Annotated in this window: 47 protein-coding genes, 6 rRNA genes and 1 riboswitch (1 of these 54 running past the window's edge); of the genes, 49 read left to right on the forward strand and 4 right to left on the reverse strand. The window is 45.7% G+C overall.

Annotation, left to right across the window (positions count from 1 at the left end):
- From dnaA to gyrB, 6 genes are all read left to right on the forward strand, one after another.
- Positions 1–1,347, forward strand: a complete 1,347-nt coding sequence (dnaA, locus tag NYE58_RS00005) for a chromosomal replication initiator protein DnaA (protein ID WP_036677741.1) — start codon at positions 1–3, stop codon at positions 1,345–1,347.
- 197 nt (positions 1,348–1,544) lie between these two features.
- Positions 1,545–2,687, forward strand: a complete 1,143-nt coding sequence (gene dnaN, locus NYE58_RS00010) for a DNA polymerase III subunit beta (RefSeq protein ID WP_036677739.1) — start codon at positions 1,545–1,547, stop codon at positions 2,685–2,687.
- Between the two features lie 48 nt (positions 2,688–2,735).
- Positions 2,736–2,963, forward strand: a complete 228-nt coding sequence (yaaA, locus tag NYE58_RS00015) for a S4 domain-containing protein YaaA (protein ID WP_036677736.1) — start codon at positions 2,736–2,738, stop codon at positions 2,961–2,963.
- Between the two features lie 23 nt (positions 2,964–2,986).
- Positions 2,987–4,105, forward strand: a complete 1,119-nt coding sequence (recF, locus tag NYE58_RS00020) for a DNA replication/repair protein RecF (protein WP_036677733.1) — start codon at positions 2,987–2,989, stop codon at positions 4,103–4,105.
- A gap of 17 nt (positions 4,106–4,122) precedes the next feature.
- On the forward strand, positions 4,123–4,371 hold the full coding sequence (gene remB / locus NYE58_RS00025) for an extracellular matrix regulator RemB (RefSeq protein WP_036677731.1): 249 nt from the start codon (positions 4,123–4,125) through the stop codon (positions 4,369–4,371).
- Between the two features lie 47 nt (positions 4,372–4,418).
- Complete coding sequence (gyrB, locus tag NYE58_RS00030) at positions 4,419–6,329, forward strand: DNA topoisomerase (ATP-hydrolyzing) subunit B (protein WP_036677726.1); 1,911 nt, start codon at positions 4,419–4,421, stop codon at positions 6,327–6,329.
- 79 nt (positions 6,330–6,408) lie between these two features.
- Here the strand turns inward: gyrB and NYE58_RS00035 are convergent, their stop codons facing one another.
- Positions 6,409–7,284: a YheC/YheD family protein gene (locus NYE58_RS00035; protein WP_076276332.1), complete on the reverse strand. Its 876-nt coding sequence runs from the start codon at positions 7,282–7,284 to the stop codon at positions 6,409–6,411.
- A 356-nt stretch (positions 7,285–7,640) separates the two neighbouring features.
- Here NYE58_RS00035 and gyrA point away from each other — a divergent pair, with 356 nt between their 5' ends.
- The 16 genes from gyrA (at position 7,641) to NYE58_RS00115 (ending at position 30,358) form a co-directional block, all read left to right on the forward strand.
- On the forward strand, positions 7,641–10,187 hold the full coding sequence (gene gyrA, locus NYE58_RS00040) for a DNA gyrase subunit A (RefSeq protein WP_341000881.1): 2,547 nt from the start codon (positions 7,641–7,643) through the stop codon (positions 10,185–10,187).
- A gap of 256 nt (positions 10,188–10,443) precedes the next feature.
- Entirely contained in the window at positions 10,444–11,541 is a 1,098-nt protein-coding gene (locus tag NYE58_RS00045; RefSeq protein WP_341000882.1) for an HD-GYP domain-containing protein, read from the forward strand.
- A gap of 380 nt (positions 11,542–11,921) precedes the next feature.
- A 16S ribosomal RNA gene (locus NYE58_RS00050) occupies positions 11,922–13,479 on the forward strand.
- Positions 13,480–13,741: 262 nt separating this feature from the next.
- Positions 13,742–16,667 (forward strand): 23S ribosomal RNA (locus NYE58_RS00055).
- A gap of 128 nt (positions 16,668–16,795) precedes the next feature.
- Positions 16,796–16,912, forward strand: a 5S ribosomal RNA gene (gene rrf, locus NYE58_RS00060).
- Together the 16S, 23S and 5S rRNA genes form the textbook arrangement of a ribosomal RNA operon.
- Positions 16,913–17,066: 154 nt before the next feature.
- Positions 17,067–18,683 (forward strand): ABC transporter substrate-binding protein, encoded by a 1,617-nt coding sequence (locus NYE58_RS00065; protein WP_076278188.1) that lies wholly within the window; start codon positions 17,067–17,069, stop codon positions 18,681–18,683.
- Entirely contained in the window at positions 18,683–19,669 is a 987-nt protein-coding gene (locus NYE58_RS00070) for an ABC transporter permease (RefSeq protein WP_341000883.1), read from the forward strand. The genes NYE58_RS00065 and NYE58_RS00070 overlap by 1 nt, the downstream gene beginning before the upstream one ends.
- A complete protein-coding gene (locus tag NYE58_RS00075) occupies positions 19,666–20,532 on the forward strand; it encodes an ABC transporter permease (RefSeq protein WP_143762006.1) in 867 nt (288 codons plus the stop codon). The genes NYE58_RS00070 and NYE58_RS00075 overlap by 4 nt, the downstream gene beginning before the upstream one ends.
- The gene (locus NYE58_RS00080; protein WP_076278190.1) at positions 20,532–21,296 is read left to right on the forward strand and encodes an ABC transporter ATP-binding protein; all 765 of its coding nucleotides are present in this window, start codon (positions 20,532–20,534) and stop codon (positions 21,294–21,296) included. The genes NYE58_RS00075 and NYE58_RS00080 overlap by 1 nt, the downstream gene beginning before the upstream one ends.
- Complete coding sequence (locus NYE58_RS00085) at positions 21,287–22,036, forward strand: ABC transporter ATP-binding protein (protein WP_076220663.1); 750 nt, start codon at positions 21,287–21,289, stop codon at positions 22,034–22,036. Before NYE58_RS00080 ends, NYE58_RS00085 begins: the two co-directional genes overlap by 10 nt.
- Positions 22,037–22,057: 21 nt before the next feature.
- Positions 22,058–23,116: an aminotransferase class V-fold PLP-dependent enzyme gene (locus NYE58_RS00090; RefSeq protein ID WP_341000885.1), complete on the forward strand. Its 1,059-nt coding sequence runs from the start codon at positions 22,058–22,060 to the stop codon at positions 23,114–23,116.
- Positions 23,117–23,118: 2 nt separating this feature from the next.
- Positions 23,119–24,270 carry an amidohydrolase family protein gene (locus NYE58_RS00095; RefSeq protein ID WP_076278192.1) on the forward strand — a complete coding sequence of 384 codons (1,152 nt, stop codon included), beginning with the start codon at positions 23,119–23,121 and terminating at the stop codon, positions 24,268–24,270.
- Between the two features lie 425 nt (positions 24,271–24,695).
- Positions 24,696–26,253, forward strand: a 16S ribosomal RNA gene (locus NYE58_RS00100).
- A 262-nt stretch (positions 26,254–26,515) separates the two neighbouring features.
- Positions 26,516–29,441, forward strand: a 23S ribosomal RNA gene (locus tag NYE58_RS00105).
- Positions 29,442–29,569: 128 nt separating this feature from the next.
- A 5S ribosomal RNA gene (gene rrf, locus NYE58_RS00110) occupies positions 29,570–29,686 on the forward strand.
- Between the two features lie 258 nt (positions 29,687–29,944).
- Complete coding sequence (locus NYE58_RS00115) at positions 29,945–30,358, forward strand: hypothetical protein (protein WP_036678856.1); 414 nt, start codon at positions 29,945–29,947, stop codon at positions 30,356–30,358.
- Positions 30,359–30,421: 63 nt separating this feature from the next.
- On the opposite strand, the gene NYE58_RS00120 is transcribed toward NYE58_RS00115, so the two are convergent.
- Entirely contained in the window at positions 30,422–30,946 is a 525-nt protein-coding gene (locus tag NYE58_RS00120; protein WP_076194944.1) for a hypothetical protein, read from the reverse strand.
- Positions 30,947–31,155: 209 nt separating this feature from the next.
- Here NYE58_RS00120 and NYE58_RS00125 point away from each other — a divergent pair, with 209 nt between their 5' ends.
- The 10 genes from NYE58_RS00125 (at position 31,156) to rsmI (ending at position 38,800) form a co-directional block, all read left to right on the forward strand.
- Positions 31,156–31,341: a sigma factor G inhibitor Gin gene (locus NYE58_RS00125; protein WP_036678851.1), complete on the forward strand. Its 186-nt coding sequence runs from the start codon at positions 31,156–31,158 to the stop codon at positions 31,339–31,341.
- Positions 31,342–31,549: 208 nt separating this feature from the next.
- Positions 31,550–33,088, forward strand: a complete 1,539-nt coding sequence (locus tag NYE58_RS00130; RefSeq protein WP_341000886.1) for an aminotransferase class I/II-fold pyridoxal phosphate-dependent enzyme — start codon at positions 31,550–31,552, stop codon at positions 33,086–33,088.
- Positions 33,089–33,730: a dTMP kinase gene (gene tmk / locus NYE58_RS00135; RefSeq protein ID WP_076099910.1), complete on the forward strand. Its 642-nt coding sequence runs from the start codon at positions 33,089–33,091 to the stop codon at positions 33,728–33,730.
- A gap of 126 nt (positions 33,731–33,856) precedes the next feature.
- Entirely contained in the window at positions 33,857–34,186 is a 330-nt protein-coding gene (locus NYE58_RS00140) for a cyclic-di-AMP receptor (protein ID WP_036678844.1), read from the forward strand.
- Positions 34,187–34,237: 51 nt separating this feature from the next.
- Positions 34,238–34,681, forward strand: a complete 444-nt coding sequence (locus NYE58_RS00145) for a YaaR family protein (protein ID WP_036678842.1) — start codon at positions 34,238–34,240, stop codon at positions 34,679–34,681.
- A gap of 17 nt (positions 34,682–34,698) precedes the next feature.
- Positions 34,699–35,673, forward strand: a complete 975-nt coding sequence (holB, locus tag NYE58_RS00150) for a DNA polymerase III subunit delta' (protein WP_076099912.1) — start codon at positions 34,699–34,701, stop codon at positions 35,671–35,673.
- A 139-nt stretch (positions 35,674–35,812) separates the two neighbouring features.
- A complete protein-coding gene (locus NYE58_RS00155) occupies positions 35,813–36,613 on the forward strand; it encodes a PSP1 domain-containing protein (RefSeq protein WP_036678838.1) in 801 nt (266 codons plus the stop codon).
- Positions 36,614–36,643: 30 nt separating this feature from the next.
- Positions 36,644–37,009 carry a DNA replication initiation control protein YabA gene (yabA, locus tag NYE58_RS00160; RefSeq protein ID WP_036678835.1) on the forward strand — a complete coding sequence of 122 codons (366 nt, stop codon included), beginning with the start codon at positions 36,644–36,646 and terminating at the stop codon, positions 37,007–37,009.
- 109 nt (positions 37,010–37,118) lie between these two features.
- Positions 37,119–37,892: a tRNA1(Val) (adenine(37)-N6)-methyltransferase gene (locus tag NYE58_RS00165; RefSeq protein ID WP_036678833.1), complete on the forward strand. Its 774-nt coding sequence runs from the start codon at positions 37,119–37,121 to the stop codon at positions 37,890–37,892.
- The gene (rsmI, locus tag NYE58_RS00170; RefSeq protein WP_076218452.1) at positions 37,889–38,800 is read left to right on the forward strand and encodes a 16S rRNA (cytidine(1402)-2'-O)-methyltransferase; all 912 of its coding nucleotides are present in this window, start codon (positions 37,889–37,891) and stop codon (positions 38,798–38,800) included. Before NYE58_RS00165 ends, rsmI begins: the two co-directional genes overlap by 4 nt.
- A gap of 418 nt (positions 38,801–39,218) precedes the next feature.
- Here rsmI and NYE58_RS00175 read toward each other — a convergent pair whose 3' ends face one another.
- Positions 39,219–39,473: an AbrB/MazE/SpoVT family DNA-binding domain-containing protein gene (locus NYE58_RS00175; RefSeq protein WP_036678829.1), complete on the reverse strand. Its 255-nt coding sequence runs from the start codon at positions 39,471–39,473 to the stop codon at positions 39,219–39,221.
- Positions 39,474–39,768: 295 nt separating this feature from the next.
- Here NYE58_RS00175 and NYE58_RS00180 point away from each other — a divergent pair, with 295 nt between their 5' ends.
- From NYE58_RS00180 to NYE58_RS00240, 13 genes are all read left to right on the forward strand, one after another.
- Positions 39,769–41,052, forward strand: a complete 1,284-nt coding sequence (locus tag NYE58_RS00180; RefSeq protein ID WP_076277930.1) for an HD domain-containing protein — start codon at positions 39,769–39,771, stop codon at positions 41,050–41,052.
- A 51-nt stretch (positions 41,053–41,103) separates the two neighbouring features.
- Positions 41,104–41,874, forward strand: coding sequence for a TatD family hydrolase (locus NYE58_RS00185; protein ID WP_036678823.1), 771 nt, complete (start codon positions 41,104–41,106; stop codon positions 41,872–41,874).
- Positions 41,875–42,072: 198 nt separating this feature from the next.
- Positions 42,073–42,302, forward strand: a riboswitch (cyclic di-AMP (ydaO/yuaA leader).
- A gap of 284 nt (positions 42,303–42,586) precedes the next feature.
- On the forward strand, positions 42,587–43,753 hold the full coding sequence (locus NYE58_RS00190) for a 3D domain-containing protein (RefSeq protein ID WP_076105834.1): 1,167 nt from the start codon (positions 42,587–42,589) through the stop codon (positions 43,751–43,753).
- A 176-nt stretch (positions 43,754–43,929) separates the two neighbouring features.
- Positions 43,930–44,481: a ribonuclease M5 gene (gene rnmV / locus NYE58_RS00195; protein WP_036678817.1), complete on the forward strand. Its 552-nt coding sequence runs from the start codon at positions 43,930–43,932 to the stop codon at positions 44,479–44,481.
- Complete coding sequence (gene rsmA / locus NYE58_RS00200; RefSeq protein WP_036678815.1) at positions 44,478–45,362, forward strand: 16S rRNA (adenine(1518)-N(6)/adenine(1519)-N(6))-dimethyltransferase RsmA; 885 nt, start codon at positions 44,478–44,480, stop codon at positions 45,360–45,362. The genes rnmV and rsmA overlap by 4 nt, the downstream gene beginning before the upstream one ends.
- Before the next feature lie 164 nt (positions 45,363–45,526).
- Positions 45,527–46,429 carry a sporulation peptidase YabG gene (gene yabG, locus NYE58_RS00205; RefSeq protein WP_036678813.1) on the forward strand — a complete coding sequence of 301 codons (903 nt, stop codon included), beginning with the start codon at positions 45,527–45,529 and terminating at the stop codon, positions 46,427–46,429.
- 276 nt (positions 46,430–46,705) lie between these two features.
- Entirely contained in the window at positions 46,706–46,981 is a 276-nt protein-coding gene (gene veg / locus NYE58_RS00210; protein ID WP_019914493.1) for a biofilm formation stimulator Veg, read from the forward strand.
- A gap of 143 nt (positions 46,982–47,124) precedes the next feature.
- The gene (locus NYE58_RS00215; protein WP_036678812.1) at positions 47,125–47,301 is read left to right on the forward strand and encodes a small, acid-soluble spore protein, alpha/beta type; all 177 of its coding nucleotides are present in this window, start codon (positions 47,125–47,127) and stop codon (positions 47,299–47,301) included.
- Between the two features lie 140 nt (positions 47,302–47,441).
- Positions 47,442–48,296 (forward strand): 4-(cytidine 5'-diphospho)-2-C-methyl-D-erythritol kinase, encoded by an 855-nt coding sequence (ispE, locus tag NYE58_RS00220; protein ID WP_076138497.1) that lies wholly within the window; start codon positions 47,442–47,444, stop codon positions 48,294–48,296.
- Between the two features lie 75 nt (positions 48,297–48,371).
- Positions 48,372–49,199 (forward strand): pur operon repressor, encoded by an 828-nt coding sequence (gene purR, locus NYE58_RS00225; protein WP_036678807.1) that lies wholly within the window; start codon positions 48,372–48,374, stop codon positions 49,197–49,199.
- A 209-nt stretch (positions 49,200–49,408) separates the two neighbouring features.
- Positions 49,409–49,696, forward strand: coding sequence for a septation regulator SpoVG (spoVG, locus tag NYE58_RS00230; RefSeq protein ID WP_020425826.1), 288 nt, complete (start codon positions 49,409–49,411; stop codon positions 49,694–49,696).
- A 272-nt stretch (positions 49,697–49,968) separates the two neighbouring features.
- Positions 49,969–51,369, forward strand: a complete 1,401-nt coding sequence (glmU, locus tag NYE58_RS00235) for a bifunctional UDP-N-acetylglucosamine diphosphorylase/glucosamine-1-phosphate N-acetyltransferase GlmU (RefSeq protein WP_076138495.1) — start codon at positions 49,969–49,971, stop codon at positions 51,367–51,369.
- An 87-nt stretch (positions 51,370–51,456) separates the two neighbouring features.
- Positions 51,457–52,410: a ribose-phosphate diphosphokinase gene (locus tag NYE58_RS00240; RefSeq protein WP_036678796.1), complete on the forward strand. Its 954-nt coding sequence runs from the start codon at positions 51,457–51,459 to the stop codon at positions 52,408–52,410.
- 88 nt (positions 52,411–52,498) lie between these two features.
- Here the strand turns inward: NYE58_RS00240 and NYE58_RS00245 are convergent, their stop codons facing one another.
- Positions 52,499–52,699, reverse strand: coding sequence for a hypothetical protein (locus NYE58_RS00245; RefSeq protein WP_036678792.1), 201 nt, complete (start codon positions 52,697–52,699; stop codon positions 52,499–52,501).
- 125 nt (positions 52,700–52,824) lie between these two features.
- On the opposite strand from NYE58_RS00245, the gene pth reads away from it, so the two are divergent.
- The 4 genes from pth to NYE58_RS00265 all read left to right on the forward strand — a co-directional run.
- Positions 52,825–53,385 (forward strand): aminoacyl-tRNA hydrolase, encoded by a 561-nt coding sequence (pth, locus tag NYE58_RS00250; RefSeq protein WP_076218449.1) that lies wholly within the window; start codon positions 52,825–52,827, stop codon positions 53,383–53,385.
- An 84-nt stretch (positions 53,386–53,469) separates the two neighbouring features.
- Entirely contained in the window at positions 53,470–53,700 is a 231-nt protein-coding gene (locus tag NYE58_RS00255; protein WP_036678789.1) for an anti-sigma-F factor Fin family protein, read from the forward strand.
- 131 nt (positions 53,701–53,831) lie between these two features.
- Positions 53,832–57,356 (forward strand): transcription-repair coupling factor, encoded by a 3,525-nt coding sequence (gene mfd, locus NYE58_RS00260; RefSeq protein WP_038568019.1) that lies wholly within the window; start codon positions 53,832–53,834, stop codon positions 57,354–57,356.
- Positions 57,343–57,671, forward strand: partial view of a peptidylprolyl isomerase gene (locus tag NYE58_RS00265; protein WP_076307260.1) — the beginning only. 724 nt of this gene lie beyond the right edge of the window; only the first 329 of its 1,053 coding nucleotides appear in the window; its start codon is at positions 57,343–57,345; its stop codon lies beyond the right edge, outside the window. The genes mfd and NYE58_RS00265 overlap by 14 nt, the downstream gene beginning before the upstream one ends.

Genomic DNA, 57,671 nt, shown 5'->3' on the forward strand with positions numbered 1-57,671 from the left:
GTGGACAGCCATACTTCCGAATTATGGCAGCAAATTTTATCGATTATTCAAACCAAATTAAGCAAGCCGAGCTTTGATACCTGGTTTAAGGCTACTAAAGCGATAACCTTCAACTCCCAGGTTCTCATTATCTCGGCACCTACAACGTTTGCAGTAGAATGGCTGGAAAGTCGTTACACCAAACTGGTAGGAGCAACCGTCTACGAAGTCACAGGGAAACAAGTGGATGTAAAATTCGTGATTGAAGAAAGCAAGCCGCCTGAGCTTGTGGTTCAACAATCCGCTCCGACTCCCGTAGTATCAAGAGAAGAAGCACAAACGCATCTGCTCAATCCAAAGTACACTTTTGACACCTTTGTAATCGGCTCTGGGAACCGCTTTGCGCATGCAGCCTCACTGGCAGTAGCCGAAGCACCAGCCAAAGCATACAATCCCTTGTTTTTATACGGTGGTGTAGGTCTGGGCAAAACCCATTTGATGCACGCAATTGGGCACTATGTCCTGGAACATAACCCAAATAACAAGGTAATTTACATCTCGTCTGAGAAATTCACGAATGAATTTATCAATTCGATCCGTGATAACCGCGGTGAAAGCTTCCGTAACAAGTATCGTAATGTTGACATTTTGCTTATCGACGACATTCAATTCCTCGCTGGAAAAGAGTCTACACAGGAGGAGTTTTTCCATACTTTCAATGCGCTCCACGAAGAACGCAAGCAAATTATCATCTCCAGCGACCGACCACCAAAGGAAATTCCCACACTGGAAGAACGGCTGCGTTCCCGGTTCGAATGGGGCTTGATTACGGATATTCAACCACCAGATCTGGAGACCCGGATTGCGATTTTACGCAAAAAGGCTAAGGCAGAGAACCTTGATATCCCTAATGAGGCCATGATGTATATTGCCAACCAGATTGACACCAATATTCGTGAGCTTGAGGGTGCATTAATCCGGGTAGTTGCTTATTCTTCGCTTACCAACCAGGATGTAACCACTCATTTGGCAGCTGAAGCGCTCAAGGATATTATTCCTTCCAGTCGTCCCAAGATGATCACCATCGCTGATATTCAGCAAAAAGTCGGAGAATACTACAATTTGCGCCTTGAAGACTTCAAAGCACGCAAAAGAACCAAAGCCGTAGCGTTTCCACGTCAAATCGCAATGTATCTATCCCGTGAACTAACGGATTATTCGCTGCCTAAGATTGGTGAGGCTTTCGGAGGACGTGACCATACGACCGTAATTCATGCGCACGATAAAATTACACAGGCATTAAAGGTCGATCAGGAGTTGTACAAAGTGGTAAATAATCTTGCGGAGAAAATTAAAAATCCTTCCTAAGAGGAACAAAGAGCCTATACACAATCTATACACATGTGGGTAGGCTTAATTTTATGCTGTTTGGTGGGGTTATCCACATATTCGTCGCCCCTACTACTAATACTATTAAATAACTATAATAATTCATCATGTAAAGACGCGTAATTAACAGACTCAAATCCATCGAAATTCCCAATTTTTCAGCTAGGAGTGAAATCATGAAAATAAGCATTCTTAAAAATGAGCTCAACGAATCCATTCAACACGTATCCAAAGCTATATCCAGCAGAACAACAATCCCTATTTTGACCGGTATTAAACTGGAAGTTAGCCATCAAGGCGTCACATTAACTGCAAGTGATACCGATATTTCTATTCAATCGTTTATTCCAGCAGAGAATGACAGCCACACCATCGTGAAGATAGATCAGCCAGGAAGTGTTGTCCTTCCCGCTAAATTTTTCGTCGAGATTATTAAGAAGCTGCCCTCCAAAGAAATCCACATGGAAGTAAAAGAAGGATTCCAAACGTACATTTCTTCCGGATCCACTGAGATTCAGATGGTAGGTTTAGACCCTGAAGAATTCCCAGTGTTACCGAGCATTGAAGAGAATGACACGATCTCTCTACCAGGTGATTTGCTGAAAAATATGATTAAACAAACAGCCTTTTCTATTTCTACCCAAGAGACAACTCCGATATTAACGGGTATACTATGGAATCTGAGCGACAATGAGTTTAAGTTTACAGCGACTGACCGTCACCGCTTGGCAACAAGAGCTGCTAAACTTGAAGGCACGGAAAATGTCAATTTCGGAAATATTGTTATTGCCGGTAAAACCCTTAATGAGCTCAGCAAAATTATCCCTGACCAAAATATGCTGGTTGATATTGTCGTTGCGGATAATCAAGTTCTCTTCAAAATCGACAAAGTACTGTTTTATTCACGGATCCTAGATGGGATTTATCCTGATACTTCTAGAATTATTCCAACAACCTACAAAACAGAACTAACTTTAGATACAAAAAAATTAAGTGAATCGATTGATCGTGCTTATTTGCTGTCCCGGGAAGAAAAAACAAATATTGTTCGTATGCAGACGCTTGATCAAGGCGGTATTGAAATTTCTTCAAGCTCATCAGAGCTGGGTAAGGTTCGCGAGGAACTTGAAGTCATCGATTTCAAAGGTGAACCTCTCAAAATATCTTTCAACTCGAAATATATGCTTGATGTATTAAAGGTCATAGAGAGTGAACAGCTCGTTATTGCATTTACAGGGATGATGAGTCCGATCATTTTGAAACCACTTGACCAAACCAATAGCTTGTATATCATTTTGCCTTACCGTACAACAAATTAATGCCAACATTCATGAACATGTGGATAAGTGGCTGAAAGGATAAAAACCATGAAAAAAATACTTATCCACAGTGGATACATTAAGCTGGACCAATTTCTGAAACTCGCAGATTGTGTATCCACAGGTGGAATGGCCAAAGCTTTATTGCAGGAAGGTCACGTATTGGTCAACGGAGAGGTAGAGGAACGGCGCGGCAGAAAACTTTATCCGGGTGACAAAATCGAAGTGCAGGATAACGGTACCTTTGAGGTTGAAGGCGGAGGAGTAAAAGAGTAGTACGCTAGGGGAGGAACCATTTCGTGTTTGTTAAAAATATCGGTCTGCAGCATTATCGGAATTACGGGCTGCTGCGTCTGGAGAGCCTGGGCGATGTGAATCTGATTCTGGGTCAGAACGCCCAAGGCAAAACAAACCTCATGGAGGCATTGTTCGTCCTGGCGATGACCAAAAGCCACCGCACCTCTAAGGACCGCGAACTTATCTCCTTCGACGCCCCCGGAGATGCAGCTCAGATCGTTGCCGAGGTGGAACGCAAGTATGGCGATCTCAAGCTGGAGCTCACCCTATCTGCCAAAGGTAAAAAAGCCAAGATCAATGGTTTGGAGCAGCGGCGCCTTAGTGAGTTTGTTGGATCTCTGAATGTGGTCATGTTTGCACCGGAAGATTTAGAGATTGTAAAAGGGACCCCTGGTATCAGACGGCGTTTTCTTGATATGGAGATCGGCCAAGTCCAGCCTAGTTATCTATTTCACCTACAGCAGTATCAAAAAATTCTCTTGCAAAGAGGTAATCTCTTAAAGCAATTATGGGGAAAAGAGGCTGCAGGGAAAGAGCTTCTGGAAATCTGGGATGCTCAACTTGTAGAGCATGGTGTTAAAATCGTCAAAAAAAGGAAACAATTCATAAAGAAGCTGCAAATATGGGCTGAAAGCATTCACCGGGGGATTACGAACGGCGGAGAAGAACTGAAATTGCTCTATGTCCCCTCTTTCGGCGATCGGGATGAGGAAGATGAAGCTGTCTTATTAGACAATTTTATGTTAAAGTTATCACAAACGAGAGAACAAGAAATCAGGCGCGGCATGACGCTGACGGGTCCCCATCGGGATGACCTGTCCTTTTTTATCAACGGAAGGGAAGCTCAGGTCTACGGTTCTCAAGGACAGCAGCGTACCACGGCTTTATCGCTTAAGCTGGCGGAAATCGAGCTGATCCATGAGGAAATCGGAGAATATCCTGTGCTGCTTCTTGATGATGTTTTATCCGAGCTTGATCCTTACCGCCAGACCCAGCTTATTGAAACCTTTCAAAGCAAGGTACAGACATTCATTACCGCTACCGGAATTGAGGGTCTGAATGCCGATAAATTAAAGGGCGCCAGCCTATTTCATGTTCATGATGGAAAAGTTGAGTTATAAAAGAGCGGAGGACGATCATGTATATTCATTTGGGCGGGGAGAAGATCATTAGGTCTTCGGAGTTAATTGCTATATTTGATATTTCGATTGAAAAATCTTCCAAGGTATCTAAGCAATTCGTTATTCACTCTGAGCAGGATAAGAAGCTTGAGCGGATTGGCGAAGAGGAAGCAAAATCTATTGTCGTAACTAAAAATATCGTGTATTACTCCCCCATTTCCTCCTCCACTCTTAAAAAAAGAGCCAAAATTTTGCTCGAAATATAACTTGCATTGGGTAACAAAGAGATAATCAGAAAGAAGTAGGTGAAGGCATGTCAATGAATCAACCGACATATGATGAGAGCCAGATTCAGGTACTGGAAGGGCTGGAAGCGGTTCGGAAACGTCCGGGCATGTATATTGGTTCGACTAGTTCTAAAGGTCTCCATCACTTGGTATGGGAGGTCGTCGATAATAGTATCGATGAGGCACTCGCAGGTTATTGTGACCGGATTCAAGTGATTATACATGAGGATAACGCGATCACTGTTATCGATAATGGACGTGGCATACCTGTAGGTGAGAATGTAAAGCTTAAGAAGTCGACGCTTGAAGTCGTAATGACCGTGCTGCATGCAGGCGGTAAATTCGGCGGTGGCGGATATAAAGTTTCCGGTGGTTTGCATGGCGTGGGTATCTCTGTAGTGAATGCCTTGTCTGAAAAGGTCCTTGTTAAGGTCAAACGTGACGGTCATATCTACCAACAGGAATATAGACGTGGTGCACCGCAGTATGATATCAAAATCGTTGGCGATTCAGATGAGACAGGAACGACTACAACCTTTCATCCGGATCCTGAAATATTTACGGAAACCACAGTTTTTGAATATTCGACACTGCTTACTCGTATTCGGGAGCTGGCTTTTCTTAACAAAGGAATCGAGCTTTCACTTCATGATGAGCGGACGGATGTCACCAACGTGTTCAAATACGAGGGTGGTATCGTTGAATATGTGAAATATTTGAATGAGAAAAAAGAAGCACTACATGAGGATCCGATCTACGTGGAAGGCTCACGCGATATGATCCAAGTTGAAGTGGCTCTCCAATATAACGATTCGTATACTGAGAACATCTACTCTTTTGCGAATAATATTAATACGCATGAGGGTGGAACGCATGAATCCGGCTTTAAAAGTGCGCTGACCCGTATCATCAACGATTATGCTCGTAAAGCGGGAGTACTGAAGGATAGCAATTCGAATCTGACTGGTGATGACGTGCGTGAAGGATTGACAGCCATTATTTCTGTCAAAATTCCAGATCCACAATTTGAAGGTCAAACGAAAACTAAGCTCGGAAATAGTGAAGTGCGGGGTATCGTAGAATCACTGTTCGGAGAGAAATTACAAGAGTTCCTGGAAGAAAACCCAGCAGTATCACGTCGCGTTCTTGAAAAGTCACTTTCCGCTTCACGCGCGCGAGAAGCTGCTCGTAAGGCACGTGAGTTAACCCGTCGGAAGAGTGCGCTTGAAGTCAGTGCTCTGCCTGGTAAACTCGCCGACTGTTCATCCAAGGATGCCTCGATCAGCGAACTATACATCGTCGAAGGTGACTCAGCGGGTGGATCGGCTAAGCAAGGACGGGATCGCCATTTCCAAGCGATTCTACCGTTGCGTGGTAAGATCCTAAACGTTGAAAAAGCTCGCCTTGACCGTATTTTATCTAACGCGGAGATCCGCGCCATCATTACGGCTTTGGGCACAGGGATCAGCGATGACTTTGACTTATCGAAGGCTCGCTACCATAAAGTCGTTATTATGACCGATGCCGACGTCGATGGAGCCCATATTAGAACGCTATTATTAACGTTCTTCTATCGTTACATGCGGAAGCTAGTAGACGCGGGTTATATCTATATTGCACAGCCTCCTCTCTTTAAGATTGAGCGCAATAAGGTTATCCGCTACGCAGGCAGCGAGAAGGAACGCGATGATATTATCGCTTCTTTTGGAGAAAATGCTAAGGTTAACGTCCAACGTTACAAAGGTTTGGGAGAGATGAATGCAACCCAACTTTGGGACACAACGATGGACCCTGAGACCCGTATGATGCTCCAGGTTACGATTGAAGATGCGATGCTGGCAGATAGTATTTTTGATACACTTATGGGTGACAATGTTGAACCAAGACGTGACTTTATCCATGAGCATGCCAAGAACGTTAGATACCTTGATGTGTAAGAACAATATTTAATACAACCTCCGGCTTCTATTCCTAACGGAATGAGAACGCTGGAGGTTCTTTGATTTCAAGCTTTTTTTAGGCTCTTGTGGATTGTTTATTGCGGGTCGAATAAGGGGATTTTCTTGCTTTTACACGTCCATAGGCTACGGCATAGCGATGTATTTTACGATAGATTGATTTATCAGGAAATAATTTGAATACAGCAATGGACGGAAGAGTGTTGACTTCCAGCAGCCACATATCCAGATGTTGATCCATGGCAATATCCAGACCAATCTCTTTGATTCCCGGATAGGCAGATTGAAGCTGTGCCGCGATTTGTATACCCAATGCTTTTAAGTGATTGATCGTAACTAGGACTTCAGAGGGCGGCATATAATTTTTTAGTAGAGTACTTACGGAAAGGATACTGCCTCCACTGTGATAATTGGTGACGATTTTTTGAGGGGCAGCTACTCTTCCAAGCATTCCTGTTGTTTCCCATACTCCTGATGGTGTCTTTTGGGTAAGAACCCGAAGATCAAAAGGGCGGTCTTGATGACGCAGAAGGTCAATCCCTTTTTGAATCAAATAGGTTCGATTCTGAATTCGTTTCTGTAAGTTCTCATACAGCTCTTCTGGTGAGAAAAACACTTCTGCAGTCTTCCCATATCTTAAAATATACAAGATCTGTTCTTCGGGCTCTTCTTTATTAACGTTATCGAGGTCGGTACCGTGTTCAGCTTTCTGTTTGCTAGTGCTAAGAGTTACAGTACGCTGCTCAGCTCTCATTACACCGATACCATAACTTCCTCGATCTGGCTTAATATAGACCATTGTATATAACGCAAGCATCTCCTTAAGAGCATTGACATCGAATTTACGGGTATCAGGCACATATTGCAATAGAGAGTGATTTTGAAGGATGACTTTCGTTTTAGCCCATTTGCTTGGGACGCGTTGAATCTTCATTATCTTCCTCCTTATGAGTTTTGTGCAGGAATAGGTCCTTTGGGTTCCTTGTTGTAAAAAATGCAGTGGCAGCATAATCTTTGACAGCTGAAAATCAGGACAAGCTACCTAAACAATGGTATAATATAAGGATATGGGGTTATGCCTTATCGAACGATATTAGGATAATAAAACCGTGTTTCTTGTCTTTACAGTCTATGTAGTAAAGATATTTGCGGAAAGGGCAAATACCCTGATAAGCGCAAAAAGAAATCAATATTAGAAGATAAAAGGCTATCATGTTTAATTGTGCTACTTTTGTGAAAGTAATATAATTAAGGGTAGCGGTTTTTTAACTGAAGGAGGTCCAGCAACTCATGGCTGAACAAAATAACCCACAAGTCAAAGATCGGGACATTGGCGTGGAAATGCGTGAATCCTTTATGGATTACGCAATGAGCATCATTGTTAGCCGGGCTTTGCCAGATGTGCGGGACGGACTCAAGCCGGTTCACCGACGCATTTTGTTTGCGATGTCGGAGCTTGGAATGTCTGCGGATAAGCCTCATAAGAAATCTGCAAGAATCGTCGGTGAGGTTATCGGTAAGTACCACCCTCACGGTGACTCAGCTGTCTATGAAACAATGGTACGGATGGCTCAGGATTTCTCGATGCGCTATATGCTTGTAGACGGTCACGGGAACTTTGGTTCGATCGATGGTGATATGGCCGCGGCGATGCGGTACACAGAAGCCCGTCTCTCCAAGATTGCAGGCGAAATGCTTCGTGATTTGAACAAAGAGACAGTTGACTTCGCACCCAACTATGATGGTGAAGAGAATGAGCCGGTTGTATTGCCAGCCCGTTATCCGAATCTGCTCGTAAATGGGGTATCTGGTATTGCTGTAGGTATGGCTACTAATATTCCACCGCATAACCTTGGTGAAGTTATCGATGGTGTGCAGGCGATGATTAAGAATCCTGATATCACGCCAATGGAATTGATGGAGTTTATCCAAGGTCCGGATTTCCCTACGGCTGGATATATTTTGGGTCGTGAGGGCATTCGTCAGGCTTATCGTACGGGGCGTGGTTCAGTAACCATGCGTGCGAAGGCAACGATCGAAGAGAACAACGGCAAGGCTCGCATCATTGTGCATGAGCTTCCATACCAGGTTAACAAAGCAAGATTGGTTGAAAAAATCGCAGAATTAGTACGTGAGAAACGGATCGAAGGTATAACGGATCTTCGAGATGAGTCTGACCGTAACGGTATGCGTGTAGTTGTTGAGATGAGACGCGATGTTAATCCAAATGTAGTATTAAACAATCTATATAAACATACTTCTATGCAATCCACATTTGGGATCAACATGCTTGCCATCGTAAATAACGAGCCGAAAATTCTTAATCTGCGTGATGTACTTTATCATTATTTGCAGCACCAGATTGAAGTTATTCGTCGTCGTACTATATTTGATCTTAAAAAAGCTGAAGCACGCGCTCATATCTTAGAAGGTCTGCGCATTGCGCTTGATCATCTGGATGAAGTGATTGCGTTAATCCGTGCTTCACGGACAACTGATATAGCCCGCGAAGGATTAATGAGCACCTTTAGCCTCAGTTTAGAGCAGGCTCAGGCTATCCTCGATATGCGGATGCAACGTCTGACCGGTCTGGAACGGGAAAAGATCGAGAATGAATATAACGAATTGATCGTTAAAATTGCAGAGTACCGTGAAATTCTGGCTAACGAGCATCTTGTACTGGAAATCATCAGCAACGAGCTGCAGGATATCCGCGATAGATATTCTGATGAACGCCGGACAGAGATTACGGTTGGTGAAGAAAGTATCCTGGATGAAGACCTTATTCCACGTGAAGAGGTTGTTATCACTATTACACATACAGGATATATCAAACGTCTACCTGTCAGCACCTACCGCAGTCAGAAGCGCGGAGGTCGCGGAGTCATGGGGATGGACACCAAGGACCAGGATTTCGTGGAGCATCTCTTCGTGAGTAACTCTCATAACTATCTGATGTTCTTTACCGATAAGGGTAAAGTTTACCGGATTAAAGCTTATGAGATCCCAGAATTGGGCCGTACAGCCCGGGGGACGCCAATCATCAACCTGATTCAAATCGAACAAGGTGAGAAGATTAGTGCGGTAATCCAAGTGGAAGATGGCGATAGCGACAAATATTTATTCTTTGCTACCCGCGAGGGTATCGTGAAGAAGACGCCTCTTGGGGATTATAACAACATCCGTAAAGGCGGTCTTATTGCTATTAATCTTCGTGAAGAAGATTCCCTAATCGAGGTTAAGCTGACTGATGGACAGCAAAATCTCATTATCGGTACAGCTCGCGGAATGTCGATTACGTTCTCAGAGAATGATGTGCGTTCTATGGGACGTAGCGCGACTGGCGTTAAGGGCATTACGCTTGACGGTAATGACCATGTCATTGGTATGGACTGTGTCGATAAGGAGCTTGAGGTTCTGATTGTTACTACCAAGGGCTATGGTAAACGGACACCAGCCGGTGATTATCGTTCCCAGACTCGTGGCGGTAAAGGGATCAAGACCATTAATCTCACCGATAAGAATGGTCCTGTAGTGGGTCTTAAGGTCGTTAAGAAGGATGAAGACTTAATGATCATTACGACTAGCGGTACCCTGATTCGTACCAGCATGGATGGAATTTCTACTATGGGCCGTTATGCTCAAGGGGTTAAGCTGATTAACATCCGTGAGGATGACGCAGTAGCTACTCTATGTAGAGCTGACAAGAACGAAGAGGATGAATCTGAGGAAGTGGAAGGTCTGGAAGGCTTGGAAGGGCAAGATACAGTCGAGGAATCTGGCGATATTGATCAGCCTGAGATCCTGACTGAGGACGAAGACACTGACTTAGAATAGGTTGATTTTAAAAAAGAGCAAGGGCTTCTATTACAGAAGTTCTTGCTCTTTTTGTTGCTTTTTGAATGACCGATGCTTCAAAAAATAAAATAAATATTTTGAAAGAATAGTTTTCACTGCACTAGTGTCTTCCATTTATCCGTACTATAATTAGCCAATAGAATCCTATAAAGTACTAATTTCTCAGAAATTATCTGTCTTATCAATGTGAGGTAATGCTGGGTGTACGGCTTATAGAAATTAAGGGGCTGAGTATATGCCAAATATATTGGTTGGAGAAGTTAAAGCAGGCTCAAAGATAATAAAGGATGTAATTACACCTTTAGGGGGGACTTTATTCACTAAGGGAAAAATATTGCTCCCTCGTGATCTAGATATTTTACAGGCTTTTTTGATTGGGCAAGTGGAAATCGAAGGTGACCAAGGTGAGGCGAGTTCGGATGGAGCCAAAACAACAGCTAAGCAAGCTTCCCCTAAAGCTGGAGCCATTATCAACGAATCGATGTTGGCCAAGACTAATTCTCCTCTACATGATGAATACGATAAAATGCTCACTCTTATTAAGAACAGCTATCGATCGGTAACGGCAGCTTCACTTCCTATTTTTGAGCTTCGCAGTCAGTTAGAGACATTAATAGGTTATTTGAAGGATTATCATGTCTTGAAGTTTACACCGCGCACTTTAAAATATGAGGATTACAACTATCACAATGCTGTGTTGTCCGCGTTGACCTCCTATAAAATCGCTCAGTGGTGTGGGTACCCACAAAAGGATTGGATGCAGATTGCTTTTGCAGGATTATTACATGATATCGGTAATGCTAAAGTAGACAGCTCACTTTTACAGAAACCGGAGACACTTAACAATAGTGAAATAGAAGAGGTTCGCCGACACACTACATATGGTTATCAATTATTACGCAATGTTACAGCGATTAATGAAGGGGTAAGACTTGCCGCCTTGCAGCATCATGAGAAGATTGATGGCTCTGGTTATCCATTGAAGCTGGACGGCAGTCAGATTCATTTCTACGCTAAAGTAGTCGCAGTAGCAGATATATTCCATGCTATGACCTTAGAAAGAGCCTACAGAAGAGCACAGTCTCCTTATTTGGTACTAGAGCAGATTCTGACAGAAAGCTTCGGTAAGCTTGATCCAGTGATTGTGCAGACGTTTATACAGAAGAGTACTGATCTCTTTAATGGCACTAGAATCAAATTAAGTGATGGCCGTCATGGGGAGATTATCTTCACTGATCGCGCAAACCCTACACGTCCGATGGTTAAGATAGAGGAAACAATAGTTAACTTGATGTTGGAACGTGAATTGTATATTCAAGAAATCATTGCTTAGGGCGTAGGTACAAAGGAATAAGGCTGTGCTAGCCATTATATATTGCAGTATTGAGGCTTTTGGCAGCACAGTCTCTCATTTATCTAGTATATTTCAAAAAAACTCTTGCAATGCATCTCCATACATGATATATTCTAAGTCCGGCCAAGAAGTACACATGCCGAGCTTGAAAAAGAAGTTAAAAAAAGAGCTTGACATTAAATAGCCGAACATGATATAGTATAAGAGTTGCTGCTGAGACATTAAACGGCGCCAACGAGAACTTGATCTTTGAAAACTGAACAACGAGTGAGTAGGAAATCACGTAAGTGAAATCCAAAATTAGAGAATTAATTTTCTCGTCAGATGTTTCAAAATGAGCATATCGCTCTTTTCAATACTAATTGGAGAGTTTGATCCTGGCTCAGGACGAACGCTGGCGGCGTGCCTAATACATGCAAGTCGAGCGGAGTCATTTTGAAAGCTTGCTTTCAAAATGACTTAGCGGCGGACGGGTGAGTAACACGTAGGCAACCTGCCCTTCAGACTGGGATAACTACCGGAAACGGTAGCTAATACCGGATAATTTCTTTTTTCTCCTGAGAGAAGAATGAAAGACGGAGCAATCTGTCACTGAGGGATGGGCCTGCGGCGCATTAGCTAGTTGGTGGGGTAACGGCCCACCAAGGCGACGATGCGTAGCCGACCTGAGAGGGTGAACGGCCACACTGGGACTGAGACACGGCCCAGACTCCTACGGGAGGCAGCAGTAGGGAATCTTCCGCAATGGGCGAAAGCCTGACGGAGCAACGCCGCGTGAGTGATGAAGGTTTTCGGATCGTAAAGCTCTGTTGCCAGGGAAGAACGTCCGGTAGAGTAACTGCTACCGGAGTGACGGTACCTGAGAAGAAAGCCCCGGCTAACTACGTGCCAGCAGCCGCGGTAATACGTAGGGGGCAAGCGTTGTCCGGAATTATTGGGCGTAAAGCGCGCGCAGGCGGCTATTTAAGTCTGGTGTTTAAACCTTGGGCTCAACCTGAGGTCGCACTGGAAACTGGGTGGCTTGAGTACAGAAGAGGAAAGTGGAATTCCACGTGTAGCGGTGAAATGCGTAGATATGTGGAGGAACACCAGTGGCGAAGGCGACTTTCTGGGCTGTAACTGACGCTGAGGCGCGAAAGCGTGGGGAGCAAACAGGATTAGATACCCTGGTAGTCCACGCCGTAAACGATGAGTGCTAGGTGTTAGGGGTTTCGATACCCTTGGTGCCGAAGTTAACACAGTAAGCACTCCGCCTGGGGAGTACGGTCGCAAGACTGAAACTCAAAGGAATTGACGGGGACCCGCACAAGCAGTGGAGTATGTGGTTTAATTCGAAGCAACGCGAAGAACCTTACCAGGTCTTGACATCCCTCTGAATCTGCTAGAGATAGCGGCGGCCTTCGGGACAGAGGAGACAGGTGGTGCATGGTTGTCGTCAGCTCGTGTCGTGAGATGTTGGGTTAAGTCCCGCAACGAGCGCAACCCTTAACTTTAGTTGCCAGCAGGTTAAGCTGGGCACTCTAGAGTGACTGCCGGTGACAAACCGGAGGAAGGTGGGGATGACGTCAAATCATCATGCCCCTTATGACCTGGGCTACACACGTACTACAATGGCCGGTACAACGGGAAGCGAAGCCGCGAGGTGGAGCCAATCCCATCAAAGCCGGTCTCAGTTCGGATTGCAGGCTGCAACTCGCCTGCATGAAGTCGGAATTGCTAGTAATCGCGGATCAGCATGCCGCGGTGAATACGTTCCCGGGTCTTGTACACACCGCCCGTCACACCACGAGAGTTTACAACACCCGAAGTCGGTGGGGTAACCCGCAAGGGAGCCAGCCGCCGAAGGTGGGGTAGATGATTGGGGTGAAGTCGTAACAAGGTAGCCGTATCGGAAGGTGCGGCTGGATCACCTCCTTTCTATGGAGAATCGTTCTCTGCAATGAGAACATTCAAATCGGAAGCTAAGCTTCCAAAACTCAGGTTTAGGCCTGTTACTCACTCGTTGCTCAGTTTTGAGAGTTTAAGCTCTCAAGTAAGACTTGATCCTTGAAAACTGGATACCGAAACGAATTTGCGTTTTAGAACATCTTTTAGCAACTTGTGCAAACAAGTAAATGTTATTAGTGAGATGATTCCAAAGAGAATGTCATCGTATGATATTTTCCTGCGGAAAAATCAAGGTTAAGCTAATAAGAGCACACGGAGGATGCCTAGGCGCCAGGAGCCGACGAAGGACGTGGCGAACAACGAAACTGCCTCGGGGAGCTGTAAGCAAGCTTTGATCCGGGGGTGTCCGAATGGGGAAACCCAGCTGTGGTAATTCGCAGTTACTCATTTCTGAATACATAGGAAATGTAGAGGCAGACCAGGGGAACTGAAACATCTAAGTACCCTGAGGAAGAGAAAACAATAGTGATTCCGTCAGTAGCGGCGAGCGAACGCGGAACAGCCTAAACCTAAGAGCTTGCTCTTAGGGGTTGTGGGACGTCTCACATGGAGTTACAAAGGAATATGGTAGGTGAAGAGGTCTGGAAAGGCCCGCGATAGAGGTAAAAGCCCTGTAACCTAAACTGTATTCTCTCCGAGACGGATCCCGAGTAGTGCGGGGCACGTGAAACCCCGTATGAATCCAGCAGGACCATCTGCTAAGGCTAAATACTACCTGGCGACCGATAGTGAAACAGTACCGTGAGGGAAAGGTGAAAAGCACCCCGGAAGGGGAGTGAAATAGAACCTGAAACCGTGTGCTTACAAAAAGTCAGAGCCCTATTAATGGGTGATGGCGTGCCTTTTGTAGAATGAACCGGCGAGTTACGTTTAACATGCAAGGTTAAGCCGAGAAGGTGGAGCCGCAGCGAAAGCGAGTCTGAATAGGGCGAATTAGTATGTGGACGTAGACCCGAAACCGTGTGATCTACCCCTGTCCAGGGTGAAGGTGCGGTAACACGCACTGGAGGCCCGAACCCACGTACGTTGAAAAGTGCGGGGATGAGGTGGGGGTAGCGGAGAAATTCCAATCGAACTCGGAGATAGCTGGTTCTCCCCGAAATAGCTTTAGGGCTAGCCTCGGTATAAGAGTAGTGGAGGTAGAGCACTGATTGGGTGCGGGGTCCGCAAGGATTACCAAGCTCAGTCAAACTCCGAATGCCATATACTTATTGCCGGGAGTCAGACAGTGAGTGCTAAGATCCATTGTCAAAAGGGAAACAGCCCAGACCATCAGCTAAGGTCCCCAAGTGTGTGTTAAGTGGGAAAGGATGTGGAGTTGCACAGACAACCAGGATGTTGGCTTAGAAGCAGCCACCATTGAAAGAGTGCGTAATAGCTCACTGGTCGAGTGACTCTGCGCCGAAAATGTAACGGGGCTAAACACACCACCGAAGCTATGGCTAGATGCTTTGCATCTGGGGTAGGGGAGCGTTGTGTAGGGGTTGAAGGTGTACTGAAAAGAGCGCTGGACACTACACAAGTGAGAATGCCGGTATGAGTAACGAAAAGATCAGTGAGAATCTGATCCGCCGAAAGCCCAAGGTTTCCTGAGGAAGGCTCGTCCGCTCAGGGTAAGTCGGGACCTAAGGCGAGGCCGAAAGGCGTAGTCGAAGGACAACAGTTTGAAATTACTGTACCACCGTAATCCGCTATGAGCGATGGGGTGACGCAGGAGGGTAGTGACGCGGACTGATGGATGTCCGTCTAAGCAGTGAGGCTGATGTGTAGGCAAATCCGCACATCATTAAGGCTGGGCTGTGATGGGGAGCGAAAATTGTAGTAGCGAAGGTCATGATCTCACACTGCCAAGAAAAGCCTCTAGCCAGGAGAAGGTGCCCGTACCGCAAACCGACACAGGTAGGCGAGAAGAGAATTCTAAGGCGCGCGGAAGAACTCTCGTTAAGGAACTCGGCAAAATGACCCCGTAACTTCGGGAGAAGGGGTGCCCCGGTAGTGTGAATAGCACGAGGGGGCCGCAGTGAAAAGGCCCAAGCGACTGTTTAGCAAAAACACAGGTCTGTGCGAAGCCGCAAGGCGAAGTATACGGGCTGACGCCTGCCCGGTGCTGGAAGGTTAAGGGGAGTGGTTAGGGGTAACCCGAAGCTATGAACCGAAGCCCCAGTAAACGGCGGCCGTAACTATAACGGTCCTAAGGTAGCGAAATTCCTTGTCAGGTAAATTCTGACCCGCACGAATGGCGTAACGACTTGGGCGCTGTCTCAACGAGAGATCCGGTGAAATTTTAATACCTGTGAAGATGCAGGTTACCCGCGACAAGACGGAAAGACCCCATGGAGCTTTACTGCAGCTTGATATTGAATTTGGGTACGATCTGTACAGGATAGGTGGGAGCCGTAGAAATCGGAGCGCAAGCTTCGGTGGAGGCGCCGTTGGGATACCACCCTGATCGTATCTAGGTTCTAACCTAGTGCCCTTACCGGGTACGGGGACCGTGTCAGGCGGGCAGTTTGACTGGGGCGGTCGCCTCCTAAAGAGTAACGGAGGCGTTCCAAGGTTCCCTCAGAATGGTTGGAAATCATTCGCAGAGTGCAAAGGCATAAGGGAGCTTGACTGCGAGACCTACAAGTCGAGCAGGGACGAAAGTCGGACTTAGTGATCCGGTGGTACCGCATGGAAGGGCCATCGCTCAACGGATAAAAGCTACCCTGGGGATAACAGGCTTATCTCCCCCAAGAGTCCACATCGACGGGGAGGTTTGGCACCTCGATGTCGGCTCATCGCATCCTGGGGCTGAAGTAGGTCCCAAGGGTTGGGCTGTTCGCCCATTAAAGCGGTACGCGAGCTGGGTTCAGAACGTCGTGAGACAGTTCGGTCCCTATCTGTCGTGGGCGCAGGAAATTTGAGAGGAGCTGTCCTTAGTACGAGAGGACCGGGATGGACGTACCGCTGGTGCACCAGTTGTTCCGCCAGGAGCATGGCTGGGTAGCTACGTACGGACGGGATAAGCGCTGAAAGCATCTAAGCGTGAAGCCCCCCTCAAGATGAGATTTCCCAATTAGTAAGACCCCTTGAAGACGACGAGGTAGATAGGTTGGAGGTGGAAGTGCAGCAATGCATGGAGCTGACCAATACTAATCGGTCGAGGGCTTATCCTATATGTAGAATGCAGATTCGTTTCGGATTCAGTTTTCAGGCATCAAGCCTGAAATACGCTTAGAAATTCATTATCACTTCTGGTGAAGAACCGAATTTCACGCGGCAGCGTCTGTTTCACAGACGCATGTTTGGTGGCGATAGCGGAGGGGTTCCACGCGTACCCATCCCGAACACGACCGTTAAGCCCTCCAGCGCCGATGGTACTTGGACCGAAGGGTCCTGGGAGAGTAGGACGTTGCCAAGCACACAAGACCACTGTTGAGTAATCGACAGTGGTCTTTTTGTTATGTATATTTACTTAAGGATTGTTGCAAATTAAATTATGTTTGACAGACTAGAGTGTTTAACCCATAATACAATTCATACTAAACATATAAGAATTATAGGGGGAGCGAATTATGTCGTACTTTAGTGTATCTATTAAGAAACCGATTCTGTTGGGGGCAATAGCAGTTTTGCTATTGATGTTAATTGCAGGGTGCTCGGGGTCTAATAATAAGGCTGATTCAAATAAAGAGGCACAGGAAAGTGCGAGTCCGGCAACTCAAAGTCCTCAAACTGCAGAACCTGCAACGGGAGGGACTTTCGTCTATGGACGACCTGCTTCTGTAACTTCGCTGGATTTGCATAATCAGATTACGTCCAACAATGCTTTTGCAATCGACAAAGTTTTTGAATCATTAGTCGCTTTTGACAGCAAAGGTGAAATTGTAGATTGGCTTGCTAAGTCACATAATATCAGTGAAGATGGTCTGACGTATACATTCGAGCTTCGTGATGGGTTGAAGTTTTCCAATGGTACGGATGTGACCGCAGAAGATGCTGTATTCTCTCTTGAGCGGCACTTGAAGGTAGGCGGCCCGCTGGCAATATCCGCAAAAGTCGACACAATCAAAGCGCAAGATAACAAAACGCTTGTTATTACACTTAAAGAGCCTTATACACCATTTATCTCGGAGCTATCTAATTTCTCAAATGGTATCCTTCCTAACAATTTCGGTGGATTATCCGAAGAAGAATTCTTCAAGAAACCAATCGGTACGGGACCTTTTGTTGTTGAAACATGGGACACTGCAGGTGATCTGACCTTCACTAAGAATACATTCTACTGGCAAGAAGGTAAACCCTATATTGATAAGCTCGTTTATAAACTGATTGAAGATGACAGTCAAGCGATTAACCAGCTGAAGGCTGGAGAAGTTAATGCTATTGAATCTTTGGCCCTGCAAAATGCCAATGAGATTAAAGATGGGGCTGACACTAAAGTAGTTACTAACGGTAGTTGGGTGACAGAGCAATTGTTCTTTAATACGTTGGATGAACATTTTTCTGATGTGCATGTCCGTCGCGCTCTGGCGCTGGCGCTTGATCGTGAGGGCTTGACCAAGGCGCTAACCTTTGGTTATGCACAAACAGCAAACTCATTGCTGCCAACAACGATTCCTTATAACGCAAATGATACAATCAAAGCACTGAACTTTAATATCGAAGCAGCCAAGGAGGAGCTTGCAAAATCTGCCTTCCCTAATGGCTTCACTACCAAATTACTTGTAGCATCCGGTAATAGCACAAGAGCTCAAGAGGCACAAATTATTCAGGCAGCGGGTCAAACGATCGGGATTAAGATTGAGATTGAATCGATTGAACTTGCCACTTTCCGTGAACGTTTCTTCGCATATGATTTTGCGGCAATGCTGAACAGCGGCCAAGCGGATTCCCCTGAAGCGAACTCTATTATTGCTTTCCAGACCGATCCGGAAGGCTTCAGCAAATCATATTGGACGCATTATACAAATGATGAAGTAACGAAGCTTCTATATGAGGGACAAAAAACTGCGGATGGCGATGAACGTGCACAAATCTATACTAAGCTGCTGCAGACCCTTGCTGATGAAGTTCCTTATATTCCGCTTTACTATCCAGATGTTTTAAAAGGTATTCGTTCTTCAGTTGACGGTCTCGTTGTTCTACCAAACGGCAGTGCCCGTTTCGAAGATGTCCGCATCAGCCAATGATGAATCTTAAGCAGGTGTTAAATCAACCGAAAGGAAGCAAGGGTTCTTACAACTGGCTTGTGATATCTCTTATAAAAGCATTGGCAGTGATCTTCTGCGTAATGATAGCAGTCTTTTTCATCATACGAATCGTGCCGGGAGATCCAGCAAAAATGATTTTGGGAGAATACAGCACCCCTGAGGCGCTCAAGAGTATGCATCATACTCTTGGGCTGGACCTCCCTTTATGGGAGCAATTCATCCGATTTGTGAAGACGCTGTTTACTCAAGGAGATACTGGAGACTCCATTATTATGGGGACATCAACAAGAGAGTTGATTACACAACGGGCCCCTGTTACTTTGCTGCTCATCGTGATGGCTTGTGTGTTGGCGATTTTCGTATCCCTTCTGCTCGCTACGGTAGCCGCTACGCATAAGGATAAACTGCTGGACCATTTGATACGTATTTTTCCTACAATTACTCTAGGTATGCCAATCTTCTGGGTTGGCTTACTTTTAATTTTGCTCTTTAGTGTCCGGCTTGGCTGGTTCCCTGTTGGGGGAGTAAGTGAAGGGTGGGTCGGAACCTTGCATAGTCTTGCACTTCCAGCAATCACTGTTGCTTTTTCACAGGTTCCTACGCTTGTTCGTTCATTAAGAGCGCAGATGCTTGAAGTGTTAGAATCGGATTTTGTAGTCACCCTTAAGGCTGCGGGCATACCAAACAGGGTTATTTTATTTAAACATGTGCTGCGCAACTCTGCTCTTCCTACGTTAATGCTGCTGGGTGTGAATATTTCTTATTTAATCGGAGGCACCTTGGTCGTTGAGCAGGTATTTGGAATTAAGGGAATTGGCAGCTTATTGTTCACGTCAATTTCGAAACGGGACTTTCCGGTTATTCAAGGAATAGCACTTTACTGTGCGCTATCTGTTGTGATCATCAGTCTCTTGATTGAAATCATTTCCTGGTGGCTTGATCCCAGAACGAAAGGAAAACAATGAAAACTATAAGACTAGACTCGCGATTGTATGAAGACGGTAAGATAACAAGCGGCTTACAGCGAATATGGAATACCCCATCACTTCTAGTGGGAATTATTATGTTTGCAGCTCTTATTCTCTTGACTGTGTTTATACCTTATATAAGTCCTTATGACCCCTCTGAGCAAAATTTGAGTGCCTTTTTACAGCCTCCGTCAGCCGAGCATTGGTTGGGAACTGATCAATTAGGGCGTGATTTGTTTACTAGACTGATCTATGCAGCGAGGACTGATTTGAAAATCATGGTCTTGGCAGAAATCATTCCCTTTTGCACAGGTGTATTTCTAGGAATGCTGGCAGGATATTACGGCAAATGGATCGATACAGTTATTACGCTGTTGTCAGATACATTCATCGCCTTTCCTTTTTATCTGATCGTTATTATCGTGGCTTTTGCCAGTGGAGCAGGAGAACGAGGCATTTATATTACTTTTATCTTTGTAGGATGGATTGTCTTTGCCCGTGTCGTCAGAGGTCTTAGTGCTTCTTTTCGTAATCAGGAATGGGTGGCGTCCGCTCAAACCTTAGGGCTACCAGGAGTGAAAATTATTTTGCGTCATCTCCTGCCGAATGTACTTCCGCAAGCCGTGGTCGTCCTTATGACAGATATGATTGGATTGCTTGTTGCCATTGTTACACTCGGGTATCTTGGTATCGGCATTACACCGCCAACTCCTGACTGGGGGACAATGATTTCAGATGGACAGCCCTTCATCACTACAGCTTGGTGGCTCTCGGCCGTTCCGGGATTTGCAGTGGTGTATACGGGGATAGCTTTGTCGCTCCTAGGTGATGGTTTGGCAGACATATGGAGGAAAAAATAATGTCTATACAACCCATTTTAGAAATAGAGGCGCTATCGCTGGCAGCTAAGTCAAATGAGAGATTGGTCAATAATGTTAGTTTTTCGCTGGGTAAAGGGGAGAGTCTGGGATTAGTAGGTGAATCGGGATCAGGAAAATCGCTTACGCTGCGTGCAATTTTAGGCTTGCTTCCAAATGGTGTTGAACAGACTGGTGGCACCATTAAAAGTGAGGTAAGCAGTGCAATGGTATTTCAAGATCCAAGAGGTGCGCTTGATCCGCTCTGTACGGTTGTCAAACAACTGGCTGAAGTTGTGTATTACAGACAGAGAGTAAGCCGTAAGACCTCGCGGGTAATTGCACTGGAACTGCTCGAAAGGCTTGGTCTCCCCGATTCTTTGAAGAAAAAGGACCGGTATCCGAGTCAGCTTTCAGGCGGTCAGTGTCAACGGGTAGTCATCGCTCTGGCACTGGCGTGCAAGCCAGGCATACTTCTCTGTGATGAGCCGACAACGGCACTGGACGTCACGGTTCAACGGCAAATTATTGAGACGATCACGAGCCTCCAGCATGAGCTCAGTTTTGCCATGGTATTTGTTACGCATAACCTAGCGATTGCAGCAAACTTGTGTTCACGGCTATGTGTAATGAAACAGGGACAGATTGTTGAGCGGGGCAATACCCTTGATATTTTGCGAAATCCGAAAGACCCTTACACACAGATGCTGATTGATTCGGTGCTTCCTTTGCCAGAGCTTGAAGGGAGTAGAGACTCATGGAATTAGTCTTACAAATAAAAGATTTAACTGTTCATTATGGCGGCTTTACTGCACTGGATCATATCAATCTGAATCTTGAGCAGCACACCACCCTTGGGCTTGTTGGAGAATCCGGATCAGGGAAATCTACGCTGGCGCGGGTAATTGCTGGACTGATTGCCCCAAATGAGGGACAGATTCTGTTGGGAACCCAAGAATTAAAAAAGAAAAGAAGCCGTGAGCAGCACAAAACAATCCAGATGATTTTCCAAAATCCAGATGCTTCGCTAAATCCTAAACATTCGATTAGGCAAATTCTTTCCGAGCCCTTATTGTTTCATAAAATAGTGGGGCGTACAGATGTTGAACAAAGATGCAAAGAGCTTTTGAATCAAGTTCATTTAGAACAAAAGGCGTTAGACAAATTCCCGCATGAATTTTCCGGCGGCCAGCGTCAACGGATAGCGATCGCTCGTGCATTAAGTGTTGAGCCAAACATCCTGATCGCGGATGAACCTACAAGTGCGTTGGATGTATCTGTGCAGCTTAGTGTGCTCGAACTGTTCAATACGCTGAAGGCTGAGCTTAATCTCACCATGCTTTTTATTTCTCATGATCTAGGAGTAATCAATGCAATTAGCGATACGGTAGCAGTTATGCGGCAAGGAAAGCTCGTGGAGCAGAGTCCGCGGGACCAATTCTTCATCCGTCCTAAACATGAATACAGTTATGAGCTGTTGTCGGCGGTTCCGAAAATGCCAAAATAAAGTACATCAGGAGGTTTTTTTATGAACCGAGAACATAAAGGATACGTGCCACTTTCACTGGCTGAGTACAATAAGCTAACACATTTAATTTCCAAAGTCTTGTTTACTGAGCACCCTCCAGTTATTATTCCGGCTGAGGCAATCCTTGGAATCGAGGCGGTAGCCGCCGGAATAGCTGCACCCGGTCGAACCATTGTAAATATAGTAACAGGTCCTTATGGAAGTTTATTTGGAAAATGGCTTGAGCGGGGTGGAGCAACGGTTGTTGAAGTAAAGGTTCCTTTTGATGAAGTGGTCACTAGCGACCAAGTTGCTTCCGCGATTAAGGAGTTTAAACCTTGTGCCCTTTCTTTTGTTCAAGCTGAAGTGGTTACTGGAGGCTCTAATCCTGCTAAAGAAATATTTGAAATTGCAAAAGAATTCAATCTTATTACTGTGTCTGACTCCGTATCTGCGGTTGGGGGAGAGGCCCTGCTGGTGGATGAATGGTTCGTTGATTTTGCAGTTATAGGTGCGCAAAAAGCCTTAGCTGGACCCAACGGTGTTAGTGCCGTAAGTATTTCTCCACGTGGCTGGGAATTTCTTGAGTCGAATGAAAATGCTCCACGCAATTCTATTTTATCCTTGCTGGATCTGAAACCATCACTGGGAGACGCCGCGCCATTGCGGGTTGCCCCAAACATTCCTACGCTGGAGGCTAGAGCCTTGACTCAAGCTTTGACACGAATTGAAGAAGAAGGATTGGATCAAGTAATCAAACGCCATGAGCGAGCCGCAGCAGCTGCTGTAGCTGGTATTAAATCCTTGGGGCTTGAGCCTTGGCAAAAGGACAGCAGACATTATTCTACGCTGACTACAACGGTGCGGATTTCTGGAAAGCAAGAGTTGCGGATTGAGCAGCCTATAGGCATTGTGGCTCCCGGAGACGGAGAATTATTTGGCCATCTTTTACGGATCAACCATTTTGGAACGAATGCTGAGCGGCAAAGTGTGGAGAAGGCTATATCCATGCTTGCCGAACTGTTGAAACAAGACCCAGTTCAGGCATTAGCAGCTGTTCGGCTGGCATGGGGGGAATGAGGATGATTCATAAGCATCCAGAGCTGCAGACGTTCAATGATATTTTTATAGCAGGTATCGAAGGCAGACGTTTTGATGTCGTGATAAAGGATGGTCGTTTTTCATCCATTACTGAAGCGGAGCCGCATCAAGTAGAGTCAAATCTTGCAGGAACAGATCTGTGGCTAAGTCCGGGTATTATTGATCTGCATACGCATTTAGCTTGGACAGATTTTGACCACTCTGATCAATTGAAGCGCGATGCCAACGAGATTGAAATTATGCAGGCACAAGCTTTTGAAGCTACTCTTAGAACGGGTGTAACGACTGCCCGTGATGCAGGTGGGATTCTGCCGAGCACAGTGCAGCATCTTGTTCAGCAATATCAGCATCCATTAAGAGTGCAGACCAGTAGCGATATGATTGGAGCAGCAGATGCCCGTGGTCTCAAGCATTTAGAACAACGCATGGCGGAAATCTTTGCTACAGGAGCGGGTTGGATAAAAATCATGGCCACAGGCGGGCTTGGAGCACCTACCGAGAAAGTTGTTGACCCGATCTTTTCCGAAGAAGAGTTCTCGTTCATTGTTCGTAATGCACATGCCCATGATAAGAAGGTACTGGTTCATACCTGGGGCGGAGTGACGATAGACTGGTCCATCCAGGCCGGCGTGGAATCAATAGAGCATGGGATGTTTCTAACTGACGATCAGGCAGGAAGACTTGCTAACTCGAGGGTAGCGTTTGTGCCCACCACATCAATTTATCGTATTGCTGCAGACCCAAAAGGCGTTCTAGCGTTGAACCCGATCATTTGCGACCGAGCTGCCCGCGCTGCCGAATGTCATTCCAAGGCCATTCATTATGCAAAAAGAGAAGGCGCTCGTATTGGATTCGGTACAGATTATGCCACACCTGCACTACATGGCTATAACCTTCAAGAACTGGATACATTGATTGATTATGGCTTAACTCGGAGAGAAGCGTGGCAGGCTGCGACTAAAAGTGCTGCTGATATTCTGGGGAGCGGTAACGAGCTGGGACAAATTGCAGAAGGTTTTATTGCAGATGCTGTTGTTTTCAAAGTGGATCCATATGAAGCGCACAATGCGGAGGCACTTCGAAGCAATATCATTGCCGTAATTACTGGAGCGAAGGAAGCGGAATTAATCTAAAATCGTCTAAGCTTCTTCTAAAAAACAACTGTTATCTTCTGCAGTTGTTTTTTTACTTTCTAGATAATTAGATGATAAGTGGAGGTAGTTATTATAATACGATAATACATAGATGATGTTTTATGCTTTTGATTTTATATAAAAAAACTCTTGCAATGCATCTCCATACATGATATATTCTAAGTCCGGCCAAGAAGTACACATGCCGAGCTTGAAAAAGAAGTTAAAAAAAGAGCTTGACATTAAATAGCCGAACATGATATAGTATAAGAGTTGCTGCTGAGACATTAAACGGCGCCAACGAGAACTTGATCTTTGAAAACTGAACAACGAGTGAGTAGGAAATCACGTAAGTGAAATCCAAAATTAGAGAATTAATTTTCTCGTCAGATGTTTCAAAATGAGCATATCGCTCTTTTCAATACTAATTGGAGAGTTTGATCCTGGCTCAGGACGAACGCTGGCGGCGTGCCTAATACATGCAAGTCGAGCGGAGTCATTTTGAAAGCTTGCTTTCAAAATGACTTAGCGGCGGACGGGTGAGTAACACGTAGGCAACCTGCCCTTCAGACTGGGATAACTACCGGAAACGGTAGCTAATACCGGATAATTTCTTTTTTCTCCTGAGAGAAGAATGAAAGACGGAGCAATCTGTCACTGAGGGATGGGCCTGCGGCGCATTAGCTAGTTGGTGGGGTAACGGCCCACCAAGGCGACGATGCGTAGCCGACCTGAGAGGGTGAACGGCCACACTGGGACTGAGACACGGCCCAGACTCCTACGGGAGGCAGCAGTAGGGAATCTTCCGCAATGGGCGAAAGCCTGACGGAGCAACGCCGCGTGAGTGATGAAGGTTTTCGGATCGTAAAGCTCTGTTGCCAGGGAAGAACGTCCGGTAGAGTAACTGCTACCGGAGTGACGGTACCTGAGAAGAAAGCCCCGGCTAACTACGTGCCAGCAGCCGCGGTAATACGTAGGGGGCAAGCGTTGTCCGGAATTATTGGGCGTAAAGCGCGCGCAGGCGGCTATTTAAGTCTGGTGTTTAAACCTTGGGCTCAACCTGAGGTCGCACTGGAAACTGGGTGGCTTGAGTACAGAAGAGGAAAGTGGAATTCCACGTGTAGCGGTGAAATGCGTAGATATGTGGAGGAACACCAGTGGCGAAGGCGACTTTCTGGGCTGTAACTGACGCTGAGGCGCGAAAGCGTGGGGAGCAAACAGGATTAGATACCCTGGTAGTCCACGCCGTAAACGATGAGTGCTAGGTGTTAGGGGTTTCGATACCCTTGGTGCCGAAGTTAACACAGTAAGCACTCCGCCTGGGGAGTACGGTCGCAAGACTGAAACTCAAAGGAATTGACGGGGACCCGCACAAGCAGTGGAGTATGTGGTTTAATTCGAAGCAACGCGAAGAACCTTACCAGGTCTTGACATCCCTCTGAATCTGCTAGAGATAGCGGCGGCCTTCGGGACAGAGGAGACAGGTGGTGCATGGTTGTCGTCAGCTCGTGTCGTGAGATGTTGGGTTAAGTCCCGCAACGAGCGCAACCCTTAACTTTAGTTGCCAGCAGGTTAAGCTGGGCACTCTAGAGTGACTGCCGGTGACAAACCGGAGGAAGGTGGGGATGACGTCAAATCATCATGCCCCTTATGACCTGGGCTACACACGTACTACAATGGCCGGTACAACGGGAAGCGAAGCCGCGAGGTGGAGCCAATCCCATCAAAGCCGGTCTCAGTTCGGATTGCAGGCTGCAACTCGCCTGCATGAAGTCGGAATTGCTAGTAATCGCGGATCAGCATGCCGCGGTGAATACGTTCCCGGGTCTTGTACACACCGCCCGTCACACCACGAGAGTTTACAACACCCGAAGTCGGTGGGGTAACCCGCAAGGGAGCCAGCCGCCGAAGGTGGGGTAGATGATTGGGGTGAAGTCGTAACAAGGTAGCCGTATCGGAAGGTGCGGCTGGATCACCTCCTTTCTATGGAGAATCGTTCTCTGCAATGAGGACATTCAAATCGGAAGCTAAGCTTCCAAAACTCAGGTTTAGGCCTGTTACTCACTCGTTGCTCAGTTTTGAGAGTTTAAGCTCTCAAGTAAGACTTGATCCTTGAAAACTGGATACCGAAACGAATTTGCGTTTTAGAACATCTTTTAGCAACTTGTGCAAACAAGTAAATGTTATTAGTGAGATGATTCCAAAGAGAATGTCATCGTATGATATTTTCCTGCGGAAAAATCAAGGTTAAGCTAATAAGAGCACACGGAGGATGCCTAGGCGCCAGGAGCCGACGAAGGACGTGGCGAACAACGAAACTGCCTCGGGGAGCTGTAAGCAAGCTTTGATCCGGGGGTGTCCGAATGGGGAAACCCAGCTGTGGTAATTCGCAGTTACTCATTTCTGAATACATAGGAAATGTAGAGGCAGACCAGGGGAACTGAAACATCTAAGTACCCTGAGGAAGAGAAAACAATAGTGATTCCGTCAGTAGCGGCGAGCGAACGCGGAACAGCCTAAACCTAAGAGCTTGCTCTTAGGGGTTGTGGGACGTCTCACATGGAGTTACAAAGGAATATGGTAGGCGAAGAGGTCTGGAAAGGCCCGCGATAGAGGTAAAAGCCCTGTAACCTAAACTGTGTTCTCTCCGAGACGGATCCCGAGTAGTGCGGGGCACGTGAAACCCCGTATGAATCCAGCAGGACCATCTGCTAAGGCTAAATACTACCTGGCGACCGATAGTGAAACAGTACCGTGAGGGAAAGGTGAAAAGCACCCCGGAAGGGGAGTGAAATAGAACCTGAAACCGTGTGCTTACAAAAAGTCAGAGCCCTATTAATGGGTGATGGCGTGCCTTTTGTAGAATGAACCGGCGAGTTACGTTTAACATGCAAGGTTAAGCCGAGAAGGTGGAGCCGCAGCGAAAGCGAGTCTGAATAGGGCGAATTAGTATGTGGACGTAGACCCGAAACCGTGTGATCTACCCCTGTCCAGGGTGAAGGTGCGGTAACACGCACTGGAGGCCCGAACCCACGTACGTTGAAAAGTGCGGGGATGAGGTGGGGGTAGCGGAGAAATTCCAATCGAACTCGGAGATAGCTGGTTCTCCCCGAAATAGCTTTAGGGCTAGCCTCGGTATAAGAGTAGTGGAGGTAGAGCACTGATTGGGTGCGGGGTCCGCAAGGATTACCAAGCTCAGTCAAACTCCGAATGCCATATACTTATTGCCGGGAGTCAGACAGTGAGTGCTAAGATCCATTGTCAAAAGGGAAACAGCCCAGACCATCAGCTAAGGTCCCCAAGTGTGTGTTAAGTGGGAAAGGATGTGGAGTTGCACAGACAACCAGGATGTTGGCTTAGAAGCAGCCACCATTGAAAGAGTGCGTAATAGCTCACTGGTCGAGTGACTCTGCGCCGAAAATGTAACGGGGCTAAACACACCACCGAAGCTATGGCTAGATGCTTTGCATCTGGGGTAGGGGAGCGTTGTGTAGGGGTTGAAGGTGTACTGAAAAGAGCGCTGGACACTACACAAGTGAGAATGCCGGTATGAGTAACGAAAAGATCAGTGAGAATCTGATCCGCCGAAAGCCCAAGGTTTCCTGAGGAAGGCTCGTCCGCTCAGGGTAAGTCGGGACCTAAGGCGAGGCCGAAAGGCGTAGTCGAAGGACAACAGTTTGAAATTACTGTACCACCGTAATCCGCTATGAGCGATGGGGTGACGCAGGAGGGTAGTGACGCGGACTGATGGATGTCCGTCTAAGCAGTGAGGCTGATGTGTAGGCAAATCCGCACATCATTAAGGCTGGGCTGTGATGGGGAGCGAAAATTGTAGTAGCGAAGGTCATGATCTCACACTGCCAAGAAAAGCCTCTAGCCAGGAGAAGGTGCCCGTACCGCAAACCGACACAGGTAGGCGAGAAGAGAATTCTAAGGCGCGCGGAAGAACTCTCGTTAAGGAACTCGGCAAAATGACCCCGTAACTTCGGGAGAAGGGGTGCCCCGGTAGTGTGAATAGCACGAGGGGGCCGCAGTGAAAAGGCCCAAGCGACTGTTTAGCAAAAACACAGGTCTGTGCGAAGCCGCAAGGCGAAGTATACGGGCTGACGCCTGCCCGGTGCTGGAAGGTTAAGGGGAGTGGTTAGGGGTAACCCGAAGCTATGAACCGAAGCCCCAGTAAACGGCGGCCGTAACTATAACGGTCCTAAGGTAGCGAAATTCCTTGTCAGGTAAATTCTGACCCGCACGAATGGCGTAACGACTTGGGCGCTGTCTCAACGAGAGATCCGGTGAAATTTTAATACCTGTGAAGATGCAGGTTACCCGCGACAAGACGGAAAGACCCCATGGAGCTTTACTGCAGCTTGATATTGAATTTGGGTACGATCTGTACAGGATAGGTGGGAGCCGTAGAAATCGGAGCGCAAGCTTCGGTGGAGGCGCCGTTGGGATACCACCCTGATCGTATCTAGGTTCTAACCTAGTGCCCTTATCGGGTACGGGGACCGTGTCAGGCGGGCAGTTTGACTGGGGCGGTCGCCTCCTAAAGAGTAACGGAGGCGTTCCAAGGTTCCCTCAGAATGGTTGGAAATCATTCGCAGAGTGCAAAGGCATAAGGGAGCTTGACTGCGAGACCTACAAGTCGAGCAGGGACGAAAGTCGGACTTAGTGATCCGGTGGTACCGCATGGAAGGGCCATCGCTCAACGGATAAAAGCTACCCTGGGGATAACAGGCTTATCTCCCCCAAGAGTCCACATCGACGGGGAGGTTTGGCACCTCGATGTCGGCTCATCGCATCCTGGGGCTGAAGTAGGTCCCAAGGGTTGGGCTGTTCGCCCATTAAAGCGGTACGCGAGCTGGGTTCAGAACGTCGTGAGACAGTTCGGTCCCTATCTGTCGTGGGCGCAGGAAATTTGAGAGGAGCTGTCCTTAGTACGAGAGGACCGGGATGGACGTACCGCTGGTGCACCAGTTGTTCCGCCAGGAGCATGGCTGGGTAGCTACGTACGGACGGGATAAGCGCTGAAAGCATCTAAGCGTGAAGCCCCCCTCAAGATGAGATTTCCCAATTAGTAAGACCCCTTGAAGACGACGAGGTAGATAGGTTGGAGGTGGAAGTGCAGCAATGCATGGAGCTGACCAATACTAATCGGTCGAGGGCTTATCCTATATGTAGAAAGCAGATTCGTTTCGGATTCAGTTTTCAGGCATCAAGCCTGAAATACGCTTAGAAATTCATTCTCACTTCTGGTGAAGAACCGAATTTCACGCGGCAGCGTCTGTTTCACAGATGCATGTTTGGTGGCGATAGCGGAGGGGTTCCACGCGTACCCATCCCGAACACGACCGTTAAGCCCTCCAGCGCCGATGGTACTTGGACCGAAGGGTCCTGGGAGAGTAGGACGTTGCCAAGCACATTAAGCCATTGTTGATTTATCAGCAGTGGCTTTTTTGTTTTTTTTGGACAAGAGTGTTATTTGAAGGGGAGTACAACATCTGAAGGGGCTGTAATTGAGTGACATTTTTGTTACCGACGCTGAGGTCGATACAAGTATAATAGATAAGTGCAAATAATAAGCAACATCTCTAATACGAAGGAACTACTCATAAATTCTAACTTTGAATTTTCTTGTGTCTTTAGATGCATTGTGGAGGTAAGGAGGATTTAAGGCATGAAACAAACAAGAATTATTAAGATATTAATTTTTTCGTGTATAGTAGCTTTAATACTGGCAGGCTGCGGTACGAAAGCGCCCAGCTGGGATGCTTTTGAGGGTGCGCTAAACGAGAAAAATTTCCCTGTGCCCCAAGAGGCGTACTCACCAGACCAGACTACGACAAACGTTGCTATGGATTATGTGCGTTATTCTTTACCTGGATTAAAGGAGAAGAACGGCATCCCAGAGGAGTATATGGATACTATTAAGGCCTGGGGATGGGTTGAACAGGAAGAGGAGAATACCGACTCATCTGGTGTTTTTCAGAAGGATGGAGTAACGGTTCATTTAACAGTGCATGATGATTATTTTATAGTTATGATTCCTAAAGAAAAGAAGGCCTTAATTAAAGGTCTTAAGACAAAATAAATAATCGCCGTCCTTTATGGATGGCGATTATTTATTTATATGCGAACACAGGTTAACTGTACTCTATTGAGAGTAATAGGAGGCATCGGATGGATTAAACTTCAGCATGCCTTCCTTGTTGCGTTGATTTATTTTGAACAGTGTATAGAGACGGGGCAGTAAAAGCCACAAGTGGCAAATAATCAGGGATACTGTAAATGCCGGTGGAGACCAAAAAATAAAGAGAGCTGCAATACAAAGACCAATATAAAAATTATGTAACTGTACTTTACGGAAAATGCGGTAACTAATGTGTTGATCTGGCATGAAGCCAAGCCACGGGATTTTAAATGAGATGGACCATCTTTTTGAAATAGGATGCCCGGAGATTAGAAGTACTGAGCGTGAAATAACATATTGAACCCAGAACATAACCGGAGCAGCTATAATTAAGTAGAGAATACTCCACCAAGAAAGAAAGACTGTCTCGAGCACAAGGACCAAAAGAGGGAGCAAAATATAAACACGCAGCAGAGGTGCCGTTAGATTAATTTTTTTGATTAATTTATATTGATAGAATGTAGCAGCGCCTTTGGTGTTGGGTTCCATATAAAATAGACTAACCTCCTCACAGATTCATATGTTCTTAATATCGGCGAATGAAAGCATTTTATTAAACTATGGGCGAATATTCACCGATATAGGGGCAGCGGAATATATATAATACACGAAACGAAGGATATGAAAAAACTATGAAAAGGTTTAAAATGATAGAAGGTGTATCATACTGTTCTTAAAAGAGTCAAGGTGGGATGGTTATGGAACAGCAAACCGGGCAAGCTTGTATCATTTGTGGGCAGGAAAAAGAAGAAGGTATTGTGATTGTCTCGCATTTTATTTGTGAGGATTGTGAGGCGGAAATGATCCGTACCGAGGCAGAAGATGCTAAGTACCGTTTTTTTATTGGCCAGATGAAGAAGATCGGATTGCAAAAGAACGCTTAAGTAGAGTAACTCTGTTAATTGATGCGGATAAGAGAGCAGTCTGGATGAAAGATATAAGGGCTGCATTAGAGATATTCATATACGGCTTCCTCGTTGTTTAAGCGGGGGGAGCCGTTTTGCTGTTCAGTCAGATGCTTTTATGAGGAAACATAGGAGTTTCTGAATATTTACGTTAAAATAGAAGGAACCCTATGGGAAGGAATTTAATATGAATAAATTACAACGATGTAGGGCACCTGTATACGAAATGCTGGAGCAATATAGAATTGTGGGTAATATATCTTATCATGTGCCGGGACATAAAAATGGAGCGGCATATGACGGCGTAGAAGGCGCTGGGTTTCTAGATGAGGTCATGAAGTACGATGTTACGGAGATTACCGGCACGGATGATCTTCATCATCCTGAGGGAGTCATTAAGGAAGCACAGGAGTTGGCTGCGGATTGCTTTGGAGCAGAGGAGAGTTTTTTTCTAGTTGGCGGAAGTACGGCGGGTAACCTGGCGCTGATTCTAACGGCTTGCCCCGAGCCAGGAATGATTCTGATTCTTCAACGAAATGTGCATAAATCAGTGATTCATGGTCTTATGTTAGCTGGAGTGAGGGCTGTTTTCGTCGAGCCGCTAATTGATCCACTCAGCGGCTTGGCAGTAGCGCCGGCGGCAGAAGCTGTTGAGGCTGCACTTGCAGCCTATCCGGAAGCCGCTGCTGTATTTGTCACCATGCCCAATTACTACGGCATGGGCAGTGACCTTGCGCCCCTCGCGCGTATTTGCCACGACAGCGGTGTACCGCTGCTTGTCGATGAAGCGCATGGGGCGCATTACGGGCAGCACCCGGCACTGCCTGCCGGGGCGCTTGCTTGTGGCGCAGACGGCGTAGTGCAGTCCACGCACAAGATGCTCACTGCGATGACCATGGGCGCTATGCTGCATGTTCAAGGGCAGCGGCTCGACCGCGCCCTGCTCTCGCAGCGGCTCGCCATGGTGCAGAGCTCCAGCCCATCATATCCTATGATGGCGTCGCTTGATCTTGCCCGGCGGCTGCTGCACAGCCGGGGCAGCGAGGCTTTCACGGCGGGGCTGGCCGCCGTGGATGTCCTGCGGCGCGGCCTTGCCGAGCTGCCGCGCTATGGATTGGTGCAGCCGGCAGAGCCGCTGCACGACGGTACGCCGCTGCATAGGGCGGCGTACGAGACGCAGGACCCCTTCAAAGTCGTCATTTATGACGCCACCGGGGTCCTAGGCGGTTTCGAGCTGCAGCGCAGGCTCGAGGCTAAGGGCTGTGTGCCGGAGATGAGTGACGACCGGCACGTAGTGCTGGTGTTCAGCCTCGGTTCGAAGGCTGAAGATGCAGCAAGGTTATTGCAGGCGCTGCAGGAAATAGATTCGGAGGTTACATCCGAATCACCGTACACCGCAGGCATTTCAGAATCTCGAAATATTTCCACGTGGAACAATTTGAATGTTTTACAAATCTCAGCACCTGTTCCCTTCTCTTTGAAGCCGGTGTCAGCCAATGAGGTAGAAAGTATTAATCTTGAACACAGCGTGGGGAGAGTAGCTGCAGAAATGGTAATTCCCTATCCACCAGGCATTCCATTATTATATCCGGGTGAGGTCATCACAGATCAGATACAGCAAAGACTGACTGGTTTAGCTTATGGAGGCGCGAAGTTCCAGGCTTGTGCTGATCCGGTCTTACAGCGTATTAAGGTATACAACATTCAGAAGGGCGGAGAAGTATAAGTGGGCAAAGAAGGTTTCTTTATAACATTAGAAGGGGGCGAAGGCTCCGGAAAAACAACGGTTCTGGGAAGAGTAGCAGCATATTTGCAGAATCGGTCCATGCCCTATCGAATTACACGTGAACCTGGAGGCATAGAAATCGCCGAAAAAATTCGCTCTATTATTCTGGATCCTGCCCATACTGCAATGGATGCACGTACAGAGGCATTGCTGTACGCTGCATCAAGAAGCCAACATCTCGCTGAAGTAGTAGAGCCAGCTCTTAGAGAAGGGCTTACAGTCCTCTGTGACCGCTTTGTAGACAGCAGTCTCGTTTATCAAGGACATGCAAGAGGATTAGGTATGGAAGAGGTGTGGAGTATTAACCGTTTTGCTATTGGAAATCGCATGCCCGATCTAACCTTTTATCTGGATGTAGAGCCTGAGATTGGATTATCACGGATTGCGGCCAATCAAGATCGCGAAGTCAATCGTCTGGATATGGAGAGTCTTGCCTTTCATCAGAAGGTTCGTGAAGGTTATCATTTATTAATTAAGGCGAATCCGGAGAGAATAGTAGTTCTTGATGCAAACCGCCCTATTCATCTGGTAGAACAAGATATCGTGAGAACTCTTGAAGAGAGAGTATTAAAGGGTTTTTAGGGTGTTTTGTCTAATATAATAAGAGAAGTGGCATATAACTAAGCGTTTGCTTATGAAGTGAGGTTACTACTAAGAACACATTAAGTAGTAATACTCCATAAAACTTTTTTGGGAGGGAATGCGAAGATGAAGTTGATCATTGCAATTATCCAGGATAAAGACAGTAACCGGTTATCCAGTGAGCTAGTAAAAGCCAATTTCCGTGCTACCAAACTCGCAAGTACAGGTGGATTTCTGCGGGCGGGAAATACGACATTTATGATTGGGGTAGAAGACAGTCAGATCGAAGCTGTATTGAACGTTATCCGTAACAGCTGTAAAGTGCGTGAACAACTAGTCACTCCAGTAACTCCGATGAGTGGCACGACGGATTCCTATTTACCGCTCCCTGTTGAAGTACAGGTCGGTGGCGCTACTGTATTCGTGCTTCCTGTAGATCGTTTCGAACATTATTAAGTATAATATAAATGAGCAAGTCATTTACAAAAAAGGGGCGGTAGATAACCTTTGAAGATCAATCCGGGATATAGGCCCTTAAAGAGTGAGCTTCCAAATGCAGAAGGGGCTAATAAGCCTGTTCAGCAGAAATCGTTCTCTGACGTTTTTCAGCAGCAAGGTGAACAGAAAACCAAAGATGAACTAAACCGCCAGATCAAAGAAATACAGTCACAAGGCGACCGTTTATCTAAGTCTATGACCATTCGTGAACTCACCATTTACCGGATGATGATCAAAAGGTTTCTGGAAGAAACCGCTCGTAGAGGCGTTATACTGAAAGAGACACGTGGATGGGATAGACGTGGGCGGGGTAAGCGTTACAAGCTGCTTGAGGAAATTGATGCGGCTTTGCTATCTATGGCAGACGATCTGCTGAATAGTGAGCAGGGCCGAATAGATCTGTTGGGACGTGTTGGAGAAATTCGTGGGTTGTTAATCAACCTTTCTTTTTAAAGTTTTGGGAGGAAATTATGCCTTTTCATGATATAGTAGGCCAGGAGCATGCTAAACGGCTACTCCAAAATGCCTTGCGCAAGGATGCTGTGAGCCATGCTTATTTATTTACAGGACCAGCAGGCAGTGGACAAATGAAGACGGCGCTGATGTTTGCCCAAGCAATTTTTTGCACGGAAAGCAAGGATGACGCCTGTGGCGAATGTCTAGAGTGCCGAAAGGTTGAGCATGGAAACCATCCTGATTTGTCATTGCTGCAGCCCGACGGTGCAAGCATAAAAATAGACCAGATCCGTGAGCTGCAGCGTGTCTTTTCCTATCGATCTGAGGGTGTGAATCCAAAGGTTTATATTATAGATGGGGCAGACAAAATGACGGTACAAGCTGCCAATAGTTTGTTGAAGTTTCTGGAAGAACCGCCAGCTCCGGCAGTAGGAATCCTAATATCTGATAATAGTCGTTCTTTATTGCCGACGATTCAGTCACGGACTCAGCGGATCCCATTTAGTCCGTTAAATCCGGATATTATGCTTCAAGCGCTAGCAAGTGAGGGTGTGCCGATCCCCTTAGCTCGATGTGCAGTATCACTTAGTTCGGGACTTGATGGTTGCAGGGAACTTTTGGAACAGAATTGGTTTGCAGAAATGAGAAATCTAGTGTTACAATTAGCTAAGGAGTCCTTAAGCAAGGGCAGCTCCACGGTAGCAACTGCCGGGCAGAAGCTGTTCAAGACTGGGCTCGCTGAACATTTGGATATCCTTTTCAGCATGTTCCATCTATGGTTTAAAGATATGCTCTACTTCCTGTACCGTAAGCACGAAAGTATCGTTTTTATAGATCAGTTAGACTTTATTTCCAGGCATGCCCGTGGGCGCAGTGCGGAACAATGGGTGGCTTATATGGGATATGCTGCAGAGAGTACTAAGAAGCTGCGTTCCAATGCCAATGCCCAGTTGTGTCTGGAGCAGTTCTTAATCCGACTGGAAAGTTAAAGGATTAGCAATGATATATCCTCCGGATGTCGCTTTACCTGGAAGTATCGTTTTAACAGACGAGGAAGGACAAGCATGGATCATCAGGGAGCGGACATGCCCATAGGTTCCTTTTACCGGCAAACAAGGGGGTTAATTTTTGTACAGCGTAGTAGGTGTCCGTTTTAAAAAAGCGGGTAAAATATATTATTTTGATCCACTTGATTTTCCGATTGAACGAGATCAATGTGTTATTGTTGAGACAGCACGTGGGGTGGAATACGGTAAGGTTGTCGTAGGCAAAAAAGAGGTGGAGGAGTCCGATGTTGTACTACCCCTCAAAAAAGTGATGCGTATTGCCGGAGAAACCGACGCACGCGTTGTTGAGGAGAACAAAAGCGCCGCTAAGGAGGCTTTTACCACCTGTTTAAATAAAATACGCGACCACGGTCTCAAAATGAAGCTCGTAGATGTAGAGTTTACTTTTGACCGTAATAAGATTATATTTTACTTTACGGCCGAAGGACGCGTTGACTTTAGAGAATTGGTTAAGGATCTGGCAAGTATTTTTCGGACCCGCATTGAGCTTCGGCAAATTGGGGTACGTGATGAAGCTAAGATGCTAGGTGGACTTGGACCTTGTGGACGAGTGCTTTGCTGCTCCTCTTGGTTAGGGGATTTTGAACCCGTATCCATAAAAATGGCCAAGGATCAGAACCTTTCACTTAATCCGACGAAGATTTCCGGACTTTGTGGACGTCTGATGTGTTGTTTGAAATTTGAGCATGACAATTATGAGAGTGTAAAGGAAGAAATGCCAGCGGTCGGCAAGATTGTCGTGACCTCATTGGGGGATGGCAAAGTAGTAGGGATCAATGCCGGAAACCGTACGGTTCATGTACAGTTGTTTGAAGTGGGCAAAGTTAAGGAACTTCCAATGGATGATGTTGTCGTCAAGTAAACCATATAAGGTTACTTTCGGGGTGGAAACTTGGAGAAGAAAAATATATTTGCACACATGCAGGATATGGAAGCGCAGATGGAAACGATGCGCGCCAATCTTGGAGAATGGAAACAGACGGTAAAAGAACTGATGGAAGCTAACCAGAGGTTAACTCTGGAGAATGAACAGCTTCGCAAAATTTTAAAGCGGGATGCACCTTTGGATCCTACCGTAGATTCTGCGGAGGCGGAAGCTCTTTTAGCTACCGGAGAGGGAACAGAAGAGGTTGTCGGGGAAGGTTATGACAACTTGGCTCGACTTTACCACGAAGGCTTTCACATCTGTAATGTTTATTTTGGACATTTACGCACGGAAGGTGACTGTCTGTTCTGTCTTTCTTTTCTTAATAAATGAGGATATCCAGCCGTAGGAGATTAATCCTACGGTTTTTTTTGAATTTTAGCCCATAGGCATATGGCTTTGAAGCAAGTTTTTCTCAACAAAACCTTTAGGAGATTATTACATGACGAATTCTTTTAATGATATATCTGTCCCCTTGTTACCGACGGAGCGGGTGGATGATTTACTAACACATGATCTGCGCATTATTCAAAGTGATGAAGTATTTAGCTTTTCTATGGATGCTGTATTGCTTGCTCGTTTCGCCAGTGTTCCGCCACGTGGAAGAGTTCTAGATCTTTGTACGGGAAATGGTGTAATACCGATTTTAATGACTACCCGGACAAAAGCTTCTATAGAAGGTATTGAAATACAACCTCGTTTAGCCGATATGGCTCGTCGTAGCGTGGCTCTAAATGGCCTTCAGGATCAGGTTGTAATTCATGAAGGTGATTTGCGCGAGTTATATACTACCGCAGGACATGGGGTGTATGATGCAATAACGGTGAACCCTCCTTATATGCCGCTTAATGGCAGTGATCTGAAGCTGAACAACCATCAAGCTATGGCTCGTCATGAGATAGGCTGTACACTGGAGGAGGTCATTCAGGCTTGTGTGCGATTGGTTCGGACGGGCGGAAAGGTAAGTATGGTTCATAAACCACAACGGTTGGTTGATATTATCAGTCTCATGAGACAATATAGACTCGAGCCAAAGATTATTCGGTTTGTACATCCACGTGCCCATCTGGAGGCAAATATGGTATTAATCGAAGCTGCACGTGATGGAAAGCCTGAGGTTCGTTTACAACCACCGCTCATCGTATATAATGAGGACAATCAATACTGTCCAGAGATTATGGACATCTACTATGGTGCTAAAGAGGGTAAATCATGACGATATCATGCCAAAGCAGTTTTCAAAACAAGACTAATACCAGTACTCAGGAGACAATAGGGTCGCTTTTTCTGGTGGCTACACCTATCGGTAATCTGGAGGATATGACCTATCGTGCAGTCCGTACATTGCAGGAATGTGATATTATTGCCGCGGAAGATACGAGACAGACCCGAAAATTACTCAGCCACTTTGAGATTTCACCTTCGATGTTGTTTAGTTATCATGAGCATAATAAGGCCGCCAGTGGACCTGAGCTTGTACGCTATATAATAGAAGGAAAAAATTTGGCACTCGTCAGCGATGCTGGTTTACCAGCGATTTCTGACCCTGGAGCGGATCTTGTAGCCCTTGCTATAAGTCATGGAATTCCGGTGATTCCTATCCCTGGAGCTAACGCAGCGTTGTCAGCTTTGATCGCTTCTGGTCTATCTACGAATACGTTCACCTTTATCGGCTTTCTTCCCCGAGAGCGTAAGGACATCCGAACAGTATTAAGTCCACTTCGTTCGGCTCAAGGCACTTTGTTGTTCTACGAATCTCCCCATCGCGTAGTTAAGACACTTGCTCATCTTCAAGAAGCATTCGGTAATCGCCAGATTGTGTTGGCACGTGAATTAACGAAAAGATATGAGGAGTTTCTACGCGGTTCGATTGAGGAATGTACACTATGGCTGGCTGAACATCCTCCGCTAGGCGAATATGTTATTGTCGTAGAAGGGGAGAGCAAGGAAGATGCAGAAATCGCAGAATCGGCGTGGTGGCGTCAGTTAAGCATTGAAGATCATGTAGCTCATTACGAAGCACAGGATGTACCACGGAAAGAGGCTATGAAAAAAGCGGCATCAGACCGGGGTGTAGCCAAACGGGATATTTATAATGCGTTGCTTGATAGAGCAGAAGAGTAAGTGTTATAGACGAATTCCTAGAATAACTAAGGATTTTCGGAGCCGTTTCGAGCTTGAGTGATTTATCTGTGGGTTAAATGTAATTTGTACAGTTATTTTGAATTTTTTTATGTATTTGTTCGTTTAGTTGTACTTCATACAGTTATAAAGGTGGAAAGGATTGATTTCACGGAGATATAGGAAATATAAGTGTACAAAATACAATTAATTCGTTTAATGGTAAAAAGCATTTAAAATAACTGTAAGAAATACAACTAAGTATTACTAGTTCCGTCTTGAAGCACATTGCCCTTAGGGAGGGGATAACCAGGAGGGCAAACCCAGACATAAAAAATACCTCCCGCGGTCACGGGAGGTCAAGGAGATATGAAAAGGTTAGAATTAACAATTTGATTAGTTCTATTATATACTATTTAATTTAGTTTGTCACAGGGGTAGGGATGGAAGATATGCATTCATGACAAACTATTTTTCCTTTAAAGTAAGTTACGTTCTCAGCGTTGCCACAGAAAATGCAGGCAGGCTCATACTTTTTAAGCATAATCCGTTCGCCATCAACGTAAATTTCCAGTGCGTCCTTTTCGCCAATGCCAAGTGTACGGCGTAATTCAATAGGAATAACAACCCGTCCAAGTTCGTCCACTTTTCTTACAATTCCTGTTGATTTCATCATAACAATCGTTACTCCTCTCAATGTTCCAAAAACGTCATTATTCGACATTGTTCACTGTTTTATGATACTTATAATACCAACGATTCCCAAATCAGTCAACCTTTTTTCATAGGCCGAATAAGAAAATTTCCATAAGAACTTTGAATGTCCCTATAAAAATTAAGAATTACCCTGAAAGCATTTTGTCGATTTACCAAGACCAAAAATGATACTTTTCGACAAAGTACGACATAATTACTTATTATATACTGATATTAGTTAAAATCATATTAAATTATTAGAAGGAGTTGATCTCATGAAGCAGCCGCTCACGGAAGAAAAAGTTTTCAAGGATCCCGTTCATAATTATATTCACGTACAGGATACGATTATTTGGCGACTAATTAATACAAAAGAATTTCAGCGTTTACGTCGGATTCGCCAGTTAGGTACCTCATATCTCACTTTTCATGGTGCAGAGCATAGTCGTTTTTCTCATTCTTTAGGAGTATATGAAATTACACGCCGAATCATTTCGCAATTTGAGCGCAGCGGGTATAAGGATTGGATTCCTGAAGAAAGTTTGCTTACTTTGTGTGCGGCTTTGCTGCATGATTTAGGGCATGGTCCATTTTCACATTCTATAGAAGAAGCTTTTGAAATGGACCATGAGGATTGGACCTGCCGAATTATTTTGGAGGACACGGAGATCACCGAAATATTGCGTGATGTGGAGGAAGATTTTCCTCGTAAAGTAGCCTCAGTTATCTCTAAGACATATGAGCATGAAATTGTTGTCAATTTGGTTTCCAGTCCGCTGGATGCTGATCGTATGGATTATTTGCTGCGTGATGCGTACTATACAGGTGTAAACTATGGAACCATCGATATTGATCGGATTTTGAGAATGCTTCGTCCTTATAATGGGCGGATTGTAGTAAAAGAATCAGGTATGCATGCCATTGAAGATTATTTAATGTCGCGTTATCAAATGTACTGGCAGGTATATTTTCATCCGGTGACGCGCAGCTCTGAAATTATTTTGCGTCAAATCTTCCGTAGAGCTAAAGAATTGTTCCAAGAGGAGTACAAATTTCGCTTTATGATCGCTCCGCTGGAAGATCTCTTTCGAGGAGAAGTAACAGTGAAGCAATATTTAATGCTTGATGAGGCACTGGTACAGACTGCCTTTATGCAATGGACCCTTGAAGAAGATGAGTTATTAAGCGACTTGTGTACCCGTTTTATTCATCGTAAACTGTATAAATATGTAGAGATCGAGAATTTGGATACAGATATGATTACGGAAATCCGCAGCAGTTTTGCGGGAGCGGGACTTAACCCAGAATATGACTTAGAGATTGATTATCCGACAGATTTGCCTTATGATGTGTTCCGTCCAGGAGCAGCCTTCGACAATAATCAAATTTTACTGCTTGATCGCAATGAGCAATTGCGGGAAATTTCAGAGGTATCGGATATTGTACGCTCAATAAGCGGGATTCATCGTGGCAGATATCACCTATATTTCCCACAGGATAAGCTGAAAAAAGCCCTTACACGGTTGCCCTCTTCTGTAGCAGAGATTTTTGCAAAATAATACAAATATTTATGGAACTATTGATAAAAACAACAAGGAGTGAGCTTTAAAATGTATCTGTTCGACACACATACACATTTAGATGCGCCTCAATTCGACGAGGATCGCGAGGAAGTTATAGCTCGTGCAGTAGAGGCCGGAGTTAGCAAGATGATCAATATTGGATTTAATCGGGAAACGATCCCTTCAACGATGAAGCTGGCTGAATCTTATGATTATATTTATGCAGCGGTGGGCTGGCATCCACAGGATGCGATTGATATGAAAGAGGGGGACCTCGATTGGATCGCCTCTCTTTGCAGCCATGAGAAAGTGGTGGCCATCGGAGAGATTGGGTTGGATTATTATTGGGATACCTCTCCCAAGGATGTGCAGCAGGAGGTCTTCCGCAAACAAATTGGACTAGCCCGTGAACTAAAAATGCCAATCTGTATACATGACCGTGATGCCCATGAAGATGTCGTACGGATTTTACGGGAGGAAAAAGCAAATGAAATTGGTGGCGTAATGCATTCTTTCTCAGGCAGCTGGGAAACCGCAAAAATGTGTCTAGATCTAGGATTTCATTTGTCATTTGGAGGACCGATCACGTTCAAAAATGCCAGAGTGCCTAAAGAGGTGCTTGCACAGACGCCATTGGACAGATTATTGATCGAAACAGACGCTCCATATTTGACTCCACACCCCTTCCGAGGCAAGCGAAATGAGAGTGCTCATGTGAAGTTAGTAGCAGAGGCTGCGGCTGAAATTAAAGGGTTAACATGGGAAGAATTGGCTAAAATTACGTATGCGAACGCACTGGAACGATTTGGGATTGTCTGAAAACAGGAGTAAAACGGGTGAAAAATAGAGAATGGCCGATATATTAAACTTTTTTAATATAAAAACGGCTGATTATTACAATATTTTAACCATATATTTGCGTAAACGTGGTTGAATCGTCCTTTACAACATGCATCAAAACAGGATATCATCTTTTCAGTGATGTGAGCTGTTGTTATTGTGACAGCCATTGATTCATGGATCGTCTCGCTGAGTCTCCGTATGGAGAACGGGGGAACCAATATTGAACTGCCGCATGCCTGTATCTTGAATACGACTAGGAATTGCCGCAGAACAATATTTGATTTCTTCACGTGGTCTTTGGGGTGAATTTAAGGGCAACCGCCGTGAGCGGGTGACCTGAAATAGGGCGTCTCTCTTTCGTCCGAACCCGACAGCTAACCCCGTAAGCGCAAGTAAGAGAGGCAACCTCGTGCACAAACATTCCCGCGTATTCTGACATCGGAGAAGCCACGAAAGAGTCCTCAAGAGAACTCTTTTTAGGCTTCTTTATTTTGAATAAACTGAATGTTGCCCGCATACTGTTATATAACAGGTGTGGGAGTAGCTGTGCCGAGCAGGCGATCCATGAGCAGGAGACGCTAAGTTAATACGTGCGTATCCTGTGACAATCTCAAATAGTTTCGTCAAAGAAATTCAGTCCTCATGATATACAAATTGACGACGAGGCTATGTAAGGAGGATGGAGAGAATGGGCTTATTCCAACCAGAGGTATCCCATGATTCGCAGTCATCCAGCAGGTCTTTCGCATTACGGTGGGAGCAAGTAAATACTCGCGTACTTTTACTTGCAGGTGTGATTTCAATCGCAATCGCGCTGTTAATTCTGCTGTACGTACACGGTCAAAGTAATAAACAATTAGTTTTAGTAATAGACGGGCAAACACAGACACTTGAAACGCGAGAAGCACTTCTTGGTGATGTGTTGGAGAAAGAGCAAATTTCGCTGCAGCCGCATGATGAATTATCTTTAGGTCTGAGTGATGAAATAAAAGACGGTGACCGTGTCGTTATCAATCGTGCGCAGAAATTTAGCCTTACTGCGGACGGAGCAACAAAAACGTTATATACGACCGAAGACACTATCGGTCAAGCGATTGACAAACTGGGTATCAACCTAGAAGGCTATGATAAGATTTTTCCTTCGTTAGACACCACCATCTCTGCTGACATGGAGATTAAGATCGTTCGTATCAACAAGCAAACGGTACAGCGAACAACTAACTTACCTTTCCGTGTTATTAAGACAGCAGATCCCTCCCTTACTGTGGGAACAGTTAGAGTGGCACAGGCAGGCAAACCAGGCGTCATGGTTCAGCATATTGAAAAGATCTATCAAGACGGAGAACTGGCCTCTATGCGCATGATCGGCAAGGAAGTACAAACGGTAACAAAAGATAAGATCATTGCCGTTGGTACTAAAGCACTTCCTAAGCCTACTGTAGTTGCTAAAGCTACAACAACTTCCAAATCAAGCACTACCTCCAAAACGACTAAAGTTAGCGCTAAGACTAAGAACGTCACAAGCAAGGCTGGCGTAGACTTTGAGTACAAGAAGATGATTAAGAACGTCTCCATGACAGCTTATTCGTCAGAAGAGCCAGGGATAGGTACTAAAACTGCCTCCGGAACACGCGTAACGGAAGGTCGTACAATTGCAGTAGATCCGAATGTAATTCCTATTGGCTGGTGGGTTTATATCGATGGGCTTGGATTCCGCCGTGCAGAGGATACTGGCGGTGCCATTAAAGGCAATAAAGTGGATGTCTATTATGATTCCCTGAGCCATGCTCGTAATTTCGGCCGTAAATCACGTACCGTTTATGTGATTGGACCTGTGAAACCTGAGCTTAACTAGAACTGAAGCTTTTGCAAAAAATCCTTTGATAAGCTATAGTGATGATAACCGTTAAGGAACGCTGGATGATCATTTCGTTGATCGCAGAGCAACCGCTCATCACTTATACATTCTTTAACCAAAAGAAGAGGAGCGAATCCTCTTCTTTTTGCTTTTTTTGGAAGGAGTCAAGAAATATGATTAAGGAATTAATCGTCGTTGAAGGCAAAAGCGATACCGTAGCCATTAAGCGTGCTGTAGAAGCGGATACCATTGAGACAGGCGGCTCTGCTGTAAACCGGACTGTAATTGCTAAGATCGCGCTTGCTATGGAACGTAGAGGGGTTATTATTCTTACGGACCCGGACCATGCTGGGGAGCGAATTCGTAAAATCGTTTCAGCGAAGGTGCCGGGCTGCAAGCATGCTTTTATTCCAGAGAAGGACGCAACTCGAAAAGGGGATATCGGTGTAGAGAATGCATCGCCAGAGGCGATTCGTCATGCGCTGCGTAATGTACATACCTCTTTTGAAGGAGCACCTGCTTTGATTGGTATTGATGATCTTATGGCCGCTGGAATGCTTGTACACCCTCGGGCTGCTGAAAGACGTATGGCGCTTGGTAATTTGCTTGGAATCGGATATTGTAACGGCAAACAGCTGTACAAGCGGCTGGCGATGTTTGGGATTACGCGGGAGGAATTTGCCGGGGCTCTCGCCCAAATTGATCAGGGAGGCATTACTTCATGAGTGGTAGAGAGGAAATTTCGACTCCAAAACGGACCAAAGAGATTATTCAACGTTATGGATTCAAGTTCAAGAAAAGCCTGGGACAAAATTTTTTGATTGATCAAAATATTTTGGACAAGATTGTAGACGCTGCTGGACTAGATAGCGATTCTGGGGCGCTGGAGATCGGGCCGGGAATTGGAGCGCTGACGGAGCGTCTGGCACTAACAGCGGGTGCTGTAACTGCCGTAGAGATTGACCGTAGACTGATTCCAATATTAAAAGACGTACTTTCCCCCTATCCCCATGTTAAGGTTCGTAACGATGATGTCCTCAATGTGAACTTGCAGGAAATGTTCAAGGAAGATTTCACCACTGTGAACAAGGTCAGTGTGGTTGCTAACCTGCCTTATTATGTGACTACTCCGATTCTGATGAAGCTGCTCGAAGAGAAGCTTCCCCTTGATAACATCGTTGTAATGATTCAGAAGGAGGTTGCGGAGCGTATGGCTGCATCTCCAGGTGGAAAGGAATACGGAAGTCTTAGCATTGCCGTGCAGTACTACAGCGAGCCTGAGCTCGTCTGTATCGTGCCACGTACGGTATTCATCCCTCAACCTAATGTGGAGTCTGCTGTTATTCGTCTGAAGGTTAGAGAGCATCCTCCGGTAAAGGTGGAGAGTGAGAAGCATTTCTTTGAAGTGGTTCACGCTTCTTTCACACAGCGCCGCAAGACGATTGCTAACAATCTGAAGGCTCGCTACTTCCCTGAACAAGGACGTGAGCAGCTGGAGGCTTTACTCGCAGAAGCGGGTATTGAACCGACCCGTCGCGGAGAAACACTCAGTCTTGAAGAATACGCCCGCTTAAGCGGTGTTTTGCTAGCCGCTGGAATTGAATAAGCAATAGGAAACGGTTGTTGTCTTAAGGACGACAACCGTTTCTCGTAGAAATATAAGGATGTTATTCTGGTGGAGCATTATACATTCTTATATTTTAAAAATATGTTGAGTTATGAACCAACTGAGGCCTTTGCCCATACGATGGGGTAGAGGTGGTGGTTGTAATGAATTTAGGAGACTTGGTCGTTCGCAAATCTTATGGCGGTGATTTAACATTTCGTGTAGATAATATTGTGCAGGATAGAGCCGTCATTAAAGGCACAGATTTCCGCCTGTTGGCGGATTCTCCTCTGGATGACCTGGTTCAAGTGCCTCCTACCCGAATAACGGAACGGGGACAGCAAGCACAGATCAAAGCGAAGGAATCACTGACACAGCTGCGGAAGGACCGTCAGGAGCAAAGTCAGCGGAGCGGGGGAACCCTAACAGAGGGGACATGGGCTCCACCGTCCAAGGAAGCTCCTTATTTTGAAGTGCCAGGTAAAGTACTGCATCTGGATGGCGATCCGGCATATTTGAATAAGAGCCTTAGCTTATACGAGCAGCTGCGGATTCCCGCTGAAGGGCATCATGTTCATGAATCTGCAATGGCTGATACGTTATACCGGCTGTTGCCCCGTGTACGCCCAGATATTGTAGTGATCACTGGTCATGATGGGGTACTGAAGCAACAGCATACTTACGATCTGTATAGTCTGAATAGCTATAAAAATTCGCAAAACTTTATAGCTGCTATTAGGGTAGCTAGGGAGTATGAGCGGAATTTTGATGCGTTGACTATTGTTGCCGGTGCTTGTCAATCTCATTTCGAGGCATTACTTGGAGCTGGAGCTAATTTTGCCAGTTCACCTGGTCGAATTTTGATCCATGCTCTGGATCCCGTGTATGTAGCAGCAAAATCATCCTTTACTTCCATCAGGGATACTGTAAATCTTAGCGATGTTCTGAATAATACCATCAGCGGAAATCAGGGTATTGGTGGTGTTGAGACCCGTGGCAGCTTCCGCATCGGAATGCCGCGACTGCAGAATCTGTCGGCGCTAAAAGTGACACCATCAGCCATTTAAGCGGCAGAGATAGGTCTATGGTGTCAGGAATATAGGTAATTTGAATGGGCTGAATAGAATATCCGAAAGAAAGGGTGAGCGCTGAGCTTAACCCTTTCTTTTTTTCTTTGTAATGCCTATATTACAGATAACAAGGATATTAGTCCGGCGCTGATTTCTCGCAAAAAAATTCCGTTGACAACGAAATATGCATCAACTATAATTAATTATTTATTTGCTTTGACATTGTCCTGAAAAAGTTGTATAATGGACAAGAAAAGAGGTGGTCGTCAGGTAATGGCTAATAACGCGCTGTTGGAAATCAAACGCAGTCTTGAAGCTCACGTCGGTCATAAGATCACATTGCGTGCAAACGGAGGTCGTCGTAAAACCGTTGAACGCACAGGTGTCCTGGAAGAAACGTACCCTTCTGTATTTATTGTCAAACTGGATCAGGAGCAGCAAACTTTTAAGCGAGTCTCCTATAGCTATGCCGATATACTTACTGAATCTGTGGAAATCACAGTTTGTGAAGACGATGGGCAGATGCGGATTATGTATATTAAAGCTTAATGTTTCACGAACAGTCTCCCTTGGAGGCTGTTTTTTGTTTGCGTTTTTTGGGACAAATATTTGGTGCATGATCCGTGAGCTAAGCAAGCATACTAATTGGGCAACGGGTTAATCATTTATTTTCATAAGGGAGGAATTCCGTAATGAGCCGCAGAAAACGAGGCATGATGTCGGAGGAACTGAAGACAGAGTTAGCCAAGGAGCTGGGTTTTTATGAAACCGTGGAACGTGAGGGCTGGGGTGGAATTACAACTCAAGACGCTGGCAACATGGTGAAAAAAGCGATACAGCTTGCTGAACAGGCTGCGCGGAAATCTTAAATTTTAGGCTATAAATTGAATATTACTGAAAAAGGGTGCGTCTAAATGGCGACACCCTTTTATTATTGGACTTCATTAGAAGTTTCTCATATAATATGTTAAGTTGTTTTTACGGGAAAAGCTGAAGGTGGGTGAACGCCTTGAAAATGTATGAAAAGGCACCAGCTAAAATTAATTTGATGCTGGATGTGCTGCACAAACGTGCTGACGGTTTTCATGAGGTGGAAATGATTATGACCATGGTAGATTTAGCAGACCGCTTAGAGCTGTCTGAGCTGCCAAGGGATACTATTATAATATCAAGTCAGGCTGGTTATATTCCCCTGGACGAGAAAAATTTAGCTTTCCAGGCGGCAAGGCTTATTAAAGACCGTTATAACGTGAAGAGTGGGGTACATATCCATCTGGATAAAAGAATTCCGGTTGCGGCTGGCCTGGCTGGCGGCAGCAGTGATGCCGCAGCTACGCTACGCGGTCTAAACCGTCTGTGGCGTCTGGGTATTCCTGCGCAGGAGCTACAGGAGCTTGGCGCTGAGCTGGGTTCTGATGTACCTTTCTGCGTCACAGGCGGCACAGCCTTGGCTACAGGACGAGGCGAAAAGCTGACACCAATCAATAACCCGCCACAATGCTGGGTTGTGTTGGCGAAACCACCGATCAATGTATCGACTGCAGAAGTGTATGGACGCGTTCGGAGCAATAATATAGCGGTTCATCCTTCTGCTCGAAAGATGCAGCAAGCGATAGAAGCTGGAGACTTTGGGGGCGTGTGCAACCATCTGGGCAACGTGCTTGAAGATGTTACCCTAAAGCTGCATCCAGAAGTTCAGCAGCTTAAGGAAGCGATGATAAAGCTTGGAGCAGATGGCGTACTGATGTCAGGCAGTGGACCTACCGTATTCGGATTAGTGTCCAAGCAGTCTAAAGTAGCAAGGATTTACAACGGGCTGCGAGGGTTCTGCAAGGAAGTCTACGCAGTGAGATCACTGAATTAGTCTGCTTCTCTTGTGTAAACCCGTACAAAAGTGATATATTTTTCTAAAATATTCGGTTTTGGCGAGGAGCATTCCGTGAAGAAATTAAAAAGAAGCCAACGTTTGGTAGACATGACTCAGTTTTTACTTGAGCGGCCGCATGAACTACTGCCGCTGTCTATATTTGCCGATCGCTATGGAGCGGCTAAATCCTCCATCAGTGAAGATTTGGCAATCATAAAAGAAGTATTTGAAGGTGAAGGCATCGGAGAGCTGCAGACTTTAGCTGGTGCAGCGGGTGGAGTACGTTATATCCCGGTTATGCCTAAAGATATGGCGCTTACCTTTGTGCAGCGCTTATGTGTGCAGCTAGAGCAGACTGACCGGATATTGCCTGGCGGTTATTTGTATATGTCGGATCTACTTGGGTTGCCGTCTTTGATGGAACAGGCGGGTAAGATCATCGCAACGGCCTTTTACGGATCGGAAATCGATGTGGTGATGACCGTTGAAACGAAAGGCATTCCACTAGCCTATGCAACAGCAGCGCAGCTAGGCTTGCCGGTAGTGCTTGTGCGACGTGACCATCAGGTTACAGAGGGATCAGCAGTAAGTATTAACTACGTATCAGGATCTCATAAAAGCATACACACAATGTCTCTCTCCAGACGTGCACTCAAGGAGAAATCGCGAGTACTTATCGTAGATGACTTCATGAAGGCGGGAGGGACTGTACGTGGTATGGTCGATCTGCTCGGTGAATTTAATGCCGAGGTTGCTGGGGTAGGCGTTTTAGTGGAATCAGGCGCTGTAGAGACGGAAGAGCGTCTGTTGCACGATTACGTGTCCTTGGTAAAACTAAGTGAAGTAGACTCGAAAGAGCGGAGAATTTCGGCGCATCCGGGCAACTACTTTTCCTCTTGATTAGCCATTCTCTTACATTTTCAAAAAGCGTGGAAATTGTCGAAAACGTAAGGAATATTAAGAAAACTACTCGATGTATGTCGAAAACAACATATCCCAAAAAATATATTTCTTTTTTAGGTATTTTATGGAATCAAAAAGAAGGAATTCGCTTTGCTGTGTGGAATTATACACCAAGTCTCTGATGGAAAAAGGTGGTGAACACACACATGCAAATTACGGATGTCAGACTCCGCCGCGTTAACTCTGAGGGGAGAATGAAAGCAATCGCATCCATTACCATCGATAACGAGTTTGTTGTTCATGACATTCGCGTCATCGATGGCAATAATGGGATGTTTGTTGCAATGCCCAGCAAGCGTACACCGGACGGCGAATTCCGCGATATCGCGCACCCGATCTCTTCGGGAACACGCGAGAAGATTCAATCCGCGGTTCTGGCCGAGTACGATCGCGCCGCTACGGAAGAAGAAGAAGTTATTGAAGAGGGAGCTTAGGCTTCCTCGGAAGACTGCTACCTTTTGGGTGGCGTAGGATCCGCCGTTTTTGATAAGATCACACCGACATACACTTCATGAATTAGCAGCCTGATCTTGCAAGAAAAGCTATTGCTGGTGAAGGATTTGACGACATCTTCGAAAGGCAGCGATAAATGCTTTTCTAACTTGGGGTTTATAGAAAAGAGAACCATGACTTCATGGTTCTCTTTTCTTTTTGCCCGGAATGAGATATATTCAGTAGTGAGTTCAAGAGTAGGAGGTTGGCATTCTTGAAAAGAATGGCTGTAGTACTTGCCGCAGGTCAAGGCAAGCGAATGAAATCTAAATTATATAAGGTGCTGCACCCCGTTTGCGGTAAGCCGATGGTAGGGCACGTGCTTGATACAGTAAAAGCGACCGGATGCCAGCGCACCGTTGTTGTTGTTGGGCATGGCGCAGAGAAAGTTAAGGCCTATGTAGGTGAAGGAGCGGAATACGTTCTGCAGGAAACTCAGCTCGGCACTGGCCATGCTGTCAAACAAGCAAAGGATTTACTTGCTGGCGAAGAAGGAACAACTATAGTTATTTGTGGAGACACACCACTCGTAACCACGGAGACCCTGGAAGGACTAATGGCGCTTCATGAACAGCGTAATGCGGCTGCAACCGTATTGACAGCTGTTATGGAAAAACCTACAGGCTACGGAAGAATTATTCGTGGTGAAGATGGCGGCGTTCTGAAGATTGTAGAGCAGAAGGATTGCACTACTGAAGAAGATGCGGTTCAAGAAATCAATACAGGCACTTATTGTTTTGATAATGCTAAATTATTTGCTGCACTCGAGAAGGTAACGAACAGTAATAACCAGCAGGAGTATTATTTGACTGATGTGATTGGGATTCTTCGTTCACAAGGGGATACCGTACTAGGATATCAGACCCATGACGCAGCTGAGTCTATCGGCGTTAATGATCGTTTAGCTTTGTCCGAAGCGGAAGCCTTTATGCGTCAACGTATTAATCGTAAACACATGCTAGGCGGTGTGACCATCATTGATCCAGCCTCGACTTATATCGGAGCAGATGTAGTTATCGGATCAGATACTACGCTTTATCCAGGAACTATCCTGAAAGGGAAGACTGTAATCGGGGACAATTGTGTGATCGGACCGGCTAGTGAAATCGAAGACTGTCAGATTATGGATGATGCAACGATTAAGCAGTCCGTATTGAATCAAGCTCAAGTTGGCGCACGGACAACCGTTGGGCCTTTTGCCTATTTGCGTCCAGGCTCTGTGCTTGGAGAAGAAGTTAAGGTTGGAGATTTCGTCGAGATCAAGAATGCTACGATTGGTGACGGTTCAAAAGTGTCACATCTTAGTTATGTTGGCGACGCATCTGTAGGTAAGAATGTAAACGTCGGGTGCGGTGCGATTACCGTTAACTACGACGGGTATAATAAATTCAAGACAACAATCGCAGACGATGCCTTTATTGGCAGTAATGTTAACCTTATTGCTCCAGTTACTGTGGGCAAAGGGGCTTTTGTTGTAGCAGGTTCGACAATTACACGTTCCGTTTCCGAGAACGATCTGGCTGTAGCTAGAGTAAGACAAGAGAACAAACCGGGATATGCAGAGAAGATCCGTTCCCGTGCTAAAGCGAAGAAAGACCACTCGAGTCCATCGTAAAGCGTTGCTAAGAAGCGCCGGACGGACTTATATTTCCGCGCCGGCGCCTTTGGAAAGCTAAATTCCGTCACGGAGGGTTTATATTTTATGACTTATTGTGATTCCAAGTTAAAGATTTTCACCTGTAACTCCAATCCTAAGCTAGCTAGTCAAATTGCTGATTACATCGGGATTCCGATGGGTGAATCACACACCACAAGTTTCAGCGATGGAGAAATTCAGGTCAAGCTGTCAGAAAGCGTTCGGGGATGCCATGTTTATATTGTTCAATCCACTTGTGGCCCTGTAAATGATAACCTGATGGAGCTTTTGGTTATGGTAGATGCGCTTAAACGTGCCTCCGCAAAAAGCATCAACGTGGTTATCCCTTACTACGGATATGCCCGTCAAGATCGTAAAGCCCGTTCCCGTGACCCCATTACCGCTAAGCTGGTAGCCAATCTAATTGAAAAGGCTGGCGCTCACCGTGTAATCACGATGGATCTGCATGCCATGCAGATTCAAGGATTCTTCGATATTCCAGTGGATCACTTGCTTGGTGTACCGATTCTGGCTCAGTATTTCCGTTCCAAGCAAATCGAGAACCCAGTTGTCGTATCGCCGGACCATGGCGGTGTAGTACGTGCAAGAAAGCTTGCTGATTTCCTGAACGCTCCACTGGCTATTATAGACAAGCGTCGTCCAGAACCTAACGTCAGCGAAGTTATGAACATCATCGGTAATATCGAAGGCAAAACAGCCATCCTGATCGATGATATCATCGATACCGCTGGAACGATCGTACTTGGTGCTAATGCTTTGATGGAAGGCGGCGTGAAGGAAGTATACGCATGCTGTACACACCCAGTATTGTCTGGTCCTGCACACGAGCGTCTGGAGAATTCTCCAATCAAAGAAATTATCGTGACGGATACCATTCCAATTCGTAGCGCGAATCCAACCTCTAAGCTCAAGGTGTTGTCCGTGGCTCCACTTATGGGTGAGGCAATTATCCGCGTTCATGAAGAGTTGTCGATTAGTAAATTGTTCGAGATTGAATAAATATAACGAATGAATAGTACAAAAGGGTTACACCTCCGTTCTCGGAGATGTAACCCTTATCGGCGTGCTACAGGTAGAACTACTGGATTTAATATCCGGGACGGGAGACAAAGGTGAATAAACTGCGGTTATATAGTGTCCCTTGTAGCTCCACGAAAGCTTCGTCTACCGCTGTTAATACACCGATATCAATATGCACGTCGCCCTTGTATATTTCCACGGGCACAGCATATTGGATGTGGTACTGAAAATGGCGTTGATGTGTCAATAATTCGCCTTTGTGCGGCATGGGTTATCACCTGTCTTCGGAGTATAATTTCGCTCTGGTTGCACAGAGATATGTAGATTAGATCTATTGTACCAAAAACGGACTCCTCTTGCCGGAGAGCCCGAACGGAAAGGAAAGGTTCGATAATGAAATGGATTGTCGGATTGGGAAATCCCGGAACACAGTACGCGAAAACAAGGCATAATGTTGGCTTTATGGCTTTGGATGAGCTTGCTGCCCAGAACGGAATTGCCTTCAACCAGAGCAAATGTAAATCCGTCTTCGGTGAAGGGGTCATTGGTGGCGTCAAAACCGTATTGATTAAGCCCATGACCTTTATGAACTTGTCCGGTGAGGCCGTTCGCGCTTATATGGATTATTACAAAGTTCAACTTGAAGATATGATCGTCGTTTATGATGATTTGGATACAGAAATCGGAAAAATCCGCTTGCGTTATCAAGGAAGCGCTGGTGGACATAATGGAATTAAATCCATCATACAGCATGTAGGAACACAAAATTTCAATCGGGTACGAATGGGTATTTCTCGTCCTGAGCCAGGTTTTGCTATTGTCGATTATGTTCTTTCTACTTTTCCTAAGAAGGAAAGCGATCCGCTTAAGCAAATGATCCTTAATACTTGTGATGCACTGGAATACAGCTTACAGCATTCATTCGAGCAGACGATGGCTAAGTTCAATGGTTAATCTGTAAACCCTGTTGTTTTTAAGGCTAAAGATGAAGCTGCCCGGACATACTGAAGGTATATAGTACCTTCAGGAGGCATATAGATGGCAATAAACTATGTTTGTAGGCACTGTAAGACATCTCTAGGCAGTATTAATAGAAGTGATGTTACAGAAATGCAGTTGGGCCTTCATTCCTTGACCCCTGCGGAGCGCAGAGATATAATAGCGTATAATTCAGAAGGTGAAATCACGGTAAAGGTTACTTGCGACTATTGCAAGGAGGCTTTAGAGAACAATCCGGAGCTTAGCCTGCTGACAAGTCCGCTTCAGTAAGGTGGAAGCGCCTGTCTCTATCGTCATCCGCAAGCCTTGGCGTTACAGCTGAGGCTTCTTTTCGATTCCAATCATAATAGGTGACGGTGGCTATGCCACCGTTAGCCTGTTTAGTAAGAGAGGTGCGCCTGTTGTTACAAGGTCTTATAGAAGCTTTTTCCAAGGATCCCGATTTCCAGTCTATCACCCATGGTGTTGCTGCAGGTATGAAAGAGCAGCTCATTTCGGGGCTTACAGGTTCTGCTAGACAGATTATGCTTGCAGCATTACATGAAGAGACAACTCGTCCCTTACTTGTAGTGACTCATAATATGTTTTCGGCCCAGAAGATGGCCGATGATTTGCAGGAAGCGCTTTCTCCTGACCGGGTTCTGCTCTATCCCGCCAATGAACTAGTGGCTGCAGAAGCGGCTGTATCAAGCCCAGAGACACTGGCTCAGCGTATAGATGTGCTGACCAAATGCGCTCAGGGCTTCCGTGGTATTGTTGTAGTTCCTTACTCAGGAGTGCGTAGATTGCTGCCAGCCCCAGAGGTTATGGCAGAGGCGCAAGTCACCGTTTCCCAAGATGGAACGCTTGCTCTGGATGAATTTTTGATGTCCATGATTGAAATGGGCTATGAAAGAGTAGAGCGGGTTGAAAATCGTGGTGAACTGAGCGTACGGGGTGGAATAATTGATTTTTATCCAATGACATCTCCTTTGGCTTATCGGGTTGAGTTATTTGACGATGAGGTTGATTCCATAAGAACTTTTGATCCAGTGGATCAGCGTTCTATTGATAAGGTACGTAGTGTGAAGATTACACCGGCTAAAGAGATTATAGCTAGTAGATTGCGCCAGGAATCTGCTTCTGCTGAAGCCTCAGCTATGATGGAGCGACAGTTGGAGAAGATGGCGGATCGCCAGGCGAAGCTCAGGCTGCGGGAAGAAATTGGCCGTGAGCTGGAAATGCTGCGGGAAGGTACTTATTTCCCGGAGATCTATAAATATATCAGTCTTTTATATCCTGAACGCTCTCATTTATTTGATTACATGGCCCAGGATACCATTCTTATTCTAGATGAGCCGACAAGACTGCTCGAAACGGCGAGACAGCTTGAACGGGATGAATCGGAATGGAATCTGCATTTGCTGCAAAACGGCAAATCATTGCCGGATCTAGATCTCTCTGTCGATACGGATGTTGTTATGTATCAGCGCCCGTTCCAAAGCCTGTTTATGTCAATCTTTTTACGTCAGGTTCCGCATATTCAGCCTCAGAACATTCTTGGGTTTATCAGTCGTGGAATGCAGGATTTCCATGGCCAGATGAATGTGCTGAAATCGGAAATGGAGCGTTGGCAGAAGTCCGGTGTTAAGGTAATGATGCTTGCGAGCAGTGAGGAACGGATTGAACGAGTGCGCAGAGTTCTTTATGATTACGGCATTAACGAGCCGATGATTGTACAAGGAAATCTGGGTTCTGGTTTTGAGCTGCCCTCTATTCATCTAGCTGTTATAACTGAGGGAGAAATGTTCTCTCAGAAGCAGCGGAAGGCACGGAAGATCTCCAAAGGAATAGATAATGCAGAACGGATCAAGAGTTACACAGAGCTGAAAATCGGTGATTATGTCGTCCATCAGAACCATGGTATCGGAAAATATATGGGAATCGGCACGCTTGAGGTCAGCGGTATTCACCGTGATTACATGCATATTCTGTATGCTGGCGGCGATAAGCTCTCAGTTCCGATTGAGCAGATTGACCTGATTCAGAAATATGTCGGTTCCGAAGATAAAGAGCCGAAAGTATATAAGCTAGGCGGCAACGAATGGACACGAGTGACCAATAAGGTTCGTTCCTCCGTTCAGAATATTGCTGATGATTTGATAAAGCTATATGCTGAGCGCCAAAGTGCCGCAGGATATGGTTTTGAAAAGGATACACAGGAACAGCATGAATTTGAAGAAATGTTCCCTTACGAGGAGACCCGAGATCAGCTTCGGGCTATCGAAGAGATTAAGAAGGATATGGAACAAAACCGGCCAATGGACCGATTGCTTTGCGGTGATGTTGGGTATGGTAAGACTGAAGTGGCTATTCGGGCGGCTTTTAAATCAGCGATTGAAGGTAAACAGGTGGCGGTGCTAGTCCCGACAACGATTTTGGCTCAGCAGCATTATGAGACCTTCCGGGAACGTTTCGCTAATTACCCGCTTAATATTCAGGTCTTAAGTCGTTTCCGCAGCCGTAAAGAGCAGAACGAGACGATTAAAGGCGTTAGGGCAGGAACTGTCGATGTAGTTATCGGTACACATCGTCTGTTATCTCAGGACCTTGTATTCAAGGATCTGGGGTTATTAATTGTGGATGAAGAACAGCGTTTCGGCGTGACTCATAAAGAAAAGCTGAAAAAACTGAAAACGAATGTAGACGTTCTTACGCTGACTGCAACTCCAATTCCTCGTACGCTACATATGTCGATGCTCGGAGTGCGGGATTTGTCTGTCATTGAGACCCCGCCAGAGAACAGATTCCCTGTGCAAACGTATGTAGTGGAGCATAGCCAGACCCTTACGCGGGAAGCTGTAGAGCGGGAATTAGCTCGTGGTGGTCAAGTCTATTATCTCTATAATCGTGTGCAGGGCATTCAAGAAATGGCTGCTCAAATCTCTATGCTTGTTCCTGAGGCTAGAGTTGGCATCGGACATGGTCAAATGTCGGAATCTGAGCTGGAGAAGACCATTCTCGATTTCCTTGACGGAGAATACGATGTGCTCGTCAGCACAAGTATTATTGAGACGGGCGTAGATATTCCGAACGTTAATACACTTATTGTGCATGATGCGGATAAAATGGGCTTGTCTCAGCTCTATCAGCTGCGTGGACGTGTAGGCCGGTCCAATCGGATCGCTTACGCTTATTTCACGTATCAACGGGACAAGGTTCTGACAGAGGTTGCAGAGAAACGTCTGCAGTCTATTAAGGAATTTACGGAGCTGGGCTCTGGTTTCAAAATAGCGATGCGAGATCTGTCTATTCGCGGTGCAGGTAACTTGCTGGGTGCAGAGCAGCATGGCTTTATCGCATCCGTGGGGTTTGATCTGTACTCACAAATGCTGGCGGAGGAAATTCGTAAGCGTAAGGTTACTGTGCTTGGGGAGGAAGATACATCCCTGAAAGAAGGCAATACAGTCATTGATTTGTCGATTGACGCGTATCTGCCGTCAGAGTATATTTACGACAGTATCCAAAAAATTGAAATTTATAAAAAAGTGGCGGCAGTAACCTCCTTCGATGATGCTTCCGAGCTTGAAGATGAGCTCTTGGATCGGTTCGGTGAGTTACCTGAAGCCGTGGTGAATCTACTATCGGTCGCTCGTTTGAAAGTGTATGGAAAAATGTATGGCATTGATTCCATGATTAGACGCGGAGATGATGTTACCTTGAATTTCTATGAGGGAAGTCTCGGCGCTTTAGACACAGCGAAACTCGCCAAAGTTGGAAATAGCTTCGAAAGACGTGTACAATTTGATAGGGATGCGAAAGCCAGTATCCGGGTCAAATCGAAAGATTTAAGTGATAAACAGCTGCTTGACTTGCTTGAACAGTTTCTTAAGGAAGCTAAACAGTCTTTTAAATCGAAGGGAGAACTACACAATGTCGTTAAATAAAACAAAATCATGGAAAGTGCTGCTCGTTTCATTGGCAGCGGCAGTTTCCTTTTCTATGCTAGCAGCATGTGGAAATAGTGCGGATGATAATCAAGCTGTGGCCACTTATAAAGGTGGAACGATTACACAAAAGGAATTTGCAATGGATCAGAAAATCATGAAATTTCTCTCTCCACAACAAGCGCAATATTTAGAGATCGATGCGTTTAAGGAGTCCATTCTGAAGCAAGAAGTGGGCTTTGAATATTTGGCTTCCCAAGCAACGGATGAAGCGAAAAAGCAAGCGGAGAAAGAAGCCGATACTCAAATCGCAAG

The sequence above is a fragment of the Paenibacillus sp. FSL L8-0708 genome, assembly GCF_038009325.1.
GTDB classification, from domain to species: domain Bacteria; phylum Bacillota; class Bacilli; order Paenibacillales; family Paenibacillaceae; genus Paenibacillus_AQ; species Paenibacillus_AQ odorifer.

What these genes read in the sequence shown, in the direction of transcription:
- dnaN (WP_036677739.1), top strand. Translation starts at nt 1,545, where the DNA reads ATGAAAATAAGCATTCTTAAAAATGAGCTCAACGAATCCATTCAACAC.
- NYE58_RS00035 (WP_076276332.1), bottom strand. Translation starts at nt 7,284, where the DNA reads ATGAAGATTCAACGCGTCCCAAGCAAATGGGCTAAAACGAAAGTCATC.
- NYE58_RS00190 (WP_076105834.1), top strand. Translation starts at nt 42,587, where the DNA reads ATGGGCTTATTCCAACCAGAGGTATCCCATGATTCGCAGTCATCCAGC.
- NYE58_RS00090 (WP_341000885.1), top strand. Translation starts at nt 22,058, where the DNA reads ATGAACCGAGAACATAAAGGATACGTGCCACTTTCACTGGCTGAGTAC.
- rsmI (WP_076218452.1), top strand. Translation starts at nt 37,889, where the DNA reads ATGACGATATCATGCCAAAGCAGTTTTCAAAACAAGACTAATACCAGT.
- NYE58_RS00215 (WP_036678812.1), top strand. Translation starts at nt 47,125, where the DNA reads ATGAGCCGCAGAAAACGAGGCATGATGTCGGAGGAACTGAAGACAGAG.
- NYE58_RS00240 (WP_036678796.1), top strand. Translation starts at nt 51,457, where the DNA reads ATGACTTATTGTGATTCCAAGTTAAAGATTTTCACCTGTAACTCCAAT.
- gyrA (WP_341000881.1), top strand. Translation starts at nt 7,641, where the DNA reads ATGGCTGAACAAAATAACCCACAAGTCAAAGATCGGGACATTGGCGTG.
- NYE58_RS00075 (WP_143762006.1), top strand. Translation starts at nt 19,666, where the DNA reads ATGAAAACTATAAGACTAGACTCGCGATTGTATGAAGACGGTAAGATA.
- NYE58_RS00085 (WP_076220663.1), top strand. Translation starts at nt 21,287, where the DNA reads ATGGAATTAGTCTTACAAATAAAAGATTTAACTGTTCATTATGGCGGC.
- yabG (WP_036678813.1), top strand. Translation starts at nt 45,527, where the DNA reads ATGAATTTAGGAGACTTGGTCGTTCGCAAATCTTATGGCGGTGATTTA.
- NYE58_RS00065 (WP_076278188.1), top strand. Translation starts at nt 17,067, where the DNA reads ATGTCGTACTTTAGTGTATCTATTAAGAAACCGATTCTGTTGGGGGCA.
- NYE58_RS00070 (WP_341000883.1), top strand. Translation starts at nt 18,683, where the DNA reads ATGAATCTTAAGCAGGTGTTAAATCAACCGAAAGGAAGCAAGGGTTCT.
- NYE58_RS00080 (WP_076278190.1), top strand. Translation starts at nt 20,532, where the DNA reads ATGTCTATACAACCCATTTTAGAAATAGAGGCGCTATCGCTGGCAGCT.
- NYE58_RS00165 (WP_036678833.1), top strand. Translation starts at nt 37,119, where the DNA reads ATGACGAATTCTTTTAATGATATATCTGTCCCCTTGTTACCGACGGAG.
- remB (WP_036677731.1), top strand. Translation starts at nt 4,123, where the DNA reads ATGTATATTCATTTGGGCGGGGAGAAGATCATTAGGTCTTCGGAGTTA.
- spoVG (WP_020425826.1), top strand. Translation starts at nt 49,409, where the DNA reads ATGCAAATTACGGATGTCAGACTCCGCCGCGTTAACTCTGAGGGGAGA.
- NYE58_RS00120 (WP_076194944.1), bottom strand. Translation starts at nt 30,946, where the DNA reads ATGGAACCCAACACCAAAGGCGCTGCTACATTCTATCAATATAAATTA.
- pth (WP_076218449.1), top strand. Translation starts at nt 52,825, where the DNA reads ATGAAATGGATTGTCGGATTGGGAAATCCCGGAACACAGTACGCGAAA.
- NYE58_RS00185 (WP_036678823.1), top strand. Translation starts at nt 41,104, where the DNA reads ATGTATCTGTTCGACACACATACACATTTAGATGCGCCTCAATTCGAC.
- yaaA (WP_036677736.1), top strand. Translation starts at nt 2,736, where the DNA reads ATGAAAAAAATACTTATCCACAGTGGATACATTAAGCTGGACCAATTT.
- NYE58_RS00130 (WP_341000886.1), top strand. Translation starts at nt 31,550, where the DNA reads ATGAATAAATTACAACGATGTAGGGCACCTGTATACGAAATGCTGGAG.
- NYE58_RS00140 (WP_036678844.1), top strand. Translation starts at nt 33,857, where the DNA reads ATGAAGTTGATCATTGCAATTATCCAGGATAAAGACAGTAACCGGTTA.
- NYE58_RS00125 (WP_036678851.1), top strand. Translation starts at nt 31,156, where the DNA reads ATGGAACAGCAAACCGGGCAAGCTTGTATCATTTGTGGGCAGGAAAAA.
- NYE58_RS00245 (WP_036678792.1), bottom strand. Translation starts at nt 52,699, where the DNA reads ATGCCGCACAAAGGCGAATTATTGACACATCAACGCCATTTTCAGTAC.
- NYE58_RS00175 (WP_036678829.1), bottom strand. Translation starts at nt 39,473, where the DNA reads ATGATGAAATCAACAGGAATTGTAAGAAAAGTGGACGAACTTGGACGG.
- NYE58_RS00255 (WP_036678789.1), top strand. Translation starts at nt 53,470, where the DNA reads ATGGCAATAAACTATGTTTGTAGGCACTGTAAGACATCTCTAGGCAGT.
- rnmV (WP_036678817.1), top strand. Translation starts at nt 43,930, where the DNA reads ATGATTAAGGAATTAATCGTCGTTGAAGGCAAAAGCGATACCGTAGCC.
- rsmA (WP_036678815.1), top strand. Translation starts at nt 44,478, where the DNA reads ATGAGTGGTAGAGAGGAAATTTCGACTCCAAAACGGACCAAAGAGATT.
- holB (WP_076099912.1), top strand. Translation starts at nt 34,699, where the DNA reads ATGCCTTTTCATGATATAGTAGGCCAGGAGCATGCTAAACGGCTACTC.
- gyrB (WP_036677726.1), top strand. Translation starts at nt 4,419, where the DNA reads ATGTCAATGAATCAACCGACATATGATGAGAGCCAGATTCAGGTACTG.
- NYE58_RS00045 (WP_341000882.1), top strand. Translation starts at nt 10,444, where the DNA reads ATGCCAAATATATTGGTTGGAGAAGTTAAAGCAGGCTCAAAGATAATA.
- NYE58_RS00115 (WP_036678856.1), top strand. Translation starts at nt 29,945, where the DNA reads ATGAAACAAACAAGAATTATTAAGATATTAATTTTTTCGTGTATAGTA.
- veg (WP_019914493.1), top strand. Translation starts at nt 46,706, where the DNA reads ATGGCTAATAACGCGCTGTTGGAAATCAAACGCAGTCTTGAAGCTCAC.
- NYE58_RS00095 (WP_076278192.1), top strand. Translation starts at nt 23,119, where the DNA reads ATGATTCATAAGCATCCAGAGCTGCAGACGTTCAATGATATTTTTATA.
- NYE58_RS00180 (WP_076277930.1), top strand. Translation starts at nt 39,769, where the DNA reads ATGAAGCAGCCGCTCACGGAAGAAAAAGTTTTCAAGGATCCCGTTCAT.